At 60.3% G+C, this 56,143-nt stretch carries 56 protein-coding genes (1 of these 56 only partly in view); 24 read left to right on the top strand and 32 right to left on the bottom strand.

Features of this window, described 5'->3' with window-relative positions; genetic code table 11:
- Positions 1–134 precede the first annotated feature (134 nt).
- The gene (locus ABLU95_RS14175) at positions 135–1,037 is read left to right on the top strand and encodes a LysR substrate-binding domain-containing protein (protein ID WP_348879803.1); all 903 of its coding nucleotides are present in this window, start codon (positions 135–137) and stop codon (positions 1,035–1,037) included.
- Here the strand turns inward: ABLU95_RS14175 and malZ are convergent.
- The 5 genes from malZ to phoB form a co-directional block, all read right to left on the bottom strand.
- Positions 1,034–2,851, bottom strand: a complete 1,818-nt coding sequence (malZ, locus tag ABLU95_RS14180; RefSeq protein ID WP_348879804.1) for a maltodextrin glucosidase — start codon at positions 2,849–2,851, stop codon at positions 1,034–1,036. The two genes, ABLU95_RS14175 and malZ, sit on opposite strands and share 4 nt — an antisense overlap.
- A 151-nt stretch (positions 2,852–3,002) precedes the next feature.
- A complete protein-coding gene (gene proY, locus ABLU95_RS14185; protein ID WP_348879805.1) occupies positions 3,003–4,376 on the bottom strand; it encodes a proline-specific permease ProY in 1,374 nt (457 codons plus the stop codon).
- Between the two features lie 86 nt (positions 4,377–4,462).
- Positions 4,463–5,782 (bottom strand): branched-chain amino acid transporter carrier protein BrnQ, encoded by a 1,320-nt coding sequence (brnQ, locus tag ABLU95_RS14190; RefSeq protein WP_023288582.1) that lies wholly within the window; start codon positions 5,780–5,782, stop codon positions 4,463–4,465.
- A gap of 414 nt (positions 5,783–6,196) precedes the next feature.
- Positions 6,197–7,492, bottom strand: a complete 1,296-nt coding sequence (gene phoR, locus ABLU95_RS14195) for a phosphate regulon sensor histidine kinase PhoR (protein WP_023288581.1) — start codon at positions 7,490–7,492, stop codon at positions 6,197–6,199.
- 21 nt (positions 7,493–7,513) lie between these two features.
- Positions 7,514–8,203 carry a phosphate response regulator transcription factor PhoB gene (gene phoB, locus ABLU95_RS14200; RefSeq protein ID WP_004204861.1) on the bottom strand — a complete coding sequence of 230 codons (690 nt, stop codon included), beginning with the start codon at positions 8,201–8,203 and terminating at the stop codon, positions 7,514–7,516.
- 182 nt (positions 8,204–8,385) lie between these two features.
- Here phoB and sbcD point away from each other — a divergent pair, with 182 nt between their 5' ends.
- Together sbcD and sbcC are read left to right on the top strand one after the other, a co-directional pair.
- Positions 8,386–9,591 (top strand): exonuclease subunit SbcD, encoded by a 1,206-nt coding sequence (gene sbcD, locus ABLU95_RS14205; protein WP_086075225.1) that lies wholly within the window; start codon positions 8,386–8,388, stop codon positions 9,589–9,591.
- Entirely contained in the window at positions 9,588–12,719 is a 3,132-nt protein-coding gene (gene sbcC, locus ABLU95_RS14210; RefSeq protein ID WP_241516264.1) for an exonuclease subunit SbcC, read from the top strand. Before sbcD ends, sbcC begins: the two co-directional genes overlap by 4 nt.
- 74 nt (positions 12,720–12,793) lie before the next feature.
- Here the strand turns inward: sbcC and mak are convergent, their stop codons facing one another.
- Positions 12,794–13,708, bottom strand: a complete 915-nt coding sequence (gene mak, locus ABLU95_RS14215; RefSeq protein WP_049013804.1) for a fructokinase — start codon at positions 13,706–13,708, stop codon at positions 12,794–12,796.
- A gap of 91 nt (positions 13,709–13,799) precedes the next feature.
- Here mak and rdgC point away from each other — a divergent pair, with 91 nt between their 5' ends.
- Positions 13,800–14,711, top strand: a complete 912-nt coding sequence (gene rdgC, locus ABLU95_RS14220) for a recombination-associated protein RdgC (protein ID WP_002890285.1) — start codon at positions 13,800–13,802, stop codon at positions 14,709–14,711.
- 72 nt (positions 14,712–14,783) lie between these two features.
- On the opposite strand, the gene ppnP is transcribed toward rdgC, so the two are convergent.
- From ppnP to aroL, 4 genes are all read right to left on the bottom strand, one after another.
- A complete protein-coding gene (ppnP, locus tag ABLU95_RS14225) occupies positions 14,784–15,068 on the bottom strand; it encodes a pyrimidine/purine nucleoside phosphorylase (protein ID WP_002890284.1) in 285 nt (94 codons plus the stop codon).
- Between the two features lie 77 nt (positions 15,069–15,145).
- A complete protein-coding gene (locus ABLU95_RS14230; protein ID WP_072096489.1) occupies positions 15,146–15,826 on the bottom strand; it encodes an AroM family protein in 681 nt (226 codons plus the stop codon).
- 249 nt (positions 15,827–16,075) lie between these two features.
- The gene (locus tag ABLU95_RS14235; RefSeq protein ID WP_008805350.1) at positions 16,076–16,267 is read right to left on the bottom strand and encodes a YaiA family protein; all 192 of its coding nucleotides are present in this window, start codon (positions 16,265–16,267) and stop codon (positions 16,076–16,078) included.
- Between the two features lie 71 nt (positions 16,268–16,338).
- A complete protein-coding gene (gene aroL, locus ABLU95_RS14240) occupies positions 16,339–16,872 on the bottom strand; it encodes a shikimate kinase AroL (RefSeq protein ID WP_023288577.1) in 534 nt (177 codons plus the stop codon).
- A 328-nt stretch (positions 16,873–17,200) separates the two neighbouring features.
- Between aroL and ABLU95_RS14245 the strand changes: the two genes are divergently transcribed.
- Positions 17,201–17,893, top strand: a complete 693-nt coding sequence (locus tag ABLU95_RS14245; RefSeq protein ID WP_023288576.1) for a DUF2076 domain-containing protein — start codon at positions 17,201–17,203, stop codon at positions 17,891–17,893.
- Here the strand turns inward: ABLU95_RS14245 and ABLU95_RS14250 are convergent.
- The gene (locus tag ABLU95_RS14250) at positions 17,890–18,348 is read right to left on the bottom strand and encodes a YaiI/YqxD family protein (RefSeq protein ID WP_004204870.1); all 459 of its coding nucleotides are present in this window, start codon (positions 18,346–18,348) and stop codon (positions 17,890–17,892) included. The two genes, ABLU95_RS14245 and ABLU95_RS14250, sit on opposite strands and share 4 nt — an antisense overlap.
- 116 nt (positions 18,349–18,464) lie before the next feature.
- Between ABLU95_RS14250 and proC the strand changes: the two genes are divergently transcribed.
- Positions 18,465–19,274, top strand: a complete 810-nt coding sequence (gene proC / locus ABLU95_RS14255; RefSeq protein WP_023288574.1) for a pyrroline-5-carboxylate reductase — start codon at positions 18,465–18,467, stop codon at positions 19,272–19,274.
- A gap of 66 nt (positions 19,275–19,340) precedes the next feature.
- Here proC and psiF read toward each other — a convergent pair whose 3' ends face one another.
- From psiF to ABLU95_RS14280, 5 genes are all read right to left on the bottom strand, one after another.
- Positions 19,341–19,658 (bottom strand): phosphate starvation-inducible protein PsiF, encoded by a 318-nt coding sequence (psiF, locus tag ABLU95_RS14260; protein ID WP_048296829.1) that lies wholly within the window; start codon positions 19,656–19,658, stop codon positions 19,341–19,343.
- Positions 19,659–19,749: 91 nt separating this feature from the next.
- Complete coding sequence (gene phoA, locus ABLU95_RS14265) at positions 19,750–21,180, bottom strand: alkaline phosphatase (RefSeq protein WP_032428614.1); 1,431 nt, start codon at positions 21,178–21,180, stop codon at positions 19,750–19,752.
- An 89-nt stretch (positions 21,181–21,269) separates the two neighbouring features.
- Entirely contained in the window at positions 21,270–21,530 is a 261-nt protein-coding gene (gene iraP / locus ABLU95_RS14270) for an anti-adapter protein IraP (RefSeq protein WP_004204875.1), read from the bottom strand.
- Between the two features lie 301 nt (positions 21,531–21,831).
- Positions 21,832–23,031: a multidrug efflux MFS transporter gene (locus ABLU95_RS14275; protein WP_023288571.1), complete on the bottom strand. Its 1,200-nt coding sequence runs from the start codon at positions 23,029–23,031 to the stop codon at positions 21,832–21,834.
- A gap of 169 nt (positions 23,032–23,200) precedes the next feature.
- On the bottom strand, positions 23,201–23,884 hold the full coding sequence (locus ABLU95_RS14280; RefSeq protein ID WP_023288570.1) for an extensin family protein: 684 nt from the start codon (positions 23,882–23,884) through the stop codon (positions 23,201–23,203).
- 99 nt (positions 23,885–23,983) lie between these two features.
- On the opposite strand from ABLU95_RS14280, the gene ddlA reads away from it, so the two are divergent.
- Positions 23,984–25,081 (top strand): D-alanine--D-alanine ligase, encoded by a 1,098-nt coding sequence (ddlA, locus tag ABLU95_RS14285; protein WP_023288569.1) that lies wholly within the window; start codon positions 23,984–23,986, stop codon positions 25,079–25,081.
- A 31-nt stretch (positions 25,082–25,112) separates the two neighbouring features.
- On the opposite strand, the gene ABLU95_RS14290 is transcribed toward ddlA, so the two are convergent.
- Positions 25,113–25,316, bottom strand: coding sequence for a DUF2754 family protein (locus ABLU95_RS14290; protein WP_004204881.1), 204 nt, complete (start codon positions 25,314–25,316; stop codon positions 25,113–25,115).
- Positions 25,317–25,568: 252 nt separating this feature from the next.
- On the opposite strand from ABLU95_RS14290, the gene ABLU95_RS14295 reads away from it, so the two are divergent.
- Entirely contained in the window at positions 25,569–25,871 is a 303-nt protein-coding gene (locus ABLU95_RS14295) for a YaiY family protein (RefSeq protein ID WP_023288568.1), read from the top strand.
- On the opposite strand, the gene ABLU95_RS14300 is transcribed toward ABLU95_RS14295, so the two are convergent.
- The 3 genes from ABLU95_RS14300 to ABLU95_RS14310 all read right to left on the bottom strand — a co-directional run bounded on the left by ABLU95_RS14300 (position 25,868) and on the right by ABLU95_RS14310 (position 28,843).
- Positions 25,868–26,974: a DUF1615 domain-containing protein gene (locus ABLU95_RS14300; protein WP_080935952.1), complete on the bottom strand. Its 1,107-nt coding sequence runs from the start codon at positions 26,972–26,974 to the stop codon at positions 25,868–25,870. The genes ABLU95_RS14295 and ABLU95_RS14300 overlap by 4 nt on opposite strands.
- A gap of 18 nt (positions 26,975–26,992) precedes the next feature.
- Complete coding sequence (sbmA, locus tag ABLU95_RS14305; protein ID WP_032453450.1) at positions 26,993–28,213, bottom strand: peptide antibiotic transporter SbmA; 1,221 nt, start codon at positions 28,211–28,213, stop codon at positions 26,993–26,995.
- A gap of 117 nt (positions 28,214–28,330) precedes the next feature.
- Positions 28,331–28,843: an isochorismatase family protein gene (locus tag ABLU95_RS14310; RefSeq protein ID WP_072096510.1), complete on the bottom strand. Its 513-nt coding sequence runs from the start codon at positions 28,841–28,843 to the stop codon at positions 28,331–28,333.
- A gap of 219 nt (positions 28,844–29,062) precedes the next feature.
- Here ABLU95_RS14310 and ampH point away from each other — a divergent pair, with 219 nt between their 5' ends.
- From ampH to ABLU95_RS14330, 4 genes are all read left to right on the top strand, one after another.
- Positions 29,063–30,223, top strand: coding sequence for a D-alanyl-D-alanine-carboxypeptidase/endopeptidase AmpH (gene ampH / locus ABLU95_RS14315; protein WP_023288566.1), 1,161 nt, complete (start codon positions 29,063–29,065; stop codon positions 30,221–30,223).
- A 106-nt stretch (positions 30,224–30,329) separates the two neighbouring features.
- On the top strand, positions 30,330–31,304 hold the full coding sequence (gene hemB / locus ABLU95_RS14320) for a porphobilinogen synthase (protein ID WP_002890201.1): 975 nt from the start codon (positions 30,330–30,332) through the stop codon (positions 31,302–31,304).
- Positions 31,305–31,559: 255 nt separating this feature from the next.
- Positions 31,560–32,051: a transposase gene (locus ABLU95_RS14325; protein ID WP_072013399.1), complete on the top strand. Its 492-nt coding sequence runs from the start codon at positions 31,560–31,562 to the stop codon at positions 32,049–32,051.
- A 178-nt stretch (positions 32,052–32,229) separates the two neighbouring features.
- Positions 32,230–33,948: a GNAT family N-acyltransferase gene (locus tag ABLU95_RS14330; protein ID WP_348879818.1), complete on the top strand. Its 1,719-nt coding sequence runs from the start codon at positions 32,230–32,232 to the stop codon at positions 33,946–33,948.
- 161 nt (positions 33,949–34,109) lie between these two features.
- Here the strand turns inward: ABLU95_RS14330 and tauD are convergent, their stop codons facing one another.
- From tauD to ABLU95_RS14365, 7 genes are all read right to left on the bottom strand, one after another.
- Positions 34,110–34,961: a taurine dioxygenase gene (gene tauD, locus ABLU95_RS14335; RefSeq protein ID WP_023288563.1), complete on the bottom strand. Its 852-nt coding sequence runs from the start codon at positions 34,959–34,961 to the stop codon at positions 34,110–34,112.
- A complete protein-coding gene (gene tauC / locus ABLU95_RS14340; RefSeq protein WP_023288562.1) occupies positions 34,958–35,785 on the bottom strand; it encodes a taurine ABC transporter permease TauC in 828 nt (275 codons plus the stop codon). The genes tauD and tauC overlap by 4 nt, the downstream gene beginning before the upstream one ends.
- On the bottom strand, positions 35,782–36,549 hold the full coding sequence (tauB, locus tag ABLU95_RS14345) for a taurine ABC transporter ATP-binding subunit (RefSeq protein ID WP_348879820.1): 768 nt from the start codon (positions 36,547–36,549) through the stop codon (positions 35,782–35,784). The genes tauC and tauB overlap by 4 nt, the downstream gene beginning before the upstream one ends.
- A gap of 11 nt (positions 36,550–36,560) precedes the next feature.
- The gene (tauA, locus tag ABLU95_RS14350; protein ID WP_348879822.1) at positions 36,561–37,523 is read right to left on the bottom strand and encodes a taurine ABC transporter substrate-binding protein; all 963 of its coding nucleotides are present in this window, start codon (positions 37,521–37,523) and stop codon (positions 36,561–36,563) included.
- 240 nt (positions 37,524–37,763) lie between these two features.
- The gene (gene mmuM, locus ABLU95_RS14355; RefSeq protein WP_348879824.1) at positions 37,764–38,696 is read right to left on the bottom strand and encodes a homocysteine S-methyltransferase; all 933 of its coding nucleotides are present in this window, start codon (positions 38,694–38,696) and stop codon (positions 37,764–37,766) included.
- A complete protein-coding gene (gene mmuP, locus ABLU95_RS14360; RefSeq protein ID WP_032453383.1) occupies positions 38,683–40,092 on the bottom strand; it encodes an S-methylmethionine permease in 1,410 nt (469 codons plus the stop codon). Before mmuP ends, mmuM begins: the two co-directional genes overlap by 14 nt.
- 82 nt (positions 40,093–40,174) lie before the next feature.
- Positions 40,175–40,303 carry a hypothetical protein gene (locus ABLU95_RS14365; RefSeq protein WP_072199122.1) on the bottom strand — a complete coding sequence of 43 codons (129 nt, stop codon included), beginning with the start codon at positions 40,301–40,303 and terminating at the stop codon, positions 40,175–40,177.
- Positions 40,304–40,365: 62 nt separating this feature from the next.
- Between ABLU95_RS14365 and eat the strand changes: the two genes are divergently transcribed.
- Genes eat through eutC form a run of 3 tightly spaced genes read left to right on the top strand, consistent with a single transcriptional unit; the run spans position 40,366 to position 43,916 of the window.
- Positions 40,366–41,745 (top strand): ethanolamine permease, encoded by a 1,380-nt coding sequence (gene eat, locus ABLU95_RS14370; protein ID WP_032453381.1) that lies wholly within the window; start codon positions 40,366–40,368, stop codon positions 41,743–41,745.
- 9 nt (positions 41,746–41,754) lie between these two features.
- On the top strand, positions 41,755–43,143 hold the full coding sequence (locus ABLU95_RS14375) for an ethanolamine ammonia-lyase subunit EutB (protein ID WP_023288556.1): 1,389 nt from the start codon (positions 41,755–41,757) through the stop codon (positions 43,141–43,143).
- Positions 43,140–43,916, top strand: coding sequence for an ethanolamine ammonia-lyase subunit EutC (gene eutC / locus ABLU95_RS14380; protein ID WP_023288555.1), 777 nt, complete (start codon positions 43,140–43,142; stop codon positions 43,914–43,916). Before ABLU95_RS14375 ends, eutC begins: the two co-directional genes overlap by 4 nt.
- 442 nt (positions 43,917–44,358) lie before the next feature.
- On the opposite strand, the gene ABLU95_RS14385 is transcribed toward eutC, so the two are convergent.
- Complete coding sequence (locus ABLU95_RS14385; RefSeq protein ID WP_032428606.1) at positions 44,359–44,502, bottom strand: hypothetical protein; 144 nt, start codon at positions 44,500–44,502, stop codon at positions 44,359–44,361.
- Between ABLU95_RS14385 and ABLU95_RS14390 the strand changes: the two genes are divergently transcribed.
- Genes ABLU95_RS14390 through ABLU95_RS14410 form a run of 5 tightly spaced genes read left to right on the top strand, consistent with a single transcriptional unit; the run spans position 44,495 to position 49,026 of the window.
- Positions 44,495–45,601: an ABC transporter substrate-binding protein gene (locus ABLU95_RS14390; protein WP_072096492.1), complete on the top strand. Its 1,107-nt coding sequence runs from the start codon at positions 44,495–44,497 to the stop codon at positions 45,599–45,601. The two genes, ABLU95_RS14385 and ABLU95_RS14390, sit on opposite strands and share 8 nt — an antisense overlap.
- Positions 45,602–45,620: 19 nt before the next feature.
- Positions 45,621–46,520, top strand: coding sequence for a branched-chain amino acid ABC transporter permease (locus tag ABLU95_RS14395; RefSeq protein WP_192242529.1), 900 nt, complete (start codon positions 45,621–45,623; stop codon positions 46,518–46,520).
- Positions 46,520–47,569, top strand: a complete 1,050-nt coding sequence (locus tag ABLU95_RS14400; protein ID WP_008805324.1) for a branched-chain amino acid ABC transporter permease — start codon at positions 46,520–46,522, stop codon at positions 47,567–47,569. The genes ABLU95_RS14395 and ABLU95_RS14400 overlap by 1 nt, the downstream gene beginning before the upstream one ends.
- On the top strand, positions 47,556–48,338 hold the full coding sequence (locus tag ABLU95_RS14405) for an ABC transporter ATP-binding protein (RefSeq protein ID WP_032453292.1): 783 nt from the start codon (positions 47,556–47,558) through the stop codon (positions 48,336–48,338). Before ABLU95_RS14400 ends, ABLU95_RS14405 begins: the two co-directional genes overlap by 14 nt.
- Entirely contained in the window at positions 48,331–49,026 is a 696-nt protein-coding gene (locus ABLU95_RS14410; protein WP_004204908.1) for an ABC transporter ATP-binding protein, read from the top strand. Before ABLU95_RS14405 ends, ABLU95_RS14410 begins: the two co-directional genes overlap by 8 nt.
- Before the next feature lie 116 nt (positions 49,027–49,142).
- Here the strand turns inward: ABLU95_RS14410 and ABLU95_RS14415 are convergent, their stop codons facing one another.
- Positions 49,143–49,313 (bottom strand): hypothetical protein, encoded by a 171-nt coding sequence (locus ABLU95_RS14415; protein ID WP_002890108.1) that lies wholly within the window; start codon positions 49,311–49,313, stop codon positions 49,143–49,145.
- An 834-nt stretch (positions 49,314–50,147) separates the two neighbouring features.
- Between ABLU95_RS14415 and ABLU95_RS14420 the strand changes: the two genes are divergently transcribed.
- From ABLU95_RS14420 to ABLU95_RS14435, 4 genes are read left to right on the top strand one after another with little or no spacing between them, the layout of a single operon-like run.
- Positions 50,148–50,957 carry an ABC transporter substrate-binding protein gene (locus ABLU95_RS14420; protein WP_002890106.1) on the top strand — a complete coding sequence of 270 codons (810 nt, stop codon included), beginning with the start codon at positions 50,148–50,150 and terminating at the stop codon, positions 50,955–50,957.
- 1 nt (position 50,958) lies between these two features.
- Entirely contained in the window at positions 50,959–51,777 is an 819-nt protein-coding gene (locus ABLU95_RS14425; RefSeq protein ID WP_023288551.1) for an amino acid ABC transporter ATP-binding protein, read from the top strand.
- Entirely contained in the window at positions 51,774–52,526 is a 753-nt protein-coding gene (locus tag ABLU95_RS14430) for an amino acid ABC transporter permease (RefSeq protein ID WP_023288550.1), read from the top strand. The genes ABLU95_RS14425 and ABLU95_RS14430 overlap by 4 nt, the downstream gene beginning before the upstream one ends.
- Complete coding sequence (locus tag ABLU95_RS14435) at positions 52,516–53,205, top strand: amino acid ABC transporter permease (RefSeq protein WP_348879832.1); 690 nt, start codon at positions 52,516–52,518, stop codon at positions 53,203–53,205. The genes ABLU95_RS14430 and ABLU95_RS14435 overlap by 11 nt, the downstream gene beginning before the upstream one ends.
- A 3-nt stretch (positions 53,206–53,208) precedes the next feature.
- Here ABLU95_RS14435 and ABLU95_RS14440 read toward each other — a convergent pair whose 3' ends face one another.
- The 3 genes in view from ABLU95_RS14440 to ABLU95_RS14450 are tightly spaced (each overlapping or abutting the next) and all read right to left on the bottom strand, a layout consistent with a single transcriptional unit that may run on beyond the window.
- A complete protein-coding gene (locus ABLU95_RS14440; RefSeq protein ID WP_348879834.1) occupies positions 53,209–53,919 on the bottom strand; it encodes a hypothetical protein in 711 nt (236 codons plus the stop codon).
- Positions 53,888–55,531: a fimbrial adhesin EcpD gene (gene ecpD / locus ABLU95_RS14445; RefSeq protein WP_194859298.1), complete on the bottom strand. Its 1,644-nt coding sequence runs from the start codon at positions 55,529–55,531 to the stop codon at positions 53,888–53,890. Before ecpD ends, ABLU95_RS14440 begins: the two co-directional genes overlap by 32 nt.
- Positions 55,521–56,143, bottom strand: the 3' portion of a protein-coding gene (locus ABLU95_RS14450; protein ID WP_348879835.1) for a CS1-pili formation C-terminal domain-containing protein. The gene runs 1,903 nt beyond the window's last position; only the last 623 of its 2,526 coding nucleotides appear in the window; its start codon lies beyond the right edge, outside the window; it ends in the stop codon at positions 55,521–55,523. Before ABLU95_RS14450 ends, ecpD begins: the two co-directional genes overlap by 11 nt.

Consider the following 56,143-nt stretch of genomic DNA (forward strand, 5'->3'; position numbering starts at 1 on the left):
TATTTTGTCAGCGGTTAGTATTGACTCACGCCAGCTTTCATCAAATTTTTACGTCAAACTGTTCTGATTTATTCACTGGCATTGATTATTGCGCTTAGGTACAACAAGGGAAAATAAATTAATGGAAACCCCTGATGCGCGTAAACTTTGATGTTCTGATGATCCTTGATGCGCTGGACCGACACGGATCCTTCGCCACCGCCGCGGAGTCGCTGTATAAAACCCCCGCCGCGCTGAGCTATATGATCCAGAAGCTGGAGAACGATCTGGACATTGTCTTATTGGATCGCTCCGGTCACCGGGCGAAGTTTACCGATACCGGGCGATTGATGCTCGAGAAAGGACGCCAGCTGTTGAGCGCCGCCAGAGATCTGGAAAAGCAGGCCCAGCAGCTAAGCGCCGGCTGGGAGCGAGAGCTGGCGATCGCCCTCGACGCCTCGTTTCCCTTTTCAGCCCTGCTGCCGCTGATCGCCGAGTTCTACGCGCAAAACCCGCAGACGCGGCTGAACTTCAGTCATCACACCCTCGCCGGTTCGTGGGAAGAGCTGACCCACCATGGCGCGGATATTATCCTCGGCGCCATCAATGAGCCGCCTACCTCCGCCGAGTGGTCATGGCAAACCCTCGGCGCGCTGGATAACATTTTCGTGGTCGCCCCGGCCCACCCGCTGGCCGGCGCGGAAGCGCCGCTCAGCAATAAGCAGCTCAGCCAGCACCGGGCGGTAGTGATCCGCGACAGCGCCCGCTATTGCCATCCGCTGAACAGCAACCTGCTTGATGAACAACCGCAAATCGGCGTCGATGATTTCGCCAGCAAAGTCGAACTGCTGTGCGCCGGGCTGGGCTGCGGCTTTCTGCCGCGTCATGTCGCCCGCCCGTGGCTGGAAAAAGGCTGTCTGGTGGAGAAAAGCGTCGCCTGCTGGCGGGAAAAAGATATCACCTACATGGCCTGGCGCAGCGGGAATGACGGGCTGGCTCAGCGCTGGTGGCGGGAGGCGCTCCTCCGCGACGACCTGCTGAGCCAGCTCTATCGTTAACGGCCGGACCAGACGCAGGCGGAGATAGCCGGGAGGGTCAGCACCCCGTCATGGAAGGCGCCGGCGCCTTCCTGCAGCGTCCAGGCCCCCACGTCCAGCAGCGGCGAATCCTCGATAACCACCTCGCAGGCTTCGCCGCGGTTAATCGCCACCAGCACCCGCTGCTGTTTATAAACGCGGACAAACACCACCACGTTATCCTCGGCGTAAATCACCTGGCAGCCGCCGTAGCGCAGCGCCTGCTGGGCTTTACGCAGTTTCGCCATCCGCTGATACAGCGCCAACAGCTGGGTATCCTGCAGCGCCGGATCCCACGGGAACGGTTTACGGCAGAACGGATCGTTATTGCCATCCACGCCCACCTCGTCGCCGTAGTAGATGCACGGTACCCCCGGCCAGCTGAACAGCCACACCACCGCCAGCGGCAGGCGCGCTACGTCTTTGCCAAGGAGAGATTTAAAACGCGCTGTATCATGGCTGTCGAGCTGATTGAACATCCGTAGCTGCTGCTGATGCGACAGCCCGGCGCGATAATTATCCATCCACGCCATACAGGTCTGGGCGTCTATCTTCTGCGGATCGTAAGAGATATCGGTATTGGCAAGGAATCCCCAGATCGGGAAGGTGAAGCCGCGGTAGTTCATTGCCGAATCTTCGGCATCCGCCTGCAGCCACTGGCGCGCGTCGCCAAAATGTTCGCCAAAGACAAAGGCTTCCGGCTGCGTTTGCTTCGCCGCCTGGGTGATGCCGGCGATATGCCGCAGGTTATTTCGCGCCCCGCCGCCTTCGCCGAGCATATGCACCACGTCCAGACGCCAGCCGTCCATGCTCCACGGCGCCTTCAGCCAGTGGCGTACGATGCTGTCCTCGCCGGCATAGATCTCGTTGACCAGGCTGGTCGACCGATAGTCGAGCTTCGGCAGACTGGCATAACCCAGCCAGTTGTGCGCCTGCCCCTCCCCGGAGAAGGTAAACCAGTCGCGCCACGGGGAGTCCGGATGATGGCCGGCGCCGCCGCTGCCCTGCTGGTGACGGTCGAACCAGGGATGGGAATCGCCGGTATGGTTGAACACGCCGTCGAGGATCATGCGCATTCCCGCCCGCTGGGTGTTATGGCGCAAGCGGAGCAGCGCCGCGTCGCCGCCAAACTGCGGATCGACGCGCCGATAATCCTCCGTGTCATATTTATGCACGCTGGGGGCGGCAAAGACCGGGTTCAGATACAGGGCGGTCACGCCGAGCTGCTTCAGGTACGGCAGTTTTTCGCTGATGCCGTCGAGATCGCCGCCGTAGAACGTCGATCCGCCCGCCTCGCCGGTAAGCGGTTCGTCCCACGCCTTGCGCACAATCTCCCGTCCCGCCGCGTGATGGTAATAGACCGCGTCCTGTTCGCCGTCACGCGCAGCGCTGCGGGCAAAGCGATCGGGGAAAATCTGATAGAAAACCTGATCGGCCACCCACTGCGGGCCGGCGTCCGGCAGGTCGACGGCGAACTGCTCCAGCCTCGCCGGCGGGAAACGGCTGAAGCCCTGCGGCGTAAACCAGCGCTGATGGTCGGCCCACAGTAGCTTAAAGCTGTAGCGGCGGCGCGGCTGACCGCTGGCGAGAGAGATTTCGCCGCGCCATGCCACCACCCCCGGCCTCGGCGCCTGGCGGAGGCGCTGCATCGGCAGCGACAGCTCTTCGTTATCTTCTTCCGCGCGCAGCGTGATCCGCTGCGGCAGCGACTCACCGCTTAACCACAGGGTAATAAACAGTCGGTCCTGTTGCACCTTGATAAAGGGTGCAACCGGAAGGTGCCATGCCTTCAACATCGTGAATCCTCATTGTGCAGAATGGGCACACCTTGCCATAGCCGTCAGGCGCAGAACTCATCGTCACAGGATTTTTTGGGGGAGGATAACGGGGGAGGACGCGGGTCGGCAAGCCGCCCCGGTCGCGCGATGCTGACCGGGGCGATGTCGATTACTGAGCCTGCGCCAGGCGGCGCTCGCGACGGGTCTTAAAGACCCAGCCCAGCAGCAGCAGCGCAATCCACGCCATACCGACATACAACGAAATGCGGGTGTCCGGATGATAGCCGATCAGGGCGATAATAAACGCCAGGAACACCAGGCCGATAACCGTGGTCGCCACCCCGCCGGGGACTTTGAATTTCAGGGCCTTGACCTCCTCCGGCGACAGACGGCGGCGGAAGGCAATCTGCGACAGCAGGATCATAATCCACACCCACACGGTGGCGAAGGTGGCCAGCGAGGCGATCACCAGGAAGACGTTTTCCGGCATGATGTAATTGAGGTATACCGCAAACAGCAGCGCAATGGTCATCACTATCACCGTCACCCACGGAATACCGCGACGCGAGGTTTTGGCGAACACCTTCGGCGCGCTCCCCTGCTCGGCCATGCCGTGCAGCATACGGCCCACGCCGAACACGTCGGAGTTAATCGCCGACAGCGAGGCCGTCAGGACCACGAAGTTAAGAATGCTGGCCGCGAAGGTAATGCCCAGATGCTGGAAGGTCAGGACAAAGGGGCTGCCGTCGGTACCCACCTGGTTCCACGGATAGATAGACATAATGACGAACAGCGTGCCGACATAGAACACCAGAATGCGCATCGGCACCGAGTTGATGGCGCGTGGAATGGATTTCTCCGGATCTTTCGCCTCGCCGGCGGTAATGCCGATGATTTCGATACCGCCGTAGGCGAACATCACCATCTGCAGCGACATCACCATTCCCAGCCAACCGTTGCTGAAGAAGCCGCCGTTGCTCCACAGGTTATGAATCCCCGTCGGCTGGCCGCCGTTGCCGATCCCCCAGATAATGATGCCGAACCCGGCGAGGATCATGATGATGATAGTGGCCACTTTGAAGAACGAGAACCAGAACTCCAGCTCGCCAAACACCTTGACGCTCATCAGGTTGACGGCGCAGATGATCAGCACCACGCTGAGCACCCAGATCCAGTGCGGCACCGTTGGGAACCAGACGCCCATGTAGATCCCGAAGGCGGTGACGTCGGCGATGGCGACAATCAGGATTTCAAAGCAGTAGGTCCAGCCGGTGATATACCCCGCCAGTCCGCCGAGGTTTTCCTGGGCATAGCGGGAGAATGAGCTGGCGGAAGGGTTATGCACCGACATCTCACCGAGCGCGCGCATAATGATATATGCCGCGACGCCGCCGATAATGTAGGCCAACAGTACGCTGGGTCCGGCCATTTTAATCGCGTCGGCTGAACCGTAAAAAAGCCCGGTGCCGATGGCGGAACCCAGGGCCATAAAGCGAATGTGCCGGGTGCTTAGCCCGCGCTTAAGCTTGTTACTACTTTCCATCGTGGTTTTTCAATGCCGTTTAACACAAAAAATAAAAAACCACGGAACCCGAAGTCCCGTGGTTAAACGCTTGTCCTCAACGCCGGTTAGTGCGCGCTGGAGGTCACCTGACGTCCGGCGGCACGGTCCCAGATCACCGCGAGAATTGCCATCACGGCGGTCGGCATCAGCCAGGCCAGGCCCTGCTCCGCCAGCGGCAGACGCGCGGTCCAGGCCGGCAGGATAGCGGCAAACGCCGATGACTTAATCCCGTCAATGATACCAAACATCAGACTGATAAACATGGCCGGCGCGATAACACGGGACGAATTATGCCACCAACTGCGGGTAAAGCTTAATACAACCAGTGCGATACACGGCGGGTAGATAGCGGTCAGCACCGGAATCGACACCTGAATCAGGTGGCTCAGACCGAGGTTGGAGACCGCCATCGAGAACAGGCCGAGGATAAAGACCAGCGTGCGATAGGAGAACGGCAGATACTGGGCAAAGAATTCGGCGCAGGCGCAGGTCAGGCCCACCGCCGTCACCAGGCAGGCGATGAAGATCAGCGCCGCCAGCAGGAAGCTGCCCGCCCCGCCGAAGGTATGCTGCACGTAGGCGTGGAGGATCGCCGCGCCGTTAGCGGACTGGTCCACGAGGGTGGCGCTATCAGAGCCCAGACGGAACAGCGCCAGATACAGCAGGGTCAGACCGACGCCTGCCATCAGGCCCGCCCAGACGGTGTAGCGGGTCAACAGACGCGCTTCGCTGACGCCGCGGGAGCGTGCGGCATTGACAATCACGATCCCGAACACCATCGCGCCAAGGGTGTCCATGGTCAGGTAGCCGTTGACGAAGCCATTGGAGAATGGCGCGGTACGATACGCTTCCAGCGCGTCGCTGATCGGGCCTGCCGGCCAGACAATAGCGGCGACCGCCAGCACAATCAGGGCGATAATTTTCAGCGGCGCCAGGAAGTTGCCCACCGTATCCAGCAGTTTGCCCGGATAGAGCGAGACCAGGATCACCAGCGCGAAGTAGATAACGCTGTAGATCAGCAGCGGCAGCGGGCCGTCGCCGGTCAGCGGCGCAATCCCGACTTCAAAAGAGACGGTCGCGGTGCGCGGGGTCGCGAACAGCGGTCCCACCGCGAGATAACACACCACCGCCAGCAGGATACCAGCCACTTTACCAATCGGGGTGCTCAGGCTTTCAACGCCGCCGCCGACTTTCGCCAGCGCCACCACCGTCAGCACCGGCAGACCCACCGCGGTGATCAGGAAGCCGATCGCCGCCGTCCAGACGTGCTCGCCCGCCTGTAAGCCAACCATCGGCGGGAAAATAATGTTGCCTGCGCCAACGAACAACGCGAAGGTCATAAAGCCCAACGCTATGATGTCGCGAGATTTTAACTGATGGGTCATAAATTCATTACTGCCTGTGGATGTGGTGTTGTAAAAAAATGGAAAAATACCGCGCTACCCTCTCAGGGACGATACAGCGGCGATTGCCGGTAAACTCAGCGAGATATGCTCCCGAAGCGGCGTGGGAAAGAATTGTTTTTGGTATTACCACGCAAAAGCAGTCTGTCATCGACTGCGCAGGCGCAATTTAAACGCTTATAACGTTTTAAAGCAAGGCACGATCGCAAAAGCAGATGATTATGCTGGTTATCAGTTTCACACCAGAATCATTTACCATATTGATGGAAAACCCGTGGCTTATCATGCGAACAAAAAAGCAGCGCGCGTTCATTAAATAGGCAAGAGAAAAACGACTGCCAGCGAAAATGACCAGCCGAAGCTGGTCATTGGCAAGATAAGCTGACAGCGCGCCGCTCAGGCGTCGTTTCTGGCAATTAATCGTTCCGGGAGCAGGAAGCTAAAACGGGTTCCCTTGCCCACCGTGCTGTCGATCTCCAGCCGGCTGTCATGATGGTTGACCGCGTGTTTGACGATCGCCAGCCCCAGGCCGCTGCCCCCCGTTTGCCGGGAGCGAGCCTTATCCACCCGATAGAAGCGCTCGGTCAGACGGGGAATATGCTCCGGCGCAATGCCCGGCCCATTATCCTCGACGCTGAACAGCGCCCCCTGGGGCGTTCGCTGCCAGCTGACGCGAATTTCGGTGCCCGGCGGGGTGTGGTTCACCGCGTTATAGACCAGGTTAGAAATGGCGCTGCGCAGTTGTTCCTCGTTGCCCAGCACCTTGAGCTGCTCATCGACGGTAAAAATCAGCGTCTGCTTATCCTGGCTGAGGGTCTGCGCCTCGCGCTCCACGACCCGCAGCATCATCGGCACGTCGATGCGGTCATTCATCGCCAGCGCCGGCGCCGCTTCAATACGCGACAGCGTGAGCAACTGCTTCACCAGCCCCTCCATACGCTGGGTTTGCTCACGCATGGTGTGCAGGGCTTTTTCACGGGTCGCCCCTTCCAGCACCTGCTCCTGCATCATCTCCAGATAGCCCTGCAGCACCGTCAGCGGGGTGCGCAGCTCATGGCTGACGTTGGCGAAAAAGTTACGCCGCGCCCCTTCCAGCTGATGCATCTGCGTCACGTCGCGCGCCACCATCAACCACTGTTTGTCGCTGTAGGGCATCACGCGAATTTCCAGATGACGGGCATTATTCAGCACCAGATTGAGCGGCTTTGAAAAATCACGCTGTTTCAGGTAGTTGGCGAACTCAGGATAGCGCAGAAGGTTAAGAATGTTTTGCCCACTGTCGTCCGGCCAGCGCAGGTTTAAAATCTGCTGCGCCAGACCGTTACACCAGAAAATGGCCCCCTCTTCCGTGGTCAGGACCACCGCGTCCGGCAGGGATTCCGCCCCGCTGCGAAAGCGCTTGATCAGGCTTCCCAGCTCACGTCGACGCTTTTTATTACGCATCTGCATCTGGTGCAGACCATACAGCAGCGGCTCCCAGCTGCCGCGGCCGGGCGGAGGGGTCATGCTCCGGTCCACCCACAGCCACCACGACAGGCGCATCAAATTCCAGAAATGCCAAATCAACAAACCGGTCACTGCCGCCAGTAAAAACCACGGCAAATGACCCACAAACGCCCCCAGAATCAGGGCCGGAATACACGCTAAAAAGAGCTCCAGCGCCAGCCTTTTCCATGACAGCCGTTCCAGCACGGGTCACACTCCTGTCAAAATTCAGAAACGGGCGGAGAAACGATACCCCGTGCCGCGAACCGTTTGCACCATGCGATCATGGCCACTGTGTTCCAGCGCTTTACGCAGGCGGCGAATATGGACGTCTACCGTGCGGTCTTCCACATAGACGTTGGTTCCCCAGACGTGGTTCAGCAGCTGCTCGCGGCTATACACCCGCTCCGGATGGGTCATAAAGAAGTGCAATAATTTAAATTCCGTTGGCCCCATGTCCAGCGGACTTTCGCCGGTCATCACCCGGTGCGATGAGGGATCGAGGCTCAGCCCCTGCATTTCAATCACCTCTTCCACCGCCATCGGCGAAATACGGCGCATCACCGCTTTGATTCGCGCCACCAGCTCCTTCGGTGAGAAAGGCTTGGTAATGTAGTCGTCCGCCCCGGTCTCCAGGCCGCGAACGCGATCCTCTTCTTCTCCGCGCGCGGTCAGCATCACCACCGGAATATCCCGGGTCATCGCCTCGCGCTTGAGCAGCTTAATAAACTGCAGCCCCGAACCGCCCGGCAGCATCCAGTCAAGGAGAATCAAATCAGGCCAGGGTTCATTGAGTTGATTCACCGCGCTGTCATAATCTTCCGCTTCGACAGGCTGAAAGCCATTTTGCTCCAGAACAAAGCAGACCATTTCGCGGATTGGAGCTTCATCTTCAACGACCAGAATTCTTCTCGCCATTATTTACCCTGTGTTTTTTAGCCATCAGTATAGAAGTGCGGCGTCATTATGCGTCACTTTTGTGACAGATTTATGAAAAAAATGACCGTCTGACGATCGGGTATTTTGAAGCATGACGCGGACTTACCCCTCTCCGACAAATGGTATACTGCCGCTCATGCTTTTTTCGCTAGGGAAGATTTATGCGCATCCTTCACACCTCCGACTGGCACCTGGGCCAGAATTTTTACAGCAAAAGCCGTGCGGCCGAACATGACGCCTTCCTGACCTGGCTGCTGGCCCGCGCGCAGGAGCATGAAGTCGACGCCATCATCGTGGCCGGCGATATTTTTGATACCGGATCGCCGCCGAGCTACGCTCGCGAACTGTATAACCGCTTTGTCGTCCAGCTGCAGCAGACCGGCTGTCGCCTGGTGGTGCTGGCGGGCAACCACGATTCGGTGGCGATGCTCAATGAATCCCGCGATATCCTCGCCTTTTTACACACCACCGTCGTGGCGAACGCCGGCTGCCCGCCCATTGAGCTGCCGCGGCGCGACGGCACCCCAGGCGCTATCTTCTGCCCGGTGCCGTTTTTACGCCCGCGCGAGCTGGTGACCAGCCAGGCCGGCCACTCCGGTCGGGAAAAACAGCAGCAGCTGCTGCACGCCATCAGCGACTATTATCAGGAGCAGTATCAGCAGGCCTGCGCCCTGCGCGGCGATCGGCCGCTGCCCGTCATTGCCAGCGGCCATCTGACCACCGTCGGCGCCAGCAAAAGCGATGCCGTTCGCGACATTTATATCGGCACGCTGGATGCCTTCCCGGCGCAGCACTTCCCCCCTGCCGACTACATTGCGCTGGGCCATATTCACCGGGCGCAGGTGGTTGGCGGCTGCGAGCACATCCGCTACAGCGGCTCGCCGCTGCCGCTGAGCTTTGATGAAACCGGTAAAGCGAAATCGGTGCATCTGGTGAGCTTTAGCGATGGGCGACTCAGCGCCGTGGAGACCCTTGAGGTGCCCGTCACCCAGCCGCTGGCGGTCATCAAAGGCGATCTGGCCGCCATCACCGCCCAGCTGGCGCAGTGGCGCGGCGTTGAACAGGACCCGCCGGTGTGGCTGGATATCGAAATCGCCACCGAGGAGTACCTGCACGATATTCAGCGTCATATTCAGGCGCTGACGGAGGATCTGCCGGTGGAAGTCTTGCTGGTGCGCCGCAGCCGCGAGCAGCGCGAGAAAATACTGCTCAACGCCCAGCGGGAGACCCTCAGCGAACTGAAGGTGGAAGAGGTGTTCGAGCGCCGGCTGGCGCTGACCGAGATTGACGATGAGAAGCGCGCCCGGCTGCACGAGCTGTTCGCTCATACGCTGCATACGCTCACCGCGGAGGACGAAAACGCATGAAAATCCTCAGTCTGCGTCTGAAAAACCTCAACTCCCTGAAAGGGGAATGGAAGATAGACTTTACCGCCGAGCCGTTCGCCAGCAACGGCCTGTTCGCCATTACCGGCGCCACCGGCGCCGGGAAAACCACTCTGCTCGACGCCATTTGCCTCGCGCTCTATCACGAGACGCCGCGCCTGAATAAAGTCTCCCAGTCGCAAAATGACCTGATGACCCGCGATACCGCCGAGTGTCTGGCGGAGGTGGAGTTTGAAGTGAAAGGCATCGCCTACCGCGCCTTCTGGAGCCAGAACCGGGCGCGTAACCAGCCAGATGGCAACCTGCAGGCGCCCCGCGTCGAGCTGGCGCGCTGCGCCGACGGCAAAATCCTCGCCGATAAGGTCTCGGATAAGCTGGAGCAAACCGCGACGCTCACCGGCCTCGACTATGGCCGCTTCACCCGCTCGATGCTGCTCTCCCAGGGGCAATTTGCCGCCTTCCTGAACGCCAAGCCGAGCGATCGCGCGGAGCTGCTGGAGGAGCTGACCGGCACGGAAATCTACGGTCAGATTTCGGCGATGGTCTATGAGCAGCACAAAGCCGCTCGCCATACGCTGGAGAAGTTCGAAGCCCAGGCGGCGGGCATCGTCCTGCTGACGGAGGCCCAGCAGCAGGCGCTGCAGGAAAGTTTGCAGGTACTTACTGACGAAGAGAAAGCCCTGCTGGCGCAGCAGCAAAACCAGCAGCAGCAGCTTCAGTGGCTAACGCGTCGCGATGAGCTGGCGCAGCAGCAGCAGCAGGCGGTCAGCGGCCAGCAGCAGGCCCGTCAGGCGCTGGCCGACGCCGCACCGGCGCTCGCCAGGCTTGAGCTGGCCCAGCCCGCCGCCCAGTTGCGCCCCTTATGGGAGCGGCAACAGGAGCACGCGGCAGGCCTGGCGCAAACCCGCCAGCGAATCAATGAAGTGAATGCTCGCTTACTTACCAGCACGGCGCTGCGCGCGCGCATTCGCCGTAGCGCCGTGCATGCCCAGCGGCAGCGTCAGGCTGAACTGGCCGACCTGGCGCAGTGGCTGGCGGCCCATGAGCGATTTCGCTTATGGGGCCAGGAGATCGCCGGCTGGCGGGCGCAATTTTCGCAGCTGACTCGGGATAATCAGCAGCTGACGGCCCAGACCACCCGCCTGGCCGCGCTGCGCCAGAAGCTGGCCGATCTGCCGGCCAGCCCTCTGTCGCTGACCGCCGATGACGTTGCGGCGGCGATGGCGCAGCAAACCCAGTCGCGACCGCTGCGCCAGCGGCTGCTCTCCCTTCATGAACAGCATCAGCTGCTGCGCAAGCGTCTGCGCCAGAACGCCGAAAGCGTACAGCAGGCGCAGGCGGAGCAGGCAAAACTCAACGCCACCCTGGCGCAGCGCCGGGAGCAGTACAAAGACAAAAACCAGCACTATCTCGACCTGAAGGCTCTCTGCCAGCGGGAAGAAACGATTAAAGATCTGGAAGGTTACCGCGCCCGGCTTGAGGCCGGTAAGCCCTGCCCGCTGTGCGGCTCCTGTGAACACCCGGCGATTGAACAATACGCCTCGCTGACGGTCACGGATAACCAGCGCCGCCGCGATGTGCTGGAAAAAGAGGTCGCCGCGCTGAAAGAAGAAGGTCTGCTGATCCTCGGGCAGGTCAACGCCCTGACGCAGCAGCTCCAGCGTGAAGCCGAAGCGGCCGGGCGGCTCGCTGAGGAAGAGCAAGCGCTCACTAAAGCGTGGCAGGAAACCTGCGCCTCTCTTCAGATCACGCGGGATATTGCGCAAGAGATAAACGACTGGATACAGGAGCAGGAGCGCTACGAGCAACAGCTCTACCAGCTCAGCCAGCGCCTGATGCTGCAGAGCCAGCTTAACGATCAGGAGGCGCTGGCGCGCCAGGCTCAGCAGCAGCTGACGGCCACGCGCCAGGGGCTGGAAAGCGCCCTGCAGCCCCTGACGCTCAACCTGCCGGAAGAAGGGACAGAAGCCGCCTGGCTGAACGCTCGCGAAAGCGAATTTGCCCAGTGGCAGGCGCAACAGACCCGGCATGGCGCCATTCAGGAGCAGATTGCCGCCCTGCAGCCGCTGCTGGAGACGCTGCCAGCCAGCGACGAAGCAGAAGCGGAACCGGCGATCCCCGACAACTGGCGCGCGATCCACGAAGAGTGCCTGGCGTTGCACAGCCAGCTTGTCGCCCAGCAGCAGCTGGAGACCGAAGAGAAGGCGCGCCTGGACCAGTCGCAGGCGCAATTTACCGCCGCCCTGGCCGCCAGCCGCTTTAGCGATCGGCAGGCGTTTCTCGCCGCGCTGCTGGATGACGAGACCGTCCAGCGGCTGACGCAGTTAAAACAGACGCTGGAGCAGCAGCTCCAGCAAGCGACGGCGCTCTGCGAGCAGGCAACCCGTCAGCAGCAGGCGCACCTGGCGCTGCGTCCGCAAGGGACGGACGCGGACATCCCCGCCCTGCAAACCCAGCTGCAGGCCCTGGCGCAGCGGCTGCGGGACAACACCACCCGCCAGGGCGAGATCCGCCAGCAGCTCAGGCAGGACACAGAGAGCCGTCAACATCAGCAGGCGCTGGGGCGACAGATTGCAGAGGCGGCGCAGCGGGCGGATGACTGGGGCTATCTCAATTCGCTGATCGGCTCCAGCACCGGCGACCGGTTCCGCAAATTCGCCCAGGGGCTGACGCTGGATAATCTGGTCTGGCTGGCAAACCAGCAGCTTAACCGCCTGCACGGGCGCTATCTGCTGCAGCGCAAAGCCAGCGAAGCGCTGGAGCTGGAGGTTGTCGATACCTGGCAGGCCGACGCCGTACGCGACACCCGCACCCTCTCCGGTGGCGAAAGTTTCCTCGTCAGCCTGGCGCTGGCCCTGGCGCTGTCAGATCTGGTGAGCCATAAGACGCGGATTGATTCCCTGTTTCTTGATGAAGGCTTCGGCACCCTCGACAGCGAAACGCTGGACACGGCGCTGGACGCGCTGGACGCGCTGAACGCCAGCGGCAAGATTATCGGGGTGATCAGCCACGTGGAGGCGATGAAAGATCGCATTCCGGTGCAGATCAAAGTGAAGAAGATCAATGGCCTGGGCTACAGTCGGCTGGACAGAGCGTTTGCGGTGGAGTGAGGTTTGAATCATTGCGATGTCCCCTCACCCTAACCCTCTTCCGGAGCGAGAGGGTCGGGGTGAGGGGGAGCGGTTCAGGTCCCCTGGAGCGGCCACAGCCATGCCGCGCCGCGTACTCCGCTGGAGTCGCCGTGCATCGCTTTGCGGATCGGCGTTGCACACTCGCCGCCGAAGACCCACTGTTTCACCAGGTCCGGCACCGTCTGATACAGCCGCTCGACGTTGCTCATCCCGCCGCCCAGCACGATAACGTCCGGGTCGAGGATATTCACCACGTGGGCCAGCGATTTCGCCAGCCGCTGCTCGTAGCGACTCAGCGCCAGTTCGGCTTTTTCGTCACCTTCCCCCACCAGGCGCATAATCTCGCTGCCGGTTAACCCCTTGCCGCTCAGCCGCTGGTAGTCAGTGGCAAAGCCGGTGCCGGAGATAAAGGTTTCGATACATCCCTGTTTACCGCAGTAGCAAGGCACTTCCGCACGGTAGCGCAACTCATCGTCGTTCATCCACGGCAATGGGTTATGTCCCCACTCGCCGGCGTTACCATTGCCGCCGATATGCGCCCGCCCGTTGAGCGCCACGCCCGCGCCGCAGCCGGTGCCGATAATCACCGCGAACACCGTGTGCGCCCCCGCCGCCGCGCCGTCCACCGCTTCCGACACCGCCAGACAGTTGGCGTCGTTAGCCAGCCGCACTTCACGGTCGAGGCGCAGGCTGAGGTCCTTATCAAAGGGCTGGCCGTTGAGCCAGGTCGAGTTGGCGTTTTTCACCACCCCGGTATAGGGCGAAATCGCGCCCGGGATCCCCATCCCCACGGTGCCACGCTGTCCGGTCGCCTGCTCGGCCATCGCCACCAGGGTGGCGATAGTCTCGATGGTTTGCCGGTAATCCTCCCGCGGCGTGGGTAACCGATGGCGAAACAGCTGCTCTCCCTGGTCGCTCAGGGCTATCACTTCGGTTTTTGTGCCACCTAAATCAATACCAATACGCACGCTCAGCTCCTCACCCCGATTAACAATGCAAGCATAGCGACAATTCGCTATCATGCCCGCCTGATTTAACGACAAAGCCGTGGAAATTATCATGCTGTGGTTCAAAAATTTAATGGTTTACCGTCTCAGCCGCGATATCGAATTGCGCGCCGAGGAGATGGAAAAACAGCTGGCCGAGCTGACATTTACCCCTTGTGGCAGCCAGGATATGGCGAAAACCGGTTGGGTATCGCCGATGGGATCGCACAGCGACGCGCTGACGCATACGGCGAACGGCCAGATCATTATCTGCGCGCGTAAAGAAGAAAAGATCCTGCCGTCGCCGGTGATCAAGCAGGCGCTGGAGGCGAAGATCCAGAAGCTGGAAGCCGATCAGGGGCGCAAGCTGAAGAAAACTGAGAAAGATTCCCTGAAAGATGAAGTGCTGCACTCGCTGCTCCCGCGCGCCTTCAGCCGCTTCAGCCAGACGATGATGTGGATCGACACCGTCAACGGCCTGATCATGGTGGACTGCGCCAGCGCGAAGAAAGCGGAAGATACCCTGGCCCTGCTGCGTAAAACCCTCGGCTCGCTGCCGGTGGTGCCGCTGACCCTGGAGAATCCGATTGAGCTGACGCTGACCGAGTGGGTCCGCTCCGGCACCGTGGCGCAGGGCTTCCAGCTGCTGGACGAAGCCGAGCTGAAAGCGATGCTGGAAGATGGCGGCGTGATCCGCGCCAAGAAGCAGGATCTGGTGAGCGACGAAATCGCTGTGCATATTGAGGCCGGGAAGGTCGTCACCAAGCTGGCGCTGGACTGGCAGCAGCGTATTCAGTTTGTGATCTGCGACGACGCGTCAATTAAGCGCCTCAAGTTCTGCGATGAATTACGCGACCAAAACGAAGATATCGATCGGGAAGATTTCGCCCAGCGCTTTGACGCCGACTTTATCTTAATGACCGGCGAACTGGCTGCCCTGATCCAAAGCCTGGTGGAAGGGCTCGGCGGCGAAGCGCAGCGCTAAGCGCCGCTTTCCTTCCTGCCAGGCAGGAAGGAAAAATACAACCCGGCGGCAAGCGCCGGGCGTTACGCTGGCTTACAGATAGCGGCACAGATAAGAGGTTGGCTCAGCCACCTGCAGATGGAATTCGCTGTTGCCTGGCACATTGAAGACTTCGCCGGCGGCGTAAACTTTCCACTCAGTCTCACCCGGCAGCAGGACATTCAGCGCCCCGCTGACCACCGTCATCTCTTCCGGCTGCGCCGTACCAAAGGTGTATTCCCCTTCCGCCATCACGCCAACGCTGGCGCGACCGGTACTGCTGCTGGTGAAGCCAATGGATTTCACTTTTCCGTCAAAGTATTCATTGCTTTGAAGCATAAACAAGCCCTTCTGATCGTCGTTGAAAGGCTCAATATAGGGGGCGCTCCTTGCCCCTGTCACGTGAAATTAACACATTAGACTAATAGTTCTGCCGCCAGTCGGGAAACCAGCACATTCGACAGCAAAACCGGGACATCAAGGGCTTTTTGTAACACATCGCGATGATGCTGATAGTAACCAAGACAGTCGAGGACCAGCACGTCGGCGCCCTGCTCCAGCAGCGCTTTACCGGCGGTTAACAGCTCGCTGTCGCTACCGGTAAACGGGTTGGCCAGCGCGTAGTACGGCGACTTCTCCAGTGAATGCCACTTTTGTCGCTGCATGGGCATGATCTCTTCCACCGGCACGATCACCCCGACCTGGTGCCCATCGACGATTGACGCCACCAGCGGCGGAATGATCCGCTGCGGCTCGAGGAGGATCGCGTGGTGGGTGGTAAACCCGGTCAGCTGTTCGGAGCTGAGCAGCAGGATCACATCAAAATGCTGTCGATCCAGCATGGCGATCACGCTGCGAACATCACGTTCAATTTTTTGTCGCGACACCATCACCAGCTGGTTATCGCTGAGCAGGGTCAAGAGACCCTGTTCGCCGTCACCCACGGCGTACTCTGCCATCACGTCATCACGCGTCATCTCGCCCAGCAGGCTGATGTGAGCGATCTGTTCTTCCCTGATATGTTCGGTCAGGAGCGGTAATACTCCCGCCAGCGGCACAACGCCGATGGTCAAAATTGCCATCGTTGCACTACTCATATCATGTACCTTTTCACTACCACTGCTTCAACACAGGCTTACCACACACAGCATTCGCCCCCCTGGTGAGTAAAAATCAACCGTCGAGAAGCGTAGCAGCTCCACGCCGCAGTAGAATGTAAAGATTGCCCGGCGGCGGCGGCGCGCCTGAAAAATCCGTGTGTTAGATATTCATTAGTACGACTGATAAATAAAAAGTGTGAGGTATGCCCGATATTGCCCGCAGAGCAGGCAATCCGGGCTCAGGGGTTACGACTTGTCAGGATCTTCGTAGCGCCGCTTGGCATCCACGGCTTCCTGCTCGGTAGGATGTTCGCTGATCAGCGAATTGGGTTCAGGATAGTCCGCGCGAAGTTGATACCAGGTGACCGTCTGACCCTGCGGGCCTTTCTCTACCGCAACCACGCGCGCTTCTCTCGGATATGGGGGCCTGTTTGGCATAGTTCTTCCTTCTTCTGGTATCAGAACTATCAAGTATAGGCGCCCCTCGCCGCCTTAATGTAAGTAAATTCTTAACTTACCGGGGTGGCCGCCGCGCCGCACAGCATGGTCATAATCTGTTCCACCACCCGATCCGGGGCGGCCGTAGCATCGACAATATGATGGGCAGCGTCACGGTATAACGCTTCACGCTGCGCCAGCACCTCGCCCACTTCCTCACGCACCGGTTTCCCTGTGAGCGTCGGCCGCTGTTCGGCTTTCGGGTAGGCTTCCAGACGGTCAATCAGCGCCGATACCGACGCCTGCAGATAGATCACCACGCCGTTCTCCCGCATAAACTGGCGGTTACATTCCGCAAGGATGATGCCGCCGCCGGTGGCAATCACCGTATTCGGCAGGGTCACGGCCTTCAGCGACAGGGTCTCCAGCTCGCGAAAGCGCGCCCATCCTTCCGCCTGCACGATCTCCGCCACCGTCCGCTGCTCATGGGCCTGCAGCCGATGATCGGTATCGGAGAACTGAAAATGCCGCGCTCGCGCCAGCGCATGGCCGACGGTGGTTTTACCGCAGCCGCGTGGCCCGATGAGAAAGATTGGCTGTGTCATAACCGAAGACCCCCTGGTTCCGTCTGTCGCAAAAAAAGGAAAACGAAAGAACGTATTATCGCTGTCTGTTCCGCAACGCATACGTAAAGAAAACGTTACACAACTTCTTTACACCCCATCACCACAGTGAGACAAGGGGTTCTTAATGTAAACTTATCATTGCATGTACTGTTTAACCAGCTTTACTTTCTGCCGGGCGTTATTTTTTATCCGCTGCTGGCGTAAACGGTAACACATTTATGCATAGCTTTACGAAGCAACATATTTACAACATCGTGTTTCAGACGCACCCTGATGCCTATTCGACAGTGTGACAGAGGAATGTAACATGCAATCTGAAGAACAACGCCTTATTGATGGACTGTTTTCCCGGCTGAAAGAGGCTGAGGCGCACAGTGCATCGCGCGATGCCAGCGCCGAGGAGCGGATTGCCCAACACGTGAGCGCGCAGCCGGCGGCCCCCTACTATATGGCGCAAACCATTCTTATCCAGGAAGCCGCGATTAAACAGCTCAACGATCGCATCCAGGCGTTGGAGAGCCAGGTCAGCCAGCTGCAGGCGGCGAAGCCCAGCAGCGGCGGATTCCTCTCCGGCCTGTTTGGCGGCGGCGGCTCGTCACGCGGTTCTGACCCGATCCCGGGCGCGGAGCAATACGGTCGCCCGCAGGCCAGCGCGCAGCCGCAGTATGCCCCACAGCAGCAGCAGAGCTATGCCCCGCAGGCTGCCGCACGCGGCGGCGGCTTTATGGCGGGCGCGCTGCAAACGGCCGCAGGCGTAGCGGGCGGCGTGGTGCTGGGCAATATGCTGACCAATATGTTCAGCGGCTCGCACCCGCAGGAGATTGTTAATATCATCGAAGAGAAGCCGCAGCCTGATGCCGCCGCGCAGGACGCCGCCGCAGGTGACGATCCGTTCCGTCAGGGAGACGATCAGTTCCTTGCCGACAACACCTGGAACGACGACTTCGACGCCGGCTTTGGCGATGATGATATTGGCAGCGATGACGACAGCTGGGTTTAACCCTGCTGACGTTTAACCGCCAGCAACCACTTCTCCAGCTCGGCGGCAAACTGTTGCCGATCGCGCTGCGATAAACTATCCGGGCCGCCGGTCTGAACGCCGCTGGCCCGTAATGTCTCCATAAAATCCCGCATCGTCAGCCGCTCGCGGATCGTCGCCTCGCTGTAGCGCTCTCCGCGCGGATTGAGCGCCGCCCCGCCCTTCGCCAGCACCTCCGCCGCCAGCGGAATATCGGCGGTGATCACTAAATCCCCCGCCGCGCACTGACGGACGATTTCGTTATCCGCCACGTCAAAACCCTGCTCAACCCGCAGGGTGCGGATGAAACGCGACGGCGGTACGCGCAGCGGCTGGTTCGCCACCAGCGTCAGCGGTGTCTGGGTCCGCTCTGCCGCGCGGAACAATATCTCTTTAATCACGTTCGGACACGCGTCTGCATCCACCCAAATGGCCATGCCAGCTCCTGTTACCTGCAATAAGTGCCGCCAATGTTACCTGCTTTTCTCCCCCATAAAAGCGCCAGGATGATAAGCTAATCAGATCGTAACGAAAAAAGCAGAGGGGAATGGTGATGGATAAGAAAATTGGCTTTATCGGCTGCGGCAATATGGGTAAGGCCATTCTGGGTGGACTGATCGCCAGCGGCCAGGTACAGCCGGGACAAATCTGGGTCTACACCCCGTCGCCGGACAAGGTTGCGGCTCTGCGCGACCAGTACGGCATCAACGCCGCCGATAGCGCCCAGGAAGTGGCGCAGATTGCCGATATCGTCTTCGGCGCGGTGAAGCCGGGGATCATGACCAAAGTGCTGGGCGATATCGCCTCCAGCCTGAATAAAGAGTCTCTGGTGGTCTCCATCGCCGCCGGCGTCACGCTTGACCAGCTGGCGCGCGCGCTCGGCCACGATCGCAAAATTATTCGCGCGATGCCCAATACGCCGTCGCTGGTTAACGCCGGCATGACCTCCGTTACGCCAAATGCGCTGGTGAGCAGCGAAGATGTGGCCGAAGTGCTGACCATTTTCCGCTGCTTTGGCCAGGCGGAGCAAATTGCCGAACCGATGATCCATCCGGTGGTCGGCGTTAGCGGCTCCGCGCCGGCCTATGTCTTTATGTTTATCGAAGCGATGGCCGATGCCGCCGTGCTCGGCGGAATGCCGCGCGCTCAGGCTTACAAATTCGCCGCTCAGGCGGTGATGGGCTCCGCCAAAATGGTGCTGGAGAGCGGTGAGCATCCGGGGGCGCTGAAAGATATGGTCTGCTCTCCTGGCGGGACCACCATCGAAGCCGTGCGCGTGCTGGAAGAGAAAGGCTTCCGCTCCGCGGTGATCGAAGCCATCACCCAGTGCATGGAAAAATCAGAGAAACTGAGCCGCTCCTGAAGCTGAGCAGGCGGGCTGCAAGCCCTGAGAGGTCAAAGAACAAGGGAGCGCGAGCGCTCCCTTTTTTCAGGCTTTCTTCAGACAGCTACTCATGAAGGTGCTGCGTTCATCGCCCTTCAGTGATTTTGCCGAAGCCGCTTTGTTGCAGTCGCTCATCTTCTGCTGCTGAGGCGTGAGGGTCTTTCCTTGCGGCGTGGTGGTCTCTTTTTTCAGGCACTGGCTCATAAAGGTTTTGCGCTCATCCCCCTTCAGCGCCTTGGCTGACGCTTGCTGATTGCAGTCCGTCATCTTTTGCTGCTGGGGAGTAGGCGTTTTTTCTGCCGCGCCAACCGCGCTGATAAAGATCAAGCCAAACAGTAGGGTCATCAGTAAGGTTATTTTCATCGCACCATCCTTCTGTGAGTGGAACGTTGTAAGTCTGGACGCAGATAGAAAAAAAACCAGCCGGTGACGCGAATTCGCCACCGGCAGCGACTTATTTGAGACTCAGGGCCGCTTTCATGGTCGAGAAGAGGTCGGTCTGGTCGGTCAGGCCGACGACGTTAGCCGCATGCGGACCGTAGGCCGCAATGCGCAGCTGGGTGCCGGTGTGCTCCATCGACTCTTCCTCGGAGTTACCGTAACTCATCACCATCACCGCGCCATCGTGCGTGTTCAGGGCCTGGGTCAGCCCCGGGGCTTTGCTATCCGCCGGGATAATCTGGCTGGCGTGCGCATGGTCGGCGGTGACGATCACCAGGGTATTGCCGTCTTTTTTGGCAAATTCCAGCGCCTTCTGCACCGCCTCGTCGAGGTCCACGGTTTCTCCGATCTGGCCGCACGGATTCGCCGCATGATCCTGCTTATCGATGGAGGCGCCTTCCACCTGCAGGAAGAAGCCTTTCTCGTTGCGGCTCAGCAGGTCAATCGCTTTCTCCGTCATCTGCGCCAGCGTCGGCACCGAGGCGTCGCGTTTCGGGTTTGGCGTACAGGTCACCGGCGGCTTATCGATATTACCGTGATAAGACGCCTTCGGCCCTTCCCAGCGTACCGGCATATTGCCGTCGGCGAAGAGTCCCAGCAGCGGTTTATCCTGGCTGGCTGCCGTCGCGGCGGCAAGAGAGGCCGCGTCAGTCACAATCTGGTAGCCGCGCGCTTCCGCCTGCTCGCGCAGGGTTTTGCCCTGCCACTCGCCCGCCGTCGCCGTTTCGGCAAAGGTCTTCGCGCCGCCGCCCAGGGTGACATCCGGCCGGGCGTTCAGCAGCTGTTCGGTAATGGAGCCTTTGCCCCCTTTCTCCAGCGCATTGCTGGGGCATTTTTCGCTGGTGACCGTGGGGCCGTAGCATTTACGCGATGTCACATGCGCCACCAGCGCCGCAGGGGTGGCGTCCTGCAGCTCGGCGGTAGAAACGTTGCCGGTGGCCAGGCCCGCCGCTTTCGCCAGCTCGAGGATGGTCTGATGCGCGTTCTCATGAATATCGACGCCCAGCGCGCCGTTATAGGTCTTCACGCCGGTGGTCCAGGCGGTGGCGGAGGCCGCCGAGTCGGTGACGTAGTCCGGTTTACCGGTTTTTTTATCCAGCGAATAGTGCGTGTACTGCCCGGTTAACGGCAGGGCGTCAATGCCTTTAAAGAAACCGCCCGCCCCTTCCGCATAATTTCGCGCAGCGGTAATTTCAGAATCACCCATGCCATCGCCAATCAGCAAAATAACGTTTTTGGCCGGCTTATTGATTATCGAGGCGCGCAGCGCTTCGGTTTGATCGCCCGTTAAACGACGCGCGCCGCCGGGAGTGGTGATATCTCCCTGGGCAGCGCGATTTTCCAGAACCGGCGCGGCAGTAGTTTCCGCATGAATAACCGGCGAGCCCAGCAGAGGCAGCAGGGCAATAAACAGGGCGCTTAATTTCACTTTTGTCATCTCCATGTAAAAAATACTTAAAAAAACAAAACGTGGGAGACTTTATAAAAGGGAGATGACAGAAAAATGACGGCATCCTTGTCGCGTCGCAAAGATTAGCTACGAGGATGCCGCAACAGCTTCTTTAGATATTGCTGCAGCAGGATGGCATCCTGGTCGTTGACCGGCGGACAGGGCGTCACCTGGTCTATCGCCTGCTCAATATCCTGAATCAATGCCTGCTGGGCATCATGCTCCATATGGCGCAATAATGCGGTGACCACGATCTCCAGCGCTTCAACCTGCACCGTCAGTTCCTTTGCTTCTTCTTCCTTTTGCGCCAGTTTAACCAGTAACTCAGCAATGAGATTCTTCATAGCACCAGTTCCTTATGCGAGGTCTGTTTTTCGATTGAGATGTCATACCCGATGACGGACCTCAGAATTACTTAAAATAAGAATCGTCGCAACACCCAATATACAGCGAAACGTTTTACCACAACAAAATACCACTATAAATAGTATTGTTTAATCATGAACGGCGCTGTTTATAACCAAAGTGCGTCGGAAATAATAAAACGGAATAGCGCTCACGCCATGGCGATAACAAAAAGTAATGATAAATCTACTGTCGGTGAAAAACGCTGACGGTATGGCGTTAAATACCGTCAGCCGAGGTTCAGGCCTTCGCCCGGCGGGTGCGGCGCAGCATCCATGCCAGCTGCCAGAGGTTGATGAAGACGATAATGGCGGTGGCAATAAATACCCAGCGGAAGCCGGCCATCGCCGATACGGAGGCGCCAATCAGCGGCCCGGCGACGTTGCCCAGATACATAAACGACTGGTTATAGCCAAAGATGCGCCCGGTGACGCTGTCGCTACTGTATTTCAGCAGCAGGGTCTGCACCGCCGGAAGCATCGCGCCATCGGCAAAGCCGAGCAGAAAACGTAGCGTCCCCAGCTGCAGTGGGGTGGTGACAAAGGACATGGCAAAGAACATCACCACCGCGCAACAGAGCGTCGCCAGCAGGATCCGCGAAGTGCCGATGCGGTCGCCAAGCTTACCCAGCCGTGGGGCAGAGATCAGCGCCGACACCCCGGGCACAGCGGCGATCATCCCGGCCAGAAAAGCGATATTGTTGCTGTCCGGCGCCATCGACTTGATAAACAGCGCCAGGATCGGGCCAATTGAGCCGTTGCACAACTGGATCACCAGGGTGGTGAAAAAGAGGCTGATCACCAGCCCCGGATAGGGCAAGGAGGCAAAGACCTGTTTCCCGGTGAGACGATCGGTTTTGCTGACCGGCGGGCGGCCCCCCTCTTTGATCAGAAACAGGGTGACCAGAAAACTGATGGTCAGCAGGATCGCCGTAATAAAAAAGACCATCCGCAGCCCGACGTGGTCCGCCAGGAAACCGCCCAGCAGCGGGCCGCCGATCACCCCGCTGATTTGCGCCGTCGACAGGGTGCTCAGCGCCCAGCCGCTACGCTCGCGCGGCACCTGGGAGGCCACCAGCGCCATGGCGTTGGGGATATAACCGGAGGTTAAGCCCATGATCGCCCGCAGGATAAACAGCTGCCAGACGTTGGTGGCGAAGGCCTGGAGTAAAATGGCGATCGCCATTCCCAGCGAGGCGCGCAGCAGCATCAGCTTGCGGCCTTTGCGGTCCGCGAGGCTCCCCCACATCGGCGAGACGATCGCCGAGACCAGGAAGGTGACGCTGAAGGTCAGTCCCGACCACATCGACAGCGCTTCATGCGAGGTGACGCCCAGCTGGGAGACGTAGAGGGGTAAAAAGGGGAGAATTTGACTGATCGCCAGGCCGGTAAAAAAGCACCCAAACCAGACGGAGATGAGATTAACCTTCCAGGATTCCATAACTACGCGTATTCATTAATGATTTGCCAATTATTACCTAGCTTAGCAATTTCATTCCACTGGTGTACTACCATAGATGCGCTGGCGGTGAGTTTGGTGTTTTATGAATGCGCATGAGAGGCTGACGAAGCATTTTCTGGTTATTCAGGCTGCTCACAGGGCTTTATGCTCAAAAGCAGAAGCCCTGCCCGCGCATGCCAAAGTGAAAATGGTTGGCGTGCGCCGCGTTGTACTCCGGCCCCAGCGCGTTGCCGAAGTAAGGGCAGCTGTTGCTCAACAGCGCCGCCAGCCAGGGGTGAGAGCGCTCGCTGCGCCAGCCCTGCAGGACGCTGATGCGTCTGCCGTCCGTCAGGCGGAAGCCGCTAACATCAAGGGCATCCGCCGTCGCGTGTTCACTGCGCCGCGCCTGTTCCCGATGGTAGATATTACGGCAGGCGAAGCTGCCGAGATGATCGATCTGGCGCAGATCGCTGGCCATCAGCTGACGGGTCAGCGGCTTCGCCTGCTGTTCGACGTACAGCGCACTGCTGAGCGCCAGCGGGCAGCTGGCGAGGAAACTGCTGCTCAGCTGCACCGAGCCAAAATTAGCCACCCGCACCACGTTACGCAGCGGGCAGGCGCCCTCGCTGTCGGCCACCGGCTGGCTGGCGATGAGCCGTCGGCGGTTGGCCTCCGCCAGCAGAGAGGCGCACTGGTCGGCCGTCAGGCTGCGCAACTTGAACGACGTCAGCCAGCCCGGGGGATCGTCAAGGGCCAGCGGCGCCAGCGGATTCAGGTGTGGCGGCAGATAGCGATATCCTACCAGGCCCGCGCCGAGCAGCCCGGCCAGCACCAGCAGCGTCTTTCCTCTCACGCCCGCTCCCGTCAATTGATCAGGTAAATATTATGGCAGGCAGGCGGCGGTTTCACATGGTATGTTATGCCCTTTGATGTAATCTGGATGGAAGTTGAAATGGCAAAGATGAGGGTTGGGATCGTTTTTGGCGGTAAGTCGGCAGAGCATGAAGTGTCGCTGCAGTCAGCGAAGAATATCGTGGAAGCGATTGATAAATCACGCTTCGATGTGGTTCTGTTGGGGATTGATAAACAGGGACTATGGCACATCAACGACGCCGGCAACTACCTGCTCAATGCTCAGGATCCTGCCCGCATCGCCCTGCGCCCTTCAACGGTGACCCTGGCGCAGATCCCGGGCCGTGAAGCGCAGCAGCTGATTAACGCCGAAAGCGGCCAGCCGCTGGCGGCCATCGATGTGATTTTCCCCATCGTCCACGGCACGCTGGGCGAAGACGGCTCCCTGCAGGGGATGCTGCGCATGGCCAATCTGCCTTTCGTCGGATCCGATGTGCTGGGCTCTGCGGCCTGTATGGACAAAGATGTGACCAAACGCCTGCTGCGCGACGCCGGGCTCGCCGTCGCCCCGTTTATCACCCTGACCCGCGCCAACCGCGCGCAGTTTAGCTTTGCCGATGTCGAAGCGAAGCTGGGCCTGCCGCTGTTCGTTAAGCCGGCCAACCAGGGATCGTCGGTTGGCGTCAGCAAAGTTAAAAACGAAGAGCAGTACCATCAGGCGGTGGCCCTGGCCTTTGAATTTGACCATAAAGTGGTGGTAGAGCAAGGCATTCAAGGCCGGGAAATTGAGTGTGCGGTGCTGGGTAACGACCACCCGCAGGCCAGTACCTGCGGCGAAATTGTCCTCAACAGCGAGTTTTACGCTTACGACACCAAGTATATCGACGACCAGGGCGCGCAGGTGGTGGTCCCGGCCGCTATCGCCCCGGAGATCAACGACAAGATCCGCGCTATCGCGGTGCAGGCTTACCAGGCCCTGGGCTGCAGCGGCATGGCCCGCGTCGACGTCTTCCTCACCGCCGACAACGAGGTGGTGATCAACGAGATCAACACCCTGCCGGGCTTCACCAACATCAGCATGTATCCGAAGCTGTGGCAGGCCAGCGGCCTCGATTACACCAGTCTGATCACTCGCCTGATTGAGCTGGCGCTGGAGCGCCATGCCGCGGACCGGGCGCTGAAAACCTCCATGAACTAAAACGCGTTTACCCCGCCTGGCAGCGGCGGCCTCAGGCCTCTTCTGCCGGGCGGCGGCGGATCACAAAGCCCGCGATCCAGAAGCTTATCACCCAGGTGACCAGACCGACGGCGTAAGATTGCCAGCCCTGCGTCTCAAACCCCAGCAGCCCCACCACGCCATTAAGAATAAAAATTAACCCCAGCGCCACCGCGTAGTAGTGCCAGTCGCGGCGAATTTTATCAGTGAGCTTCATGCGGCCTCCAACAGCAAAAAACGCATCTTCGCATAGCCGCCCGCGGCGGTCTGTAGCGATATGGAGAATGTTGCTGGATTGCGACGCCGGTCTCCCTTTTCCCTTCCTGTGGCGCGGTTAACACAACGGCGAAAACAGGATTATTCCTGGAGGGCAATTACCAGCAATCTGATACTGGCGACGGCGTTGCACTGCCAGAATACCTGCCATAGAGCTGGAGAAAAAACCAGCAGTACAGAGGTGGGAGGGCCTATGGCTGAATTCAGTTTTTCAAAATCGCTTTTGGGAAATAAAAAAAGAGGGGCGCTGACCGGCAGCCATGTCGCTTACGGACTGTTCGTCCTGATCTGCTGCTGGGCCGGCGCGCAGATGCTCAGCATGCTGATCCACGCCCCGGGAGTCTTTGAGCGCCTGATGCAGGCCCAGGACGCCAGCCGTCCGCAGGTCGACATCAGTCTCGCCGTTGGCACCCTCTTTGGCCTGATCCCTTTTCTGATCGGCTGCTCGTTCATCGGGCTGCTGGCGCTCATTGTGCGCTGGCGTCGGCGCCGTTAACGCCGCGCCATACAGCTTGCCCGCCGCTCATCGACCCGTTTCGCAAACCACGCCGTCGTCAGATTACGGGTGATTTTCGGACTCTCAAGCTGGATCCCCGGCAACATCTCCCGCGGCAGGGTTTTGCCCGCTTTTTTATCCGCGAGGCGGAAAACCTGTTGATAGAGGTCAGTCTTCTCAAACGCCAGGCTGTCGCCCTTTTTCAGCTGGCTATGGATCTCGCTGTCGCTCATCTCCAGCTGGCCCGCCAGGCGGCGCACCGCCAGCTCGGTGCTGCCCGGCTCATCGCTGTCATAGCGGATAAGGTCGCCGTCGAGCGCCAGTTTCACCCCGCTGGCTTTCACCACCGCGTTCTGGAAGGCGGCGTTACGGCTGGCATACCAGCCGGCGTTAAAGTCGGCAAAACGGTACAGCGGCACGCTGTAGCTGGCCGGGTAGTTCAGCAGATGATAGGTGCCAAACCACAGGCCGCCGCGCAGGCTGAAGACCTCCTGGCGCACCGTACCGTTCATTTTCCACGGGTAGCCGGAGGTGTGCTGCTCGGCAAAGGCGATGCTGACCTGCATCGGGCCGCCGGTGTGCACCGGGTTCAGGGAGCCGAACAGCTTCTGCCCCATCGGCACCATCCCGATAAAGTCATCAAAAATAGCGCTCAGCTGCTTTTCCGTCTTCACGTTGTCCAGACGGTCGCTGTAGCTTTTGCCGTTTGGCGAGGTGATCTTCAGCGCGGTATGGACCAGAAACAGCGGAATGTGCATTTTTTCCGCCCGGCGGTCGATCTCCTGCCAGGCGATTTTATTCAGCCCCGGCACCACCGGGTCGGACTGATAATTGGACTCCTGCTGCGCGACCGCCAGCACCGAGCAGACGTTCTCTTCCGTCGGCGCCAGCTTCTGGCTGTCAAAGGCGGTGGCGATGGCTTGCGCCCAGGCCTCCCGATCCTTCACGCTGGCGGGCATTTTCTGCCGCACCACCGACGCCACGTCAACGGGCTTCTCGCCCTCTTTCAACACCGGCGCCTGTTGGCTGGTACAGGCGCTTAGCACCACGGCCGCCAGCAGCGTCAATGAACCGGGTATAATGCGCGATAAACGTGCGGCCATCCTGCTTCCTTGTCTTGATTAACGTAATGTCGGGATCGCTTCCTGCAGCGGCTTGCCGTCCAGTTCGCGCTCAAAGCTGCGCAGACGTTTGTAGATGGACATCAGTTCCACCAGCGTCGTCCACGAGCTGATCAGGTACTGGAACGAACCGCGCACCTGGCCGAAAACGTTGGTAATTTGCGTCATCAGCCCGAGGGTAATCGTACCGGCAACGATCGACGGAAACAGCAGGAAAAGGCCGAAAACGTTATCCACCTGCAGATAGAGAATGCGGGCGATATTGAAATACATATAGTGGAAATAGAGACGGAAATAGTTGCGACGCACCGCGCTGAACAGCTCGCGCACCGTCGGCGGCGTGGCGCGGGTTTCATCGTCCTCGCCGTAGACCAGCTCTTTACGATAGGCCGCTTCCACGCGCTGGTTTTTAAACTCCAGACCCGGCAGCTTAATCCCCACCACCGCCAGCAGGCCGGTCCCCATCAGCGACCAGACGATCGCGGCAATCACCAGGCCATACGGCAAGTGACCGACGATGGGCAGGTCGGGAACGTGTTGCGAGAGCGTCACCAGCACCGGCAGGAAGGCGATCAGGGTCATCACCGCGTTGATAAAGCTCACGCCCATATCTTCCAGAGTGGAGGCAAAGCGCATGGTGTCTTCCTGCACACGCTGCGCGGCGCCTTCGATATGGCGCAGATGCTGCCAGTGGGCCATGTAGTGTTCGTTCATCGCCGTGCGCCAGCGGAAGACGTAGTGGCTGACGAAAAAGTTGTTCATCACTCCGATGATCACCGCGATGAGCGCGATGCCGAGAAAGATGCCGATCTCATGATAAAACTGGTTGATGCTGACCTTATGCGGGGTGGCCAGCGCGCTCTGGATCAGGTCATAGAACGGCGCATACCAGGCGTTGATCGCCACCCCCACTTCCACCAGAAACCAGGTGACGAAGATGATGAGCGACGTGCCGAGAATCGACCAGTACTGCCAGCGATGCGGGCAGTAGACAAACCAGAACAGCGCAAACACGCCGACGCAAAACAGATAGTAAGCGTAGAACACCAGATAGTTGAGCGACCAGAAGCGCGCCGCGCTGATCGCCACATCCTGCGATGCCCCGGTGACCCGCAGCAGCCAGTCGCCGCCGCCCGCCTGCCAAAAGATCACCGCCAGCAGCGACCAGATAAAGGCAGAAATAAAAAACGGCCCCGGTTTGGGGAAAAAAGATTTAAACATCATTGTCTCCTGCTAACTTCTTATCGTTCTGCTATTGCTGTATACGACGCATACGTCGGCCGCCGCGTGAAAGCGTTCTCGCGGGGCAGACGGATGATAAGACCGGATATCAACAGCTTAGTTCTGCTGCCAGGCGTGCAGAATTGTTTCTGTGGGTTTCACCTGTAAAGGATTGCCAGGAACGGTCAGCGTACGCCACACCTCATTGTAGTGGGCGATGAGCGTCGCGGCCTGCGCGGCGGGGCGGTTGGCGGTGGTGTGGGCATCTTCCGCGATAACAATGCCGTATCCGCGGCTGGCGCCGTTTTTGATGGTGGTGTCGAGGCAGTAGTCGGTGGCGCAACCGCAGATGACAAACTGCTGAATGTCGTGTTCCCGCAGCACCTGCTCCAGCGAGGTGTGATAGAAGGCGTCGCAGGCGGTTTTAGTGACATAGAGCGCGCCGGCCGGCTGCTCCAGCTCAGGGAGCAGGGCGAAGCCTTCGCTGCCGGCTTCGAGGCCGCCGGCCTCATCATGTTGAATAAAAATAACCTTATCCGCCGCGCGCACCAGACGATTAATTTGCGCGACGCAGCGCTCGCGCGCCAGACGCGGCGTGGCGAACACGCCGTTTTGCATATCCACGACCATCACTACCCGTTGAGCCGCCATTGTTTTCTCCCGCGAACCTTCAGCCAAACGGTCATCATACGCGCCGGCGAAAAAAGCCGATATCCGAAAGCGTAAAAAAGTCTTTTTTACGCACCGTTACCTTTTTCCTGCAGGAATGTCGTGAATCCCGCTTTGTTCTGCGCCACTTCGTAGTATAAATACCCTCTTCTCTTTTATTTATTTAATGGATGATTTCCGTTGAAACGTAGTTTGCTCATTTTTGCTGCGCTGTGCGCGGCGTCGTGGACCTCGGCGCAGGCCGTACAGCCCACCGTTGACCCGGTTTTCGCCTCGGATGTGGTCGATCGTTACGCCAATCATATCTACTACGGCAGCGGCGCCACCGGCATGGCGCTGGTGGTGATCGATGGCAATCAGCGTGTGTTTCGCAGCTTTGGCGAAACCCGCCCCGGGAATAATCAGCACCCGCAGCTCGACTCGGTGATCCGTATCGCCTCCCTCAGCAAACTGATGACCAGCGAGATGCTGGTGAAGCTGCTCGACCAGGGGGTGGTGAAACTCGACGATCCGCTGAGCAAATACGCCCCGCCGGGCGCCCGGGTGCCTGACTGGCAGGGAAAACCGATCACCCTGGTGAATCTCGCGACCCATACCAGCGCCCTGCCGCGCGAACAGCCTGGCGGCGCCGCCCATCGCCCGGTGTTTGTCTGGCCGACCCGCCAGCAGCGCTGGAGCTGGCTCTCTACCGCGACCCTGAAGACCGCGCCGGGCTCGCAGGCGGCCTACTCCAACCTGGCCTTCGATTTGCTGGCGGACGCGCTCTCCACCGCCGCCGGCAAACCTTATCCGCAGCTATTTGAAGAGCAGATCACCCGACCGCTGGGGATGAAGGACACCACCTTTACCCCGTCGCCGGACCAGTGCCAGCGGCTGATGATCCCGGAAAAAGGCGCCAGCCCGTGCAACAACACCCTGGCGGCGATCGGCAGCGGCGGAGTCTACTCGACGCCGGGGGATATGATGCGCTGGATGCAGCAGTTCCTGTCATCCGATTTCTATACCCGCGGCCAGCAGGCCGACCGGATGCAGACGCTGATTTATCAGCGTAACCAGCTGACCCGGGTGATCGGTATGGACGTGCCGGGCCGCGCCGACGCGCTGGGGCTTGGCTGGGTGTATATGAAGCCGAAGAATGGCCATCCGGGGATTATTCAGAAAACCGGCGGCGGCGGCGGATTTATCACCTATATGGCGATGAATCCGCAGGCTAACGTCGGCGCTTTTGTGGTGGTGACCCGCTCGCCGTTAACCCGCTTCAACAATATGAGCGATGGCATCAACGACCTGGTCAGCGAACTGAGCGGCGCGCAGCCCAACATGCAGACGGCCAGCCAGTAAGCCCGGGGGAGGTTTCGCCGATGCGACATAACGATCGTTTTGGCGAAACATCCCGCTGCCATTTCAGTTACACTACCGTCTTTCATTTCACAAAATCAGGCAAACCATGACAGATTTAATCACTCGCCCCCGCCGCCTGCGTCAATCCGCTGCGCTGCGCGCCCTGTTTGAAGAGACAACACTGAGTTTGAACGACCTGGTGTTGCCGATCTTTGTTGAAGAAGAAATTGATGATTACAAAGCGATCGAGGCTATGCCCGGCGTGATGCGTATTCCGGAAAAATATCTGGCGCGTGAGATCGAACGCATCGCCAATGCCGGCATTCGCTCGGTGATGACCTTTGGCATTTCTCATCACACCGACGCCACCGGCAGCGATACCTGGAATGAAAATGGTCTGGTGGCGCGTATGTCGCGGATCTGTAAGTCCACGGTGCCGGAGATGATCGTCATGTCCGATACCTGCTTCTGCGAATACACCTCCCACGGCCACTGTGGCGTGCTGTGCGACCACGGGGTGGACAACGACGCGACCCTGGAAAATCTCGGCAAACAGGCCGTTGTCGCCGCCGCCGCCGGCGCGGACTTCATCGCCCCTTCCGCCGCGATGGATGGTCAGGTGCAGGCAATTCGCCGCTCACTGGACGCTGCCGGATTCACCAATACGGCGATCATGTCCTACTCGACCAAGTTCGCGTCTTCCTTCTACGGCCCGTTCCGCGAAGCGGCCGGTACCGCGCTGAAGGGCGATCGGAAAACCTATCAGATGAGCCCGATGAACCGCCGGGAAGCCATTCGCGAGTCGCTGCTCGATGAAGCCCAGGGCGCCGACTGCCTGATGGTGAAACCGGCTGGCGCCTACCTGGATATTCTCCGCGATATCCGCGAGCGCAGCGATCTGCCGCTCGGCGCGTATCAGGTCAGCGGGGAGTACGCGATGATCAAATTCGCCGCCCAGGCGGGCGCTATCGATGAAGAGAAAGTGGTTCTGGAAAGCCTTGGCGCGATCAAACGCGCGGGCGCCGACCTGATCTTCAGCTATTTCGCCCTCGACCTGGCCGAGAAAAAAATCCTCCGTTAAGCCTCCCTCTCCCCGGTGGCGCTGCGCTTACCGGGGCTACCAAACCTCATCCCCGGTGCGCTGTATTTATCGCGACCACCACACCGTAGCCCGGATAAGGCGCTTGCGCCGCTATCCGGGGACAGGCGCTAACCAATATCTGTAGCTAAAACTTTGCGCGCCGCTTTCCACCTTCTGCGCCTTCTCCTTGGCGTACCGGATTTCGCCTTCTAACGTGTTAAACCACATCATAAATACCGAATTCCAGGAGATCCTGTGGTGGCTTATCGACGTTATTACATTAAGGGGGGAACCTGGTTCTTCACTGTTAACCTTAAAGACCGTAGAAGCATGCACCTAACTGAAAACATAGAATTATTGCGCTACTCTGTCGCTGTTGTTAAACAACATCGCCCCTTTATTATTGATGCCTGGGTGGTGTTGCCTGAACATCTGCATTGCATCTGGACACTACCTCATAATGATGACGATTTTTCTTCACGCTGGAGAGATATCAAAGGCTGTTTTACCAGAACGTTAAAACGACAACCCCTCTGGCAACCGCGCTTCTGGGAGCATGCCATACGCGATGAAGATGATTACCGCCGACACGTTGATTACATCCATATCAATCCACTTAAGCATGGCTGGGTCACCCGGGTGATCGATTGGCCATTTTCAACCTTTCATCGCGATGTCCAGCGCGGGCTATATCCCCCAAATTGGGCTGGCGATAGCTTTGATCTTAGCTGCGGTGAACGCCGATAGCCTCTCCCCGGTGGCGCTGACGCTTACCGGGGCTACAAATCGGCGCCAACCGTAGCCCGGATGAGGCGTTAGCCGCTATCCGGGAAACCTCCCCCGCTGCGAGCGAAACTTCACCCAACTGTAATCTGAACGACATCTCTACCTTCTACTGTCTGGGCAGGACGGAGGAGGAGCCACTATGTTTAGTCTCGACAACGTACTCGATGACCTGTGGCCTCAGGCGAGGCCCGCCCCCTGGCAAAAGAAACTGTTAAAAAAGCTATTTTATGAGGAAGAGTTTCAACAATTTGCCGACCGTCACCGCCACCTGAAGGGGCTTGATACGGTCGAACAGGTGCTGGAATACCTCAATATCCGCTGCGCTATCCCGGCGCACGATCTCGAACAAATCCCCGAATATGGCCCGCTGGTCATTATCGCCAACCACCCCACCGGCACCCTCGACGGCCTGGCGCTCCTGTATGCGGTATCCCGCGTGCGCCGCGATGTCAAAGTGGTCACCAACCGCATGCTCACCCACCTTGAGCCCCTGAGCTCGCTGTTTATCCCGGTGGATAATATTCATGGCCGCACCGCTAAAACGGCGCTGCAGCAGATGGACCAGCAGCTGCAGGCCGGCGGGGTGCTGATCTTCTTCCCGGCGGGGGAAGTCTCCCGCCTCACCCGTCGCGGCATCCGTGATAAAAAATGGCACTCGGGCTTTATTAAGCTGGCGGCAAAATATCGCGCCCCGCTGCTGCCAGCATGGATTAACGCCCACAACAGCGCCCTGTTTTACGCCAGCACCCTGGTCTCCGACAACCTGCCGCTGCTCCTGCTGATGCAACAGATGTTTCGCCGGCGCAACAGCAGCCTGCCGGTGCGCATCGGCCAGCAGATCCCCTGGTCGAGCTGGTTCGATGCCCAGTCCAGCGCTCGCGAGCTTACCGGCCGCTGCTATCAGCACCTTGACCAGCTGCACAAAGGGCTGCCGGGGCGGTTTAAAACCGAAAGCGCCATCGCCCGTCCGGAAGACCGGGCGCGGCTTAAACGCGAACTGCACAAGGCCGAATGCCTGGGCCGCACCGCCGACGGCAAAGTGATTTACCTCTGGCAGCGCAACGGCCAGGAGGAGGCGCCGCTGCTGCGCGAGCTGGGACGCCTGCGGGAAATCGCCTTCCGCGCGGTCGGGGAAGGCAGCGGCAAACGGCGGGATATCGACCGGTATGACGACGACTATCTGCATCTGATCCTGTGGGATGAAGAAGATCTGGAAATCGTCGGCGCATACCGCTTTATGCCGACGGCCATACAGCTGGCAAAGCGCGGCCTGGAGGGGATCTACAGCTCCAGTCTCTTCCACTACGACGGGCGGATGGACGACATCCTGCAGCACGGCATTGAGCTGGGGCGCAGCTTTATCCAGCCGCGCTACTGGGGTCGACGCGGGCTGGACTATCTGTGGTCCGGCATCGGCGCTTATCTGGCGCGCTATCCGCACTATCGCTATCTGTTTGGCCCGGTGTCGATTTCTGGCGGGCTGCCGCCCGCCGCTCGCGATCTGCTGGTGGCGTTCTACCGGCTGTGGTTCCCGGCGACGCATCCGCTGGCGGAGTCGCGTCGCCCTTATCCGGCGTCGCTGCCCGACGTGCTGGCGCAGTTTGGCGGGGAGGATTACAACGACGACCTGGCCCGGCTGAAGTCCCTGCTCGGCAATCTCGGCTGCGCGATCCCGCCGCTGTATAAGCAGTACTCGGAAGTGTGCGAGCCGGGCGGAGTGCAGTTTATCGATTTCGGCAGCGATCCGGATTTCAATAACTGCGTGGATGGTCTGGTGCTGGTGGATCTCACCTACCTGAAGGCGAATCGCTATCAGCGCTATATTGGCGCGCATCTGGGTGCGCAAAAATCGGCATAAACGCTTTTTCCCGGCTTGCGGCGCGTTGCGCCTTAGCCGGGCTACGGTTCACCGTTTCCGACGGTTCGGTAGCCCGGAAAAGCCGCGTCAGGCGCCGCCTCCGGGAAGCAGCGGGCAATGCAGCATCCGCTTTTCCCCGCGGCTCGCGGCTGATACAAGCCTTACCCCGCCCGGTAATACGGCTTATCGCCAAGGATCGTCGCCCGGTGCATGATCCGCCGCTGCGGCAGATAGTCGGCGTTGGCGTAATGCTGGGTTACCCGGTTATCCCAGATAGCGACATCGTTCGGCTGCCAGCGCCAGCGCACCTGAAACTCCGGTTTGGTGATATGGGCAAACAGGAAGCTCAGCAGCGCCGCGCTCTCTTTCTCGGTCACGTCGACAATCCGCGTGGTAAAGCCTTCGTTAACGAACAGCGCCTGCTTGCCGGTCACCGGGTGGGTACGCACCACCGGGTGCAGCAGCGGCGGATGCTTCGCCACCGCCTCCTGCCAGCGCCGATGCTCGGCTTCCGTGTGGTTGTACTTATACTCCTGGAACGATTTACGGAAATCGTGTTCCGCATGCAGGCCGCTCAGCAGCTGCCGGAAGGGCTCTGACAGCGCCTCCCAGGCGGCGATACCGCTGGTCCACAGGGTGTCCCCGCCGGTCGTCGGCAACTCTTTCGCCGCCAGAATAGCGCCGGCGGGCGGCGTGTCGATAAAGGTGACATCGGTATGCCAGTTGTCATTATCCGGCGGATTATCGTTGTGGGTATCGAGGACGATAATCTCCTCGACGCCTGGGGCGTGAGGGTAGACCGGATGAATATGCAGGTCGCCAAACCGCAGCGCCAGGTCGCGCTGTTGCGCCGGGGTGATATTTTGCTCGCGCAGGAATACCACCTGATGACGCAGCACCGCGTGATACAGCTGTTCAAACTGGTTGTCGCTCAGCGGACGGGTTAAATCCGCCCCGGTCACCTGCGCGCCAATATACGGCCCCAGCGGGGTAATGCTCAGACGTTCACTCATTGTACTTCTCCATGCCAGGGCGTCAGGCGCCGCTGCAGCGCGCGCAGACCCAGTTCCAGTAAAAAGGCGATAATGGCAATCACCGCGATCCCCGCCAGCACCACATCGGTGGCGAGAAACTCGCCGGCGGACTGCACCATAAACCCTAACCCGCGGGTGGCGGCGATCAGCTCAGCGGCCACCAGCGTTGACCAACCGACGCCAAGACCAATGCGCAGCCCGGTGAGGATCTCCGGCAGCGCGCCGGGCAGGATCACCAGCCACAGCACCTGCGCCCGGCTGGCGCCCAGCGAACGGGCGGCGCGAATCCGCACCTGCTGCGCGCTTTTTACCCCCGCCAGCGCCGACATCGCTACCGGGGCGAAAATCGCCAGGTAGATCAGCAGGATCTTCGACGTTTCACCGATGCCAAACCAGATCACCATCAGCGGTAAGTAGGCCAGCGGCGGCACCGGACGATAAAGCTCGATCAGCGGATCGAGGATCCCGCGCACCGTTGAGTTGAGCCCCATAGCGATCCCGACCGGCACGCCGATCAGCACCGCCGCCAGCAGAGCGATAACGATCCGCGTCAGGCTCGCCGCCAGGTGCTGCCAGAGCGTCGCATCCATAAAGCCCTGCGGCCCGGCGATAGTGATAAGCTTCTGCAGCACCTGGCCCGGCGGCGGCAGAAACAGCGGGCTAATCAGCTGCAGCGCCGCGACCGCCCACCAGACGACCAGCAACACCGCCAGGGTCGCCACGCTGAGGGTGAGCTGACGGGAGAGCGGCCAGCGCCACTTCAGCGTCAGTTGACGCGGTTTGTCGTTCAGTACCACGCTCATGAGAAAGCCTCCCGTTGGTCAAATACCCGGCTCAGAATGTATTCCCGCTGTTCAATAAACCGCGGGTCGGATTTGATGCTGCGGCAGGGTTCGCCCGCGACAAAGCGGCGGCTGAAATCCAGCGGCAGCCGCTCCACCACCCGCCCCGGCCCCGGCGACAACAGCACCAGCTCGGTCGCCATAAAGATGGCTTCTTCAATGTCATGGGTGATGAGCAGCACCTGTTTGCCGGTCTCATGCCAGAGCGTCAGCAGCAGCGTTTGCATCTGCTCGCGGGTAAAGGCGTCAAGCGCGCCGAAGGGCTCATCCAGCAGCAACAGCTGCGGATTCGCCGCCAGCGCCCGGGCGATGCCCACCCGCTGGCGTTGACCGCCGGACAGCTGCCAGATAAAGCACTTTTCCGCCCCTTCGAGGCCGACCTTTTTCAGCATCTGCGCCGCCGCTTGCCGGCGCTGCGCTTTATCCACGCCCGCCAGCTGCAGCCCCAGCGCCACGTTATCCTGCACATTGCACCAGGGCAGCAAGCCTTCGTTCTGGAAGACCACGCCGCGCTCTGCGCCCGGCCCGGTCACCCGCTGACCTTCGAGGGTGATGCTGCCGTGCTGATAGGGCACGAATCCGGCAATCAGGTTCAGCAGGGTAGTTTTACCGCAGCCCGAAGGCCCCAGCACCACCAGCAGCTCCCCACTCTCCAGCGTCAGGTTGATATCCGCCAGCGCCGGTTTACCGCCATAGTCGGCGGAAAGATGCGAGATTTGCAGCATCGCCGCCTCCTTTACTTCACGAAACGGTCAGTAACGTACTGACGATAATCGGTTCCCGCCGCGGGCACTTTGCCCTGCTCTTTCAGAAAGCGCGCGGTATCGACAATGGCCTGATTGACCGGCCCATTCAGCGCCTGCGCCTGCTCAGCGGCGGTCAGGTAGGTGTTCCCCTTCACCAGCCCGGGGACATCGGCTTCCGGCACGCCGCTCAGGCGCGCCAGCTTGCTGATGTGGTCCGGCTGTTTCAGCCATACCTCCGGGTTGGCGATGTAGGGCTGCTGGGCGTCGATGGCGCTTTTAGCAAACGCTTTGACGATCTCCGGATGCTGCTCGGCAAAGTCCTTACGGACCACCCAGACGTCGAGGGTCGGTGCGCCCCACTCCCCGACCTGCGCGGAATCGGTCAGCACCTTGCCCTCTTTTTCCAGTTCGTTAACCGCTGGCGCCCAGACGTAAGCCCCGTCGATATCCCCGCGCTGCCAGGCGGCGATAATCGCCGGCGGCTGCAGGTTAATAATCTGCACCTGGCCCGGCTTGATGCCCCAGTGTTTGAGCGCCGACAGCAGGCTGTAGTGGGTGGTGGAGATAAACGGCACGGCAATGCGCTTGCCGATCAGATCTTCCGGTTTGGTGATGCTTTTCTTCACCACCAGCGCTTCGGAGTTGCCGAGCTTTGAGGCGAGCAGGAACACTTCAATCGGCACCTGCTGGCTGGCGGCCACCGCCAGCGGGCTGGAGCCGATATTGCCGATCTGCACATCGCCGGAGGCCAGGGCGCGCACCACGCTGGCGCCGCTGTCAAATTTCCGCCAGTCGACGGTCGCCCCGCTGGTTTTGGCGAAGGTGTTGTCCGCCTGGGCGACTTTCGCCGGCTCAGCGGAGGTTTGATACGCCACGGTCACATTGACCGCCTGCGCCTGGAAGGCGGCGACGGCCAGCGCCGCCAGAAGAGTAATTCGCGATGTGAATGCCATAATGTCTGCTTCCCCTGAGTTGTTATAGGTGCAGTATTTCCGGCATCAGGATGGAGATGAAGTAATTAAAAATTCTGGCTAATAGCGAATCGTTTTTAGAACAAAAGCGGGAAAGGATAGTTGATTTTGCGCGGTGGGTTGGCGGCAGAGGGTTGGCGCCGGGTGGCGGCTATGACTTGCCCGGTCTACGGATCGCGCAAGGTGTAGGCCGGGTAAGCGCAGCGTCACCCGGCAAAAAACTCAGCGCTTCGCGTTAAGCTCAGCGATATCCTGCGGCGTGGTGCGGCAGCAGCCGCCGATCAGCCTCGCCCCGGCCGCCAGCCACTGCGGCAGATAACCCGCCAGGCTGGCGCAGGCTTCGCCATGATGGTGCCAGGTCTTGCTCACCGCATCATAATGTTCGCCGGAGTTAGGATAGACCACCAGCGGCAGCGCCGTCAGGCTATGCAGATGCGCCAGCGCCGCGGGCGTATTTTCCAGCGCGATACAGTTGATGCCCACCGCCACCACCTGTGGGTTATCCGCCAGGGCGGCCATCACCTCGCGCAGCGGCGTGCCATCGCTGAGATGTTCGGCGTCGCGCAGCGTGAAGGAGTACCAGGCGCGGGCGCGGGGATACTCCTGCAGCAGGGCTGTCAGGGCCTGGATCTCGGCGAATGACGGCAGGGTTTCACAGACCAGCAGGTCAGCGCCCGCATCCAGCAGCGCTTCGACGCGCGGGCGGTGGAAGGCCTGGTACTCTGCCGCGCTGCGCTGATAATCGCCGCGATACTCCGAGCCGTCGGCGAGAAAGGCGCCATACGGCCCCACCGAACCGGCGACCAGCAGCGTGCCGGCCTGCGGATTCTCAGCGAGGTACGCCTCGCGCGCTTTGCGCGCCAGCTCGACGCTTTTACCGATCAGCGCCCGGGACTGCGCATCATCCAGGCCGCGCGCGGCAAAGCCGGCGGGAGTGGCCTGATAGCTGGCGGTGATCGCCACCTGCGCTCCGGCGCGAAAGTAGTCGAGATGCACATCGCGGATCAGCTGCGGGTTCTCCAGCAGCACTTTCGCCGACCACAGGCTGTCAGCCAGATCGCAGCCGCGGGCCTCCAGCTCGGTGGCCATGGCGCCGTCCAGCAGCACAAAAGGCTGGGCGGCAAGCAGGGCGGTAAACGGATTAGTCTGCGACATGTTGTGGCTCCTGAGTCATTTTCCGTGAACGAGTAAGATACCAGGCACCATAGCACAGGGCCACAAAGGGGATCCCGCACCACAGCGCAATTCTCTGGCTCGGGTCAAAAGCGAGGCCCACGCAGGCCACCAGGCACAGCACAAAGCCCAGAATCGGCACCACCGGATACCAGGGGGCGCGATACTGCAGATCGCTCAGCGCCTTACCCTGCTGCAGATGGCGGCGGCGGAACATAAAGTGCGAGGCGCAGATGCTCAACCACACCGCCACCACCGCAAAGCCGGAGATCGCCGACAGCGCCACAAACACCGTATCGGGCGCCACCACGCTGGAGAACAGCGCCAGCACGCCGCCCAGCATACTCACCGACAGCGCGGTCACCGGCACGCCCCGTTTATTGACTTTGGCAAAGCAGGCCGGCAGCGTCTTCTCGTTCGACAGCGACCAGAGCATCCGCCCGGAAGCGTACAGGCCGGAGTTGGCCGCCGAGAGGATCGCCGTCAGGATCACGAAGTTGAAAATATCCGCCGCGTAAGGGATGCCCACCTTTTCAAACACCAGCACGAAGGGGCTTTTCTCCACCCCGGCCTGCTGCATCGGGATCAGCGCCGCCAGCACAAACACGGTGCCGATAAAGAAAATAATCAGCCGGGCGATGGTGGTGCGAATGGCGACCGGAATGACCTTATGCGGGTTTTCCGTCTCTCCGGCGGCAATGCCGATAAGCTCCGTCCCGGAGAAGGCGAAGTTCACCGCCACCATGGTCATCAGGATCGGCAGGCCGCCGTGCGGGAACCAGCCTTCGGCGGTGAGATTGCGCAGGCCCGGCGCCGGGGAGCCATCCTGCATCGGAATGATGCCGAAAATGGCCGCGCCGCCGAGAATAATAAACGCGATGATGGTGATCACTTTCACCAGCGAGAACCAGAACTCGCCTTCGGCGAAGAAGCGGGTCGAAATGATGTTAAGACCGAAAATCACCGCGCAGAACACCACGCACCAGATCCAGACCGGCACCTGCGGGAACCAGTACTGCATACAGAAGCCGGCGGCGGTGAAGCTCGAACCCAGCGCCACCGTCCACGTCAGCCAGTAGAGCCACGCCACGGTATAGCCCGTCGCCGGGCCAAGGTAGCGCGCCGCGTAAACATGGAAGGCGCCGGTCTCCGGCATCGCCACCGACAGTTCGCCGAGGCACTGCATCACCAGCCAGACCACCAGGGCACCAATCAGATACGCCAGCAGCGTTCCGGCCGCGCCGGTGGTGGAGATGATATAGCCGGTATTAAAGAACAGGCCGGTGCCAATCACGCCGCCGAGCGACAGCATGATCAGATGGCGCGTTTTCATGGTGCGCTTCAGTTGCCCACCTTGTTGTTGTGTTGTGCTTTGCATTTTATTTTCTCACGCCAGCCCGCTTGCCCGGGCCATGATGCGTATAAACGTATAGACATCTAAACATCCAAAAGAAGAAGTGTTATACCGTGCCACCGCGGAAAAAGCAAAGCCGCTGCACCAGGTCGCGCGCCGACAGCGTGCAGCCTGCCCCATTTTTGCGCAGCGCCGGTGAGCGCGCCACGGGCTGGCGCCTCATCGCGGCGGACAACGTTCTGGCACTCTCTTTGCAGCCTGTCGTTCAGAACCTTTCTATCTGGCGAGGCAACACGTATGACAGAGCACACCACCACCTTAAAAAGAACGCTCGGCAGTTTTCGTTTATGGGGGATCGCCGTCGGACTGGTGATATCCGGGGAGTACTTCGGCTGGAGCTACGGCTGGTCGCAGGCGGGCACGATGGGGTTTATGGTCGTCGCCCTGGCGGTCGCCGCCATGTACTGCGCCTTTATTTTCAGCTTTACCGAGCTGACCACCGCCATCCCGCACGCTGGCGGCCCTTTCGCCTACGCCTACCGCGCCTTCGGGCCCACCGGCGGCTTTATCGCTGGTTTTGCCACCCTGATTGAATTCGTCTTCGCCCCGCCGGCCATCGCCATGGCCATCGGCGCCTACCTCAACGTGCAGTTTCCGGCGCTGGATCCGAAATGGGTCGCCTGCGGCGCTTACGTGATCTTTATGACGCTCAATATCCTCGGCGTCGGCATCGCCGCCACCTTCGAGCTGATCGTCACCCTGCTGGCTATCTTCGAGCTGCTGGTGTTTATGGGCGTCGTCGCCCCCGGCTTCTCCTGGAGCCACTTCACCGCCAACGGCTGGGCGGGCGCGGAAAGCTTTAGCGGCCTGGCGCTGCCGGGGATGTTCGCCGCCATTCCGTTCGCTATCTGGTTTTTTCTCGCCATTGAGGGGGCTTCCATGGCCGCCGAAGAGGCCAAAGATCCGCAGCGCACCATTCCGCGCGCCCTGGGCGGCGGCATTCTGACGCTGACGGTGCTGGCGATCGGCGTGATGGTCTTCGCCGGCGGCGTCGGCGACTGGCGCGCGCTGTCCAATATCAACGACCCGCTGCCTCAGGCGATGAAGACGGTAGTGGGCAACGGCAGCGGCTGGCTGCATATGCTGGTGTGGCTGGGGCTGTTTGGCCTCGTCGCCTCCTTCCACGGCATCATTATGGGCTACTCGCGGCAGATCTACTCCCTCGCCCGCGCCGGCTATCTGCCCGCCGGGCTGGCCTCCCTCAACCGCCGCACCCGCACCCCGCATCTGGCGATCCTCGCCGGCGGCGTGGTGGGTATCGCCGCGATCTTCTCCGACTCGCTGATCACCATCAGCGGCATGCCGTTGACCGCCTGCATCGTCACCATGTCGGTATTTGGGGCTATTGTTATGTATATCACTTCCATGGCGGCGCTGTTCAAACTGCGCCGTAGCGAGCCGAAGCTGATCCGTCCGTTCCGCGCGCCGCTCTACCCGCTGGCGCCGGCCTTTGCCCTCGGCATGGCGGTGATCTGCCTGGTGGCGATGGTCTGGTATAACCTGCTGCTGGCGCTGATTTTCGCGGCGATGATGCTCGGCGGCTACCTGTGGTTCCGCAAAACCGCAGCGGCCCGTGAACGGGCGCCAGTGGATCCTCAACTGCGCACGGTCTCCTGAGGAGGCGGCATGTATAAAACCACGCTATCGGGCCAGGTATGGCGCTTTGATAGTCTGAAAACGCTGATGGCGAAAGCGTCGCCGGCCCGCTCCGGCGACGCCCTGGCGGGCGTTATCGCCCACTCGGCCGAAGAGCGGATGGCGGCGAAAATGACCCTCGCCGAGGTGCCGCTGACCGACATTCTCGACAACCCGCTTATCCCCTACGAGCAGGACGAAGTGACCCGCCTGATCCTCGACACCCATGATGCGCAGGGCTTTGCCGCCCTGCGTCACCTGACGGTCGGCGATTTCCGCGACTGGCTGCTGGACGATGCCACCGATACCGCCACGCTGCAGCGGGTCGCCCGCGCTATCACCCCGGAGATGGCGGCGGCGGTAAGCAAGCTGATGCGCAATCAGGATCTGATCCTCGCCGCCAGCAAATGTCAGGTGGTGACGCGCTTTCGCAACACCATCGGCCTGCCCGGCCACCTCAGCGTGCGCCTGCAGCCCAATCATCCCACCGATGACCTGAAAGGCATCGCCGCCAGTATGCTCGACGGACTGCTGTACGGCGCCGGGGATGCGGTGATCGGCATCAACCCGGCCAGCGACAGCTTACCGGTGCTGGCGCAGCTGAACGTGATGCTGGACGATATTATCCAGCGCTTCGCCATTCCCACCCAGTCCTGCATTCTGACCCACGTCACCAATACGCTGCAGCTGATTGAGCGCGGCGCGCCGGTGGATCTGGTGTTTCAGTCGGTGGCGGGAACCGAAGCGGCCAACAGCGGCTTCGGCATCAACCTTGCCATGCTGCAGGAGGCCCGCGAGGCGGCCCTCAGCCTCGGTCGCGGTACCCTCGGCAACAATGTAATGTATTTTGAGACCGGCCAGGGGAGCTGCCTGTCGGCCAACGCCCACCACGGCGTCGACCAGCAGACCTGCGAGGCGCGCGCCTACGCCGTCGCCCGCCACTTTGAACCGCTGCTGGTCAATACGGTGGTCGGCTTTATCGGTCCGGAGTATCTCTACGACGGCAAGCAGATTATTCGCGCCGGGCTGGAGGATCACTTCTGCGGCAAGCTGATGGGTCTGCCGATCGGCTGCGACGTCTGCTATACCAACCACGCGGAAGCGGATCAGGATGATATGGACACCCTGCTGACCCTGCTGTGCGCCGCCGGGCTCACCTTCCTGATCGGCGTGCCAGGGGCGGACGATATCATGCTTAATTACCAGAGCACCTCGTTCCATGATGCGCTCTACGCCCGTCGTCTGCTGGGCTTAAAGCATGCCCCGGAGTTCGCCGACTGGCTGGCGAAGATGCAAATTATCGATCCGCACGGCGCGCTGCGGCTCACCGATGCCCGCCATCCGCTGCTGTCCGTTCTGCCGCAAGGAGCCCCCGTATGAACCGTCCCGACGCCTGGAACCCGCTGCGTGAATTTACCGATGCGCGGATCGCCCTGGGCCGCAGCGGCGCCAGCCTGCCGACCCGCGAAGTCCTTAACTTTGGTCTGGCCCACGCCAGAGCGCGGGACGCCATTCATCAGCCGTTCGCCAGCCAGCAGCTGGTGGCGCCGCTGGCGGCGCTCGGCCTCGACACCCTGACGGTGCACAGCGCCGCGCCGGACCGTCATACCTATCTGCGGCGCCCGGATCTCGGGCGGCAGCTCGCCGACGAGAGTCGCGCCGACCTCGCCGCCAGCGGCGTCCGCCCCGCCGACCTGCTGCTGGTGATCGGCGACGGCCTCTCTTCCTGGGCGGTAGAGCGCCAGGCGGTGCCGTTGATCCGCGCCCTGCTGCCCTGGCTGCAGACGCTGGGGATCGGCCTGGCGCCGGTGGTGCTGGCCCATCAGTCGCGGGTGGCGCTGGGGGATGATATTGGCGAAACCCTGAAAGCCCGCGCGGTGGCGATCCTGATTGGCGAACGACCGGGCCTCTCCTCGCCGGACAGCCTCGGCGTCTACCTCACCTGGCAGCCCCATCGGCAGCGGCTGGAGTCAGAGCGCAACTGTATCTCCAATATTCGCCCGGAAGGGCTGAGCCATGACGCCGCCGCCTTTAAACTGGCCTGGCTGCTGGAGCAGGCTTTTTTACGACGGCTTACCGGCGTGCGCCTGAAAGATGAAAGCGATAATCCGGCGCTGCATGGAAAAATAAAACCATTGACCCCTTTAAAATAATAAGTCACGCGAGCCGAAGAATAGATTTTTAATATTACCTGGCGCACCTGAATATTATATTCGGGTGCGCGCTGAAATCGCCCGGCGGCGCTTCGCTGGCGCGAGCCTGTGGAAACCGTTCAACCGGTTTATAGTGCGTATTTTCCAGGCCGGATAAGGCGCCAGTCGCTACCCGGAAAAATACGTTCAGCGTATCAAAAGCCGTGTTGTCACCAGCCTTATGCCCTTGCCTGCAGGTAATAAGAATATTGCATGAGTAAAAACGAAACGGACGTTGTAAGGTAATTCAGCGCCTTAAAAAATACCCGTCATACTTTAAGTTGCATGTGCGTTGGCTGCGTTCTCTCCCCCCAGTCACTGACTTCTGTAAGCGCCTGGGGATTCGCTCACTTGCCGCCTTCATGCGACTCGAATTATTTAGGGTATATATCTCGTTATCTATTCAACATAACAGCCAATAATTCGCCAGATACGCTGGCGAATTATTCCTCAATGTTATGCAGTCATTGATGGTTAAAGATAAATAATCGACCGACGGAGAAATACCAATGAAATCGTTTTCCGGGAAAGCGTCTTTAATGGCCACGCTGGTAGCCGCGCTGGCCGGCGCGAGCAGCGCGCAGGCAGCGGAAATTAAAATCGGGGTGGTATTACCCCTGAGCGGCGCCCTCAGCGGCTATGGTCAGCCGTCGCAGAAAGGGCTGGACATTATTCAGACCATCACCCCGACGTTAAAAAATGGCGATACCATCAAGCTTATCGTTATCGATGATAAAAGCGACAAAGTCGAAGCGGCCAACGCCATGCAGCGGCTGGTCTCCAGCGATAAAGTGGATGCCGTGATCGGGGAAGTCACCTCCTCCAACACCCTGGCGATGACCAAGATCGCCGACGACAGCAAAACGCCGCTGGTCTCCTCCACCGCCACCAACGACCGCGTCACCCGCAACCATCCGTACGTCAGCCGGGTCTGCTTCTCGGACAGCTTCCAGGGGGTGGTCGGGGCCAATCTGGCCTCCCGCGATCTGAAAGCCAAAACCGCCGCCATCGTGTTTGACAGTAGCAACGATTACTCCGTCGGCCTGGCGAAAGCGTTCCGCACCCAGTTCCTGAAAAACGGCGGCACCATTCCCATCGAGGTACAGGCCCCGGGCGGCAGCAAGGACTTTAAAGCCCAGCTGGCGAGCGTCAAGGCGAAGAATGTCGACATGATTTATATGCCGATCTACTACACCGAAGGGGCGCTGATTGCCGTGCAGTCAAAACAGCTGGGGCTCAACAAACCGGTGGTGGGCGGCGACGGTCTGGCCGCAGATCAGGTCTTCTTCGATGTGGGTAAAGACGCGGTCAACGGCTATATGACCACCGATTACTACTCGCCGAACGCCAAAGAGCAGACCCCGGCCGGGGAAACCTTCATCAAAGCCTGGGAAGCCAAATACCAGCAGCCGACCCATACCTGGGGCGCAATGGCGGCGGACGCCTATAACGTCATCGTCAACGCCATGAACCAGTGCAGCGATCCCCACGATCGGGTCTGCGTGAATGAAAAAATCCGCGCCACCAAAGATTTCCAGGGCGTGACCGGCACGCTGACGTTACAGAACGGCGACGCCATTCGCAGCGCGGTCATCAACGAAGTGAAAGATGGCAAGCTGGCGTTTCGTACCGTGGTTAACCCTTAAGTTGTGACGAGGCTACAAAATGGACGGCGCCATTTTTCTCCAGCAAGTGGTCAATGGAATGAGTCTTGGGGGCATGTACGCCCTGATTGCCATCGGTTATACGATGGTTTATGGCGTGCTAAGGCTGATCAACTTCGCCCATGCGGACGTGATGATGGTCGGCGCGTTTAGTACGCTGTTTTTATTTTCTTCGGTTGGGCTACCCTTCGGGGTAGCCGTTTTCCTGACTCTCGGGCTGTGCGGCCTGTTTGGCATGCTGATTGACCGGGTCGCCTATCGTCCGCTGCGCCAGGCCTCGAAAATTTCCATGCTGATCACCGCCATCGGCGTCAGCTTCTTCCTCGAAAACCTGTTTAACGTGCTGTTTGGCGGCAGCTCGCGCTTCTTCTCCACCCCTGACTTTTTCAACCAGACCCGGGCCTTCGGCAGCGTCATTATTACCAACGTGGCGTGGATTGTGCCGCTGATCACCGTCCTGCTGCTGCTGGCGATCCTCTGGCTGCTGTACCGCACCCGCTATGGAATGGCGATCCGCGCGGTGGCCTTTGACGTCAACACCGTGCGTCTGATGGGCATTGACGCCAACCGGATCATCTCCCTGGTCTTCGCCCTCGGCAGCAGCCTCGCGGCGCTCGGCGGCGTGTTCTACTCCATCAGCTACCCGACGATCGATCCCCTGATGGGCGTGCTTATCGGCCTGAAGGCCTTCGCCGCCGCCGTGCTGGGCGGGATCGGCAGCGTCACCGGCGCGGTGCTCGGCGGCTTTATTCTCGGCTTTACCGAGGTGGTCGCGGTGGCGATCTTCCCCGAACTGGGCGGCTATAAAGACGCTTTCGCCTTCCTGTTCTTGATTCTGGTCCTCTTGTTCCGCCCGGTCGGCATTATGGGCGACGAACGTCTGGAAAGGAGCCGTTTCTGATGCTCAACGCGACGACCACCGCCGGGGCGCAGCTGCGCAACCTGGCCATTATTGTCATCTGTATCGCGCTGCTGGCCGGAATCAACGTGGTTTTCAATGACTACATTGTTCGCGTCATCAGCACCATTTTTATCTTTATGATCCTCGCGGTCAGCTACAACCTGATCAACGGCGTGACCGGCCAGCTGTCGCTGGAGCCGAACGGCTTCGTGGCGGTGGGCGCCTACGTCACCGCCCTGCTGATCCTCTCCAGCGACAGCAAGGTAGACATGTTTGAAATGGCCGCCCCCAGCCCGTGGATCCTCAGCCTGCACGCGGGCTTCCTCCCCGCCCTGCTGATAAGTGGCCTGTGCGCGGCGGCGCTGGCGGTGTGCCTCGCCGTGCCGGTCTTCCGGGTGCGCGGCGACTACCTGGCCATCGTCACCCTCGGCTTCGGGTTTATCATCAAGATCCTCGCCATTAACAACCCGCAAATCACCAACGGCGCCATCGGGCTGAACGATATTCCGCAGCAGCCGCATCTCCTGTTCTGGTGCGGCCTGTTCGCCCTGCTGGCCACCGGCATGATCCTCCAGCTGGTGTGGTCGAAGTATGGCCGGATGATGAAAGCCATTCGCGACGATGAAGATGCGGCGATCGCCATGGGGGTCAACACCTTCCGCATTAAAACCTGCGCCTTCGCCACCAGCGCCTTCTTCGAAGGGATCGGCGGCGGTCTGCTGGCTTCCCTGCTGACCACCATTTCCCCGGGGCTGTTCGACTTTATGCTCACCTTCCAGCTGCTGATTATTATCGTCCTCGGCGGACTCGGCAGCACCACCGGCGCCCTGCTCGGCACCGTGCTGGTGGTCGGCAGCGGCGAGTGGCTGCGCTTTCTCGACCAGCCGCTGCAGTTCTTCGGTCACGATCTCGGCGCCTATCCGGGCCTGCGAATGGTGGTCTTCTCCCTGCTGCTGCTGATCATCATGCTTTTCGCCCGCGAAGGGCTGCTGGGGAAAAAAGAGATTTGGCAGATGGGAAGAAGGAACAGCAGCTATGGCGGAAAATAAAATCATCCTGCAGGTGCAGGACGTCACCATGCAGTTTGGCGGCCTGCGGGCCATCGACAACGTCAGCTTCCATGTTGATGAAGCGGAGATCTTTGGCCTTATCGGCCCTAACGGCGCGGGCAAAACGACCCTGTTTAACGTCATCACCGCCAACTATAAGCCCACCAGCGGCAGCGTCACCCTCGCGGGCACCTCGCTGAAGGGGCTAAAGCCCAACCAGGTGGTCAACGCCGGGATCGCCCGCACCTTCCAGAATATCCGTCTGTTTAACTCGATGACGGTGCTGGAGAACGTGATGGTCGGGCTTGACCGCGCCAGCCGCTATTCGTTGCTGGAGGCGGCCCTGCACATTGGCCGCTACTTTCCGGCCGAGCGGGCGGCGAAGGCCAAAGCGATGGCCATTCTGGAAGACATCGGCATCGCCCACTTCGCCCATATGCAGGCCACGAACCTGAGCTATGGCAACCAGCGCAAAGTGGAGATCGCCCGCGCGCTGGCCACCTCGCCGAAGCTGCTGCTGCTCGATGAGCCGGCCGCCGGGATGAACCCGAAGGAGACCGAGGATCTGGCGGAGCTGATCTTCCGCATGCGCCATGACTATCAGCTCAGCGTCCTGTTAATCGAGCACGATATGCCCTTCGTCAACCGCCTGTGCGAACGGGTGATGGTCCTGGAGTATGGTAAGCCATTGTTCAGCGGCCTGATGGCCGAGGCGATCCAGCATCCGGACGTCATTTCCGCTTATCTGGGAGAAGCCAATTATGCTTAACGCCAGGGAACTGAAGGTCTTTTACGGCGTGATCCAGGGACTGAAAGGCGTCGATATCGATGTTTATGACCGGGAGATCGTCACCCTGATCGGCAGCAATGGCGCCGGTAAAACCTCCACCCTCAATGGGATCGTCAACCTGGTGCGCTCCAGCGGGCGCGTCAGCTTCCTCAACGACGATATCTCGCGCAGCCAGACCCACCAGATCGTACGTCGCGGGCTGGCGCTGGTGCCGGAGGGACGCCGGGTCTTTACCAACCTGACCATCGAAGAGAACCTGCGCATGGGCGCTTACAATAATCTCGCCGGCTACACCCGCCTGCGCGATCGTATGTACGCCCTCTTTCCACGGCTCAAGGAGCGGCGCCATCAGATGGCGGGCACCATGAGCGGCGGCGAGCAGCAGATGCTGGCCATCGCCCGGGCGCTGATGAGCGAGCCGGTGTTATTGATGCTGGATGAACCAAGCCTCGGGCTGGCGCCGAAAATTGTCGGCGAGCTGTTCGGCATCATTAAGCAACTGCGCGAAGAGAATATGACGGTGCTGCTGGTGGAGCAGAATGCGACGGCCGCGCTGGCGATCGCCGATCGGGCGTATGTCCTGGAGAATGGCCGGATCACCTTGTCAGGCGCGGCGCGGGAGATGCTGACTAACCCGGAAATTAAGCGGATGTATCTGGGGGGATAAGGGTGGTTAAAACTGCCTGGGCTGCGGCGGCGCCTCCTGCGATGCCGCAACCTCAGGCAGTCTCTTGCTACACAAAGCACACCTCGTTCCAGTAGGCTTCTCGCGTCCTGCGTCGCTCAGTATGTCTTATCATGACGGAACCACCGGGTTTCCACGTTGCCAATGTCCACGCCGTAGAGGCTGGCCACCGGCAGGATCGCCTCCATGACGCGTTGAGTATCTTGCTGTCCGGCTTCACCGTTGGACAAAAAAGCCAGCCAGCCCGTTAACCGTTGCCACAATGCCACTTTCGTTTTCTCCTCTGTCGGGAAGCGAATCGCCTGGGTCTATTTCAACCACAGTTGGCCGGGCGCGGGAAATATTAATTCCGAATTTGCAATCCTGGCTGGCGCATATTACGCCCGGTCCTGTCACCCTCACCCTCTCTCCGGAGGGAAAGAGGGCCGTTCGGCTGTCGTTGCCGCACCGGTATACACCGCGGGGCCACAGGGAAAGGCACATACCATTTTTAACGGATATGTTCTGATAGCTATGAAATGGCTCCTGAAACCTACGGGCGTGCAGCGGGCCCGATTCCCGCTGAAATCGGCGAACCGGAGGTCGGCAGACAAGGGCTGGCCGCCATGGAGGGCGGCCAGAGGCGATTCGAGACATGACAAAATTGCCGGGAGCAATTTTGAACAGCGCTTGCGCAGGCCCCGCAGGGGCGAGTCCCAGGGATGGGACGAGTAGTATCGAGTTGAGCCGACCGCAGGCTGATGACCGGGAGGTGAGCGTAGTGCGCAGCACGGATTTCTCTGCGGGACCGGGGGGATTGTAAAGGGGGAGACGGTTTTCTCCCCCTTTACCCGTTCACCGGCAAAGAACCACCATTTTCTCGCAAACGCAAAGTGAACGGAAAATTACCCCTATCCCTCACCCTCACCCTCTCTCCGGAGGGAAAGAGGACCGCCCGGCACTCGTGACTGCGCCGGTAAAACGCTACCTGCGCATAAAGAATACCCACAGGTTTGTTAAGTTCTTTTTCGTTATAGATAAGAATTTTTTCTTCTTTGCCGCCGACGGGGAATGTGTGGGAGCGTGATGTCCACAAAACAAAACAGGGATTCAGGGGAAAAAATATGCGCAACAAAACCACAAAAATCGCACTGGCGCTGGGTATGCTGCTGCTCGCCTCGCAGGCGCAGGCCGACCAGCTGGCTGACATCAAAGCCGCCGGCGTCGTGAAAGTCGCCACCTTTGACGCCAACCCGCCGTTCGGCTCCGTGGACGCCAAAACCCACCATATCGTCGGCTACGACGTCGACTTTGCCCAGGCGCTGGCGAAAGCGCTCGGCGTCAAACTCGAACTGGTGGCCACTAACCCGGCCAACCGTATTCCGCTGCTGCAGTCCGGCAAAGCCGACCTGATCGTCGCCGACATTACCATCACCCCGGAGCGGGCCCAGGTTATTGATTTCTCAACGCCGTATTTCGTCACCGGCCAGCAGTTCCTCGTGCCGGCCGGCTCTCCGGATAAGCTTGATGAGTACAGCAAAGCGCGCATCGGCGCGGTGAAAGGCACCACCGGCGAACAGGCGCTGCACCAGCGTTTCCCGCAGGCTCGCGTCCTCTCCTATGACGATATTCCGCTGGCCCTGACCGCCCTGCGCAACGGCAACGTCCAGGCCATCACCCAGGACAGCACCATCCTTGCCGGTCTGCTGGCGGAAGCGCCGGATAAAGCCAAGTTTAAAATTCTGCCCGACCTGCTCAGCAAAGAAGAGATTGGCGTGGGGGTGAAGAAAGGCGAACCGGCCCTGCTGAAGGCCGTCAACGATGAGCTGGTGAAGCTGGAGAAAACCGGCGAAGCCGCGAAAATTTACGATGTCTGGTTTGGCCCTGCCACTAAAACGCCGCAGCCGCGCGCCTTTACCATAGAAGCGAAATAATATGTTCTCGGGTTTATTCTCCCACTCCGCGGCCCCGGCCGCGGATTTTTCACGTCTACAGCGCGCCAGCATTACCTTTCGTGAGGTGGCCAAGCGCTACGGCGATCATCAGGTGCTTAACGCCATCAACCTGCAGGTCGATCCCGGCGAAGTGGTGGCGATCCTCGGCCCTTCCGGATCGGGAAAATCGACGCTGATCCGCCTGATCAACCAGCTCGAATCCTTAAGCGGCGGCGAGATCCTGATCGACGGCAAACCCACCAGCCGGCTGAGCGGCAGCGCCTTGCGCCAGCTGCGCAGCCGCGTCGGCTTTGTCTTCCAGCAGTTCAACCTTTACGCCCACCTGACGGCGCAGGAGAACATCACGCTGGCGCTGGAGCGCGTCCACGGCTGGGGAAAAAGCGCGGCACAGGAGCGGGCGCTGGCGCTGCTGCGTCAGGTTGGGCTGGAGGAGAAAGCGCAGCAGATGCCGGCGCAGCTCTCCGGCGGCCAGCAGCAGCGGGTGGCGATCGCCCGCGCCCTGGCCTCCTCGCCGCAGATTATCCTGTTCGATGAGCCCACTTCGGCCCTCGACCCGGAGATGATCGGCGAAGTTTTGCAGGTGATGAAAAACCTCGCCCACAGCGGGATCACCATGCTGGTGGTGACCCACGAGATGCAGTTTGCCCGCGAAATTGCCGACCGGGTGGTGTTTATCGACGGCGGCGACATTCTCGAGGTCGCCCCGCCGGCTGAGTTTTTCGCCCATCCGCAGCATGCCCGCGCGCGGCGTTTTCTGCAGAAGGTGCTGGATCCGCTGCACCAGGAGAGCCTCGAGTGACGCCGATGCTTGACTGGCACGGCGTCCTGAGCGGACAGCCGTTGCAATGGATTATCTCTGGTTTTCTCACCACCGTCTGGGTCAGCGTCGCCGGGATCCTGCTCGCCACTCTGCTGGCGGTCCTGCTGCTGGCCCTGCGTCTCGGCGGCGGCCGCGCGGGGCGCGGGCTGGTGGCCGCGTGGGTCTCGCTGTTTCGCAATACCCCGCTGCTGGTCCAGCTGCTGTTCTGGTACTTTGCCGCCTGGAACCTGCTGCCGCTGGCGGTGAAGAACGTGGTGAACGACGAGCACGCCTGGTCCATTCTGCCGGGCAACGTCTGGTGGCTGACGCCGGAGTTCCTCTGCTCAATGTGGGGGCTGGGGGTCTTTACCTCCGCCTTTCTGGTGGAAGAGATCGCCTCCGGACTGCGCGCCGTCAGCCACGGGCAGCGGGAAGCCGCGCTGTCGCAGGGCTTTACGCCGTGGCAGGAGCTGCGCTTTATCCTTCTGCCGCAGGGGCTGGCCAACGCCTGGCAGCCGATTGTCGGCCAGTATCTCAACCTGATGAAACTCTCATCGCTGGCCAGCGGCATCGGCTTTGCGGAACTGACCTATCAGGTGCGGCAGATTGAGAGCTATAACGCGCACGCCCTGGAGGCTTTTGCCGTCGGCACCGCGCTGTACCTGGCGCTGGGGGTGGCGATGGGCGTGGCGCTAACGCGTCTCGGCCCGGGAAGAAAACTGCAACGGAGCGCCCAACATGAACGCTAATCTGGCGGTGATCGCCGATAACCTTGATTACCTGCTGTGGGGCCGGCTGGCGGAGGGCCAGCCCGGCGGCGTGGCCCTGACCCTGCTGATGGCTATCGGCGCCACGCTGCTGGCGCTGCCGGGAGGCATTGCGCTGGCGGGCCTGGCCTGGCGCTACGGCGGACTGACGCGGCGTCTGCTGTTTCTGTGGGCGGAAATTATCCGCGGCATCCCGCTGATATTTGTCATCTTCTGGCTGTGGTATCTGCTGCCGATTCTGACCGGCGGCGATCTGCCCGGCGCGGTGACCGTGACCCTGGCGCTGGCGTGGTTTACCGCCGCCTCGGTGATGCACTCGGTGCTGGCCGGGCTGCAGTCGCTGCCGAAAGGTCAGTATGAGGCGGCGCTGACCCAGGGTTTCGCCCCCGGACAAACGCTGCGCCTGGTGCTGCTCCCGCAGGCGCTGCGCAACGTTCAGCCGTCGCTGGTGGGGATCTTTATCGGCCTGCTGAAGGACACTTCGCTGGCGTTTATCGTCAACGTCCCGGAGCTGACCACCGTGGCCGGCCAGGTCAACAACCGGGTGCAGATCTATCCCCTGGCGATCTTCGTCTTCACCGGCGCGGTGTACTACCTGCTGTGCTGCGGTCTGAGCCTGCTGGCCAGCCGGCGCTTTACCCGCCGCGCGACCGCCGGGTAAGGTTCACTCCGCGGGGCGGGGCTTCAGCGGGCAGGTATCGCTGATCTTAATAAATTTGTCGTTATAGACCAGATAGTGGTTCCCCGGCTGGCGCAGCGCCGGCTGGCGAACCACGTCCCCGGGACGCAGATACCACGCGTCCCCCTCCTCTTCGGTCGAATCGCATCCTGGCTTAATCAGCAGCTTAAACCAGGTATTGCCGGTATTGCTCACCGTTCCGGCCACCTTATCGAAAGACCATTTAAACTGCACCTCGCGCGGGCGCACCACCAGAATGGTATCCATCACCACCACCGGCTCCATGCTGACCTCGCCGCCGGTCGGGCCGCGCCTCGTCAGGTTGCGGGTGGGGATTTCGCGAAACGAGACCCGATAATAGCGCTCGCGGTTGTCCCGCGGGCCATGATAGTAAAATTTGAAGTATTCGCTCTCCCCGACCTGCAGCGCCAGCTGACGGGGGGCGAACAGCAGCTCGCCATCCACTGGCCGGGAGCGCACTTCGCTGCCGCCCGGGCGATCGATGGCGCTGACGGCGATGCGGTACAGCCGCGCGCTTTTATTGTTGTTCACCACCCGTTTGCTGGCGAAATCCGCTTCTGCCGGTAGGGAAAAGGTCAGGTTGCCGACCGAGATAGCCTGCGCCAGCGGAGCCACCAGCAGGCAGCCCACCGTCAGCAGGGCCTTAGTTAATGTTGCGCCACGTCGCCTGGACATGAATCTCTCCTGAAGCGCTGACTTCGCCAAACCAGCCATTATCGTCTACCGTCCGCAGCGAAATGGCGTTATCCATCGGAATCGAGAATTTCACCGTGGTCTTATCCATCTGCCCCACTTCGCCGGAGATATCGGTCCACGGCGTGGTCAGCCACAGCGCATCGGTCATATCCCGCCAGCTGTCATCGCACCCGGCGTCGTAGGTCTGCGTCGCGCCGCTGCGGGTGATAAAAGAGAGCGTCGCCGGGAACGGCACTTTCGCCGTACCGTCATCGGAGCTAAAGAGACAGTAGGAGCGCCCGCCAATCACCTGCGCCGGTCCGGTCACTTTGATCAGCACTTCGTCGGCGGCCGTTTTACCGCTGGTGGTGACGATGTAGCCGAAATCGAGCGCCGGTTCGCCGCTGCCGACATACCCCTCCCGCGACGGCGCCGAGGTATATTCGTCGGAGATAATGCTGATGCTGAAATCACGGGGCTTGATAATCAGCGTATTGGAGGTGGAAAACTCATACCAGCCTGACTCCGGCGAGGTGGTGTTCTGGAAGCGAAAGTTGAACAGATCCTTGGTATTGATATCGCTGATCCCGAGATTCACCATCTGCTTAAAGAAGTTGCTGGAGAAGAACACATAGATCGCGTCTGAGCTCTTCATCTCGTTGAAGGTGTAGTAATAGGCGGTATTGCTCACCGGCTTCCATGAGCTGCCGTTGAGGCTGAACTGCATATCGTACGCCCCGACGGCCGAGGCCAGCGACGAGTTGGCGATCGCCGGGAAAATATGGATCGAGGTGTTGCTTAACCCATTGGTCTGCAACGTATAGTTGACCATCTTACAGCTTAACCCTGAGCGGCTGCCGATGGTCTGCGTCCGGCAGTCGGCGTTCCCTTCCCCGAGGGTCGGCACGCCATCGCTGTTGATAAACACCTCCGCCAGCGAGTGGGTGTTTATCAACCTCAGGCTCGCGGCTTTGGTGTGGGTGACATTGCGCACATACCAGTTGCCGGAGGCTTGATCCTTACAGCGCGCGCCGCTGCTGGCGTCGTAGTTCACCGAGGTCTGGCAGGCATTGATGGTCATCGTGAAGCTGCCGCCGACCGGCATCTGCTGCAGATACTGATAGAAGGCGTCCGACATCATACCGTGCATCCACTTCGCGCCGCCGCTGGTCACCGTCGCGCCATAGAACCCGCTGGCGTCGGTGGTTTGCGGCAGGATCAGACTGGTGGCCATATCGCACCCGGCGTACCAGTTGATGCAGCGCAGGCCGGTTAAAGGGTGCGAAACCGGCGAGTTTTCCAGCCACATATCAAACTTCCAGTTGGCATTGAGCCCGGTGTTGTAGCCGTTATCGATATAGCCGAGACTCTGCTGATAGATGGTCCCGGAGCCGGTGTATTTTAAGCCGGTCCAGCGGTTGGCGCCGGTCATGCGCGGATCCAGCGCCCCGCCGGGGGTGACGAAAAAGTTGTCGTCGGCGTTGTTTTCCACAAACACAAACTCGCGCGCCGGCGCATCCGACCAGGTGGTCTTCGACACCGCCGCCCTGAGCGCGGCCGCCGGCCAGAGCAGCGCGAGGATCGCCAGGGCGATTAAAGGGTTAACTTTCATTCTCTTCTCCTGTCTGCGCCGCCGCCGCCCACGACGAGAGGCCGCTGCAAACCACATCCCCCACCCAGACGGCGCCGCGCGCCTGGCTGAGCTCCAGCGCCACTTCGCAGGTTTTATTGCCGCCGTAGCTGAAATCGATCGTGGGGTATTTCTTATCCACATCCATGACGAACTCGCCGTTTTCATCGGTGCGGGTACGGCCGATATGGTTGTTAATCCGCGCATTCGCCAGCAGCGTGCCGTCTTCCGCCCGAATACGACCGGAGACGGTGACCATCTGCTTCACCTCAGGCTCAATCACCGCCACGTTGCCGGGATAGAGGGTCAGATGACTCTTGCGCCCGCTGACGATGTCGTAACTGTCGAGCGAGTTTTTGCTGTTTTGCAGCTCCACCTCATAGCGGCCATAGGGAGAGAGCGGCAGATAGTTACGCTTGCCGCTGAGCGGGAAGATCCGCCCGTTGACCCTGGCGCTGATCTGACCGTCATCCTCCAGTCCGGTGTTGAAGATCACCCCGGCGTTGCCGTCGGTTCGTCCGCTGGCGGCGATATTTTTGCCCTGCCAGCCGACGCTGCCGCTGGCGGTGAGGTTGGTGTTGACGTAGCCGTCCG

Origin of the sequence: Klebsiella sp. GG_Kp146 (assembly GCF_040061975.1) — a bacterium.
Classification (GTDB): domain Bacteria; phylum Pseudomonadota; class Gammaproteobacteria; order Enterobacterales; family Enterobacteriaceae; genus Klebsiella; species Klebsiella quasipneumoniae.

Bases quoted from the DNA above. Each gene is read 5' to 3' on its own strand.
- ABLU95_RS14175 (WP_348879803.1), top strand. From the start codon at position 135: ATGCGCGTAAACTTTGATGTTCTGATGATCCTTGATGCGCTGGACCGA.
- malZ (WP_348879804.1), bottom strand. From the start codon at position 2,851: ATGTTGAAGGCATGGCACCTTCCGGTTGCACCCTTTATCAAGGTGCAA.
- proY (WP_348879805.1), bottom strand. From the start codon at position 4,376: ATGGAAAGTAGTAACAAGCTTAAGCGCGGGCTAAGCACCCGGCACATT.
- brnQ (WP_023288582.1), bottom strand. From the start codon at position 5,782: ATGACCCATCAGTTAAAATCTCGCGACATCATAGCGTTGGGCTTTATG.
- phoB (WP_004204861.1), bottom strand. From the start codon at position 8,203: ATGGCGAGAAGAATTCTGGTCGTTGAAGATGAAGCTCCAATCCGCGAA.
- sbcD (WP_086075225.1), top strand. From the start codon at position 8,386: ATGCGCATCCTTCACACCTCCGACTGGCACCTGGGCCAGAATTTTTAC.
- sbcC (WP_241516264.1), top strand. From the start codon at position 9,588: ATGAAAATCCTCAGTCTGCGTCTGAAAAACCTCAACTCCCTGAAAGGG.
- rdgC (WP_002890285.1), top strand. From the start codon at position 13,800: ATGCTGTGGTTCAAAAATTTAATGGTTTACCGTCTCAGCCGCGATATC.
- ppnP (WP_002890284.1), bottom strand. From the start codon at position 15,068: ATGCTTCAAAGCAATGAATACTTTGACGGAAAAGTGAAATCCATTGGC.
- ABLU95_RS14230 (WP_072096489.1), bottom strand. From the start codon at position 15,826: ATGAGTAGTGCAACGATGGCAATTTTGACCATCGGCGTTGTGCCGCTG.
- ABLU95_RS14235 (WP_008805350.1), bottom strand. From the start codon at position 16,267: ATGCCAAACAGGCCCCCATATCCGAGAGAAGCGCGCGTGGTTGCGGTA.
- aroL (WP_023288577.1), bottom strand. From the start codon at position 16,872: ATGACACAGCCAATCTTTCTCATCGGGCCACGCGGCTGCGGTAAAACC.
- ABLU95_RS14245 (WP_023288576.1), top strand. From the start codon at position 17,201: ATGCAATCTGAAGAACAACGCCTTATTGATGGACTGTTTTCCCGGCTG.
- ABLU95_RS14250 (WP_004204870.1), bottom strand. From the start codon at position 18,348: ATGGCCATTTGGGTGGATGCAGACGCGTGTCCGAACGTGATTAAAGAG.
- proC (WP_023288574.1), top strand. From the start codon at position 18,465: ATGGATAAGAAAATTGGCTTTATCGGCTGCGGCAATATGGGTAAGGCC.
- psiF (WP_048296829.1), bottom strand. From the start codon at position 19,658: ATGAAAATAACCTTACTGATGACCCTACTGTTTGGCTTGATCTTTATC.
- phoA (WP_032428614.1), bottom strand. From the start codon at position 21,180: ATGGAGATGACAAAAGTGAAATTAAGCGCCCTGTTTATTGCCCTGCTG.
- iraP (WP_004204875.1), bottom strand. From the start codon at position 21,530: ATGAAGAATCTCATTGCTGAGTTACTGGTTAAACTGGCGCAAAAGGAA.
- ABLU95_RS14275 (WP_023288571.1), bottom strand. From the start codon at position 23,031: ATGGAATCCTGGAAGGTTAATCTCATCTCCGTCTGGTTTGGGTGCTTT.
- ddlA (WP_023288569.1), top strand. From the start codon at position 23,984: ATGGCAAAGATGAGGGTTGGGATCGTTTTTGGCGGTAAGTCGGCAGAG.
- ABLU95_RS14290 (WP_004204881.1), bottom strand. From the start codon at position 25,316: ATGAAGCTCACTGATAAAATTCGCCGCGACTGGCACTACTACGCGGTG.
- ABLU95_RS14295 (WP_023288568.1), top strand. From the start codon at position 25,569: ATGGCTGAATTCAGTTTTTCAAAATCGCTTTTGGGAAATAAAAAAAGA.
- ABLU95_RS14300 (WP_080935952.1), bottom strand. From the start codon at position 26,974: ATGGCCGCACGTTTATCGCGCATTATACCCGGTTCATTGACGCTGCTG.
- sbmA (WP_032453450.1), bottom strand. From the start codon at position 28,213: ATGTTTAAATCTTTTTTCCCCAAACCGGGGCCGTTTTTTATTTCTGCC.
- ABLU95_RS14310 (WP_072096510.1), bottom strand. From the start codon at position 28,843: ATGGTCGTGGATATGCAAAACGGCGTGTTCGCCACGCCGCGTCTGGCG.
- hemB (WP_002890201.1), top strand. From the start codon at position 30,330: ATGACAGATTTAATCACTCGCCCCCGCCGCCTGCGTCAATCCGCTGCG.
- ABLU95_RS14330 (WP_348879818.1), top strand. From the start codon at position 32,230: ATGTTTAGTCTCGACAACGTACTCGATGACCTGTGGCCTCAGGCGAGG.
- tauD (WP_023288563.1), bottom strand. From the start codon at position 34,961: ATGAGTGAACGTCTGAGCATTACCCCGCTGGGGCCGTATATTGGCGCG.
- tauC (WP_023288562.1), bottom strand. From the start codon at position 35,785: ATGAGCGTGGTACTGAACGACAAACCGCGTCAACTGACGCTGAAGTGG.
- tauB (WP_348879820.1), bottom strand. From the start codon at position 36,549: ATGCTGCAAATCTCGCATCTTTCCGCCGACTATGGCGGTAAACCGGCG.
- tauA (WP_348879822.1), bottom strand. From the start codon at position 37,523: ATGGCATTCACATCGCGAATTACTCTTCTGGCGGCGCTGGCCGTCGCC.
- mmuM (WP_348879824.1), bottom strand. From the start codon at position 38,696: ATGTCGCAGACTAATCCGTTTACCGCCCTGCTTGCCGCCCAGCCTTTT.
- mmuP (WP_032453383.1), bottom strand. From the start codon at position 40,092: ATGCAAAGCACAACACAACAACAAGGTGGGCAACTGAAGCGCACCATG.
- eat (WP_032453381.1), top strand. From the start codon at position 40,366: ATGACAGAGCACACCACCACCTTAAAAAGAACGCTCGGCAGTTTTCGT.
- ABLU95_RS14375 (WP_023288556.1), top strand. From the start codon at position 41,755: ATGTATAAAACCACGCTATCGGGCCAGGTATGGCGCTTTGATAGTCTG.
- eutC (WP_023288555.1), top strand. From the start codon at position 43,140: ATGAACCGTCCCGACGCCTGGAACCCGCTGCGTGAATTTACCGATGCG.
- ABLU95_RS14390 (WP_072096492.1), top strand. From the start codon at position 44,495: ATGGCCACGCTGGTAGCCGCGCTGGCCGGCGCGAGCAGCGCGCAGGCA.
- ABLU95_RS14395 (WP_192242529.1), top strand. From the start codon at position 45,621: ATGGACGGCGCCATTTTTCTCCAGCAAGTGGTCAATGGAATGAGTCTT.
- ABLU95_RS14400 (WP_008805324.1), top strand. From the start codon at position 46,520: ATGCTCAACGCGACGACCACCGCCGGGGCGCAGCTGCGCAACCTGGCC.
- ABLU95_RS14405 (WP_032453292.1), top strand. From the start codon at position 47,556: ATGGCGGAAAATAAAATCATCCTGCAGGTGCAGGACGTCACCATGCAG.
- ABLU95_RS14410 (WP_004204908.1), top strand. From the start codon at position 48,331: ATGCTTAACGCCAGGGAACTGAAGGTCTTTTACGGCGTGATCCAGGGA.
- ABLU95_RS14420 (WP_002890106.1), top strand. From the start codon at position 50,148: ATGCGCAACAAAACCACAAAAATCGCACTGGCGCTGGGTATGCTGCTG.
- ABLU95_RS14425 (WP_023288551.1), top strand. From the start codon at position 50,959: ATGTTCTCGGGTTTATTCTCCCACTCCGCGGCCCCGGCCGCGGATTTT.
- ABLU95_RS14435 (WP_348879832.1), top strand. From the start codon at position 52,516: ATGAACGCTAATCTGGCGGTGATCGCCGATAACCTTGATTACCTGCTG.
- ABLU95_RS14440 (WP_348879834.1), bottom strand. From the start codon at position 53,919: ATGTCCAGGCGACGTGGCGCAACATTAACTAAGGCCCTGCTGACGGTG.
- ecpD (WP_194859298.1), bottom strand. From the start codon at position 55,531: ATGAAAGTTAACCCTTTAATCGCCCTGGCGATCCTCGCGCTGCTCTGG.